Genomic DNA, 57,671 nt, shown 5'->3' on the forward strand with positions numbered 1-57,671 from the left:
ACGACTTGCTGGTGAAACTGCAACGCACCCCGCGCAAGGCCGTGCCGAAGGCGATCCAGGCGTACTTCGAAGCTGCCGCGAACTGAGCGGCCTGCCCGTCGCTTGGTGATCGCCCTGTAGACAACAGGAAGGCGGCTTACTCCGCCTTCGCGCCCGAGATCTTCACCACCTGCCCCCACTTGCGGATCTCCGCGGCGACGAAGCGGTCGAACTCGGGGCCGGTGGTCGGCGCCGGCTCGGAGCCGCGCTCGCGGATGAAGCGCGCCATCTCGTCGCTGCGCAGGATGTCGTTGACCTCCTTCTGCAGCCGCGCGACGATTTCGGGCGGCGTGCCGTGCGGCGCCATCAGGCCCAGCCAGCCCACGGCCTCGAAGCCCTTGACGCCGGGCACGCCCGACTCCGCCACGGTCGGCACGTTGGGCAGTTGCGCCGAGCGCGTGGCTGACGTCACTGCCAGTGGCACCGCACGGCCGGACTGGATGTGCGGCAGCGCCGCGGTCACCGAGTCGACCATCAGCGGCACCTGGTTGCCCAGGAAGTCGGCCTGCGCCGGGCCGCTGCCGCGGTAGGGGATGTGCGTGATGTACAGGCCCGCCATCGACTTGAACAACTCGCCGGACAGGTGCTGCGTGCCGCCGATGCCGGCGCTCGCGTAGTTCACGGCGCCGGGCCGCGCCTTCGCCTGCGCGGCCAGGTCCTTCATGGTCTTGATGCCGGACGCCGGCGTCGCCAGGAACACGAGCGGCACCTTGGCGATCAGCGAGATGCCGACCAAGTCCTTGGTCGGATCGAAGCTGACCTTGGAATACAGCGTCTGGTTCACCGCCATCGCGCTGCCCGCCACCAGCAGCGTGTAGCCGTCGGGCGCCGAGCGCACCACGTACTCGCTGCCGATGTTGCTGCCCGCACCCGCCTTGTTGTCGACGATCACCGGCTGGCCCAGCTTCTTGGTCAGTTGCTCGGCGAGCGCGCGCGCGAAGATGTCGGTGGCCTGGCCGGTGGGGAAGGGCACGACCAGGCGGATGGGCTTGTCGGGCCAAGCGGCGTAGGCGGGGGCTCCGAGGGTGAAGGCGAGGCCGCAGGCGAGGGCGAGACGGGCGAGTGTGCGGCGAGGGAGGGAATGAATTCGCATCGAGGGATTTTCGCATCGGGTGCTGGCGTCGCAGGGCGGGTCGGCTGATACGATTTCCGCCATGGCCGGACATCGAATCTTCGCGACGGCATTTGCCAAGGTCTATCCGCTGTACGTGCAGAAAGCCGAGCGTAAAAACCGAACGAAGGAAGAGGTCGACGAAGTCATCTGCTGGCTGACGGGCTATGACCGGGCGGGGCTGCAGCAGCAGATCGAACGGGGTAACGACTTTGAGACTTTCTTCGCGCAGGCCCCTAGCCTGCATCCGAACAGTTCGCTGATCAAGGGCGTGGTCTGCGGTGTGCGCGTGGAGGAAGTCGAAGACCCGCTGATGCAGAAGATCCGCTGGCTGGACAAGCTGGTCGATGAACTCGCCAAGGGGAAGGCGATGGAGAAGATCCTGCGTTGATCGGTGCGGCTGCGCCGGCGGTCGCCGCCAACCTACGGTTGCGGCGGGTTCGGGTCCTCCTAGGCTGACGGTGAGCGCCGAAGGCTGGACCCTATCCCTTACAGCGCCAGCTCAGAAATCTCCCCGCCTGCCTCCGAAGACGGGTTGTTGTGCCCAGGCAGCATTCCCCTTGAGATTCTTTCGAGGAAACTGGCGACCGATCGACCCGCCATCTAGCATGGCTCTGACTTGGGGAGGATGGGCATGTCAGATGCAGAAGGTCGCATCGCGGTCTTGGTGGATTGCGACAACGTGCCGCCAGAAATGGCGGAACACGCACTCCGCGTTGTTGTGCAGTTTGGCCGGGTGGTGCTCCGTCGCGGATATGGCAATCATCAAACGTTAGCCAACAAGTGGCAGGCGGCCCTCGTCCGGCTCGCCTTCACGCCGTGCCTGCAGTATCAATATGCTCCTGGCAAGAACACGTCGGACATTGCGCTCGCGCTTGACGCCATGGAAGCCATGTTCGACGAACGTGCGGACACCTTCTGCGTGGTCACGAGCGACTCCGACTTTTCCTACTTGTGCAGGAAGCTCCGAGAGCGCGGAGCAACGGTGTACATCGTTGGGGAAAACAAGACGCCGGACGCACTTCGCAACGCCAGTGACCAATTCTTCGAGTGGGTGGCGGCCGACGGTTCGGCGACAAGCGTCGAAGGATTGCCATCGGGGAAGGAGAACGGGAGCAAACGCGAAACGGAGGCCGCAGAACCCGTCAAGTCTGCCGTCCAGCGCCGTCCGAAGTTCGTCGTAGAAGCAGTTGACCTGCTTGCGGGGGCTGCATCGGAGGGCAAAGTGACGCTGAGTGCCCTTGGTTCCTATCTCAGGCGAACCGACCCTGCCTTCTCACCGCAGGCCTACGGACATTCGGGGCTGCTGAGCATGGTAAGGACGTACGACCTACTTGGCCTGCAGCAGGAAGTCGGAGGTCACTGGTTCGTCATGAAGGCCCAAGCCGGGGAGCCGAGGGCTGCGCCGGGTAACTAGGCCCGAGGTGTCGGTCATTGGTTGGTGTGAAAAAGCGTCGAGGCGTCGCACGCCTTGCACTCCGCAAAGAAGTCCTTCCCCTGCTTTCGAATGCGCCCCTCGCCACCGCAGGCGATGCAGGCGAACTTGATCCCAGTGTTCTTCTCGCACGCCTTGCACACGAAGTAGTAGCCGAACTTGCCGTACTGGGCTTCCAGGTCCGCCCCGTTGCAGTGCTTGCAGACCTTTGCTGGCAATGTTGCCTCACCACCCGGCGCCGCTGGCTCGGTTTCTTCGCCGGTGAGTGTGGGCGCAATGATCGGCTCGTCGCGGTGAGCGTTTTCGGGTGCCGGTCCCTGATTCAACGGGCGGTGAATGGATCGCAGGAAGCCGGAGATCGCGCGCCGATGCTCTGGGGACAGGGTCTCCACCCCGATAGCTCGCCCGTGCGCCATCTTCTGCAGGATCCTTTCGGGCACTTGGTCCGCCTTGCACACTTCAGGAAGAGAGCCGGACGAAGGCCATTGGATCGTTCCCGAGTCCGAAATGGCCACCAGCACGTCGAAATCAACCGTGTCGAAGAAGCCTTTTTGCTTCACCGTGCGAGCGAGCAGTTCCCTCAGAAGCATCGCCTGCATGCGCGCCTGTGTCACGGGCGAGCGCATGCCCTGCGGCTGCTTGTTGAACCAGCGGATCCACTGGCCGTCGTCCTTGATCTGGACGCTCCCCGCCACGCTCTTGCTTTCCACGATCATCAGTCCGAAGGGATGGAGCACCAAATGGTCCATCTGGGCGACCTCACCCCGTAGATCGATGCGCAGGTAGTTCAGGACATCCACCTCGTGGCTGCCGCCAAAGAAGCGCTTCAGGTAATGAGCCATCTGTTCTTCGGCGCGGCGGCCGGCGACGGCAAACTTGTCGGATCCCGTGAACGGGTCCAGCTCCTTGAGGATCAACGCGGACTCCCTGTACTTCCTGCCGCCCATATTAGCCGGCCGATCAACTTGACGCGCGAGCTCATAGCTACGGCGAGTACTAACAGCAACGCCATTCTTGCGATACTCTGAAAGGTTCCAAGGAGACAAACATGCTCGAAAGCATTGGTCTGACAGTCCTTCGGGAAATCCCGGTCCAAACAGTGGCAGGCCTGATTTCCGGGGCATATAGCCTGCATGGCGGCGTGGTGAGAGACGCAGGCGGGAGAATCGTTGCCCACTTGCTCACCAACGGACCTGCCGACCTGATAAGGAGCGCGGTTCCGGGGCTGAACGTCCTTGCGTCGCTGGTGGGAAGCGGCCAGGTCTACTCGCTCGCGCAGGACGTACAACAGGTGCACGAAATGGTTTCGTCCGTCCTGACGGTCGCAGCCACGGGCGCCGTTATTTCGGGCATTGGGTTGATCGCGAGCGTAGCGGGCACTATCTATCTCGGTCGAAAATTGAGCGCGGTCCAGGACCAACTTGCCCGCATCGAGCGGCTACTCAACGACCAGAACGTTGCGGTCCTGAAAGGTGCAGTGGACAACATGCGGCACGCTGAACATGCCGCAGACGTTGCGACTAGAAAGGCCATGCTCATTGGTGCAAAGACGGATTTTTCGCGATCCGCTCACTTCTACGGCAGCCAGTTCGCGGATGCCCAGCGAGTTGAAGAAGTCCTGCCGCTCAACGAGTCCTTCGTCCTGGCAGCGATGGGTCATGCGATGTGCTTGAGCGAACTGGGGATGTTGGGTGCCGCCGCCGCGGACTTTGACGGTCACGCAGACCGCTGGCGTGCGATTGCCAGAAAGCACGTCCAGCAGTTCGTCTTGGGTGACTCGCCCCATCGGCTGCTTGGAGAAGCGTTCATCGAGGACTGTTCGACCGCAGATCTGGTAGCGACCATGGACTTCGCACAGTCGACCCGCAATGGCTGGAACTGGGTGGACGAACTTCGCAGGCAGAAGGCTTCCAAGAGTGTCTTGGCGATGCCGTCGCGTGGTCCGAGCGACAAGGCCACCAAAGCAGCTCTCCCTGCGGTGAAAGCGATCCTGGCTAGGAGTCCAGCGTTGGACGCGTTTGGAGAACATCTAAGGTTCTTGGACGCAAAAAATCTGAGCGTCGCTGACTTTTCGCGCCAGGTGGAACGACGGCGCGAGGAGATGGAGGCCGCCGTGGTCTGCGTCGCCGCGCAGTGAGGCCTGCAGGAGTCATTCATGAGCAAATCGGTGGGAACGCGCGCGCGCTCGCTCGGCTCAGTTCCGCGACCCGTCTGAGGCTGCGTTGCCTAGATCTCAGGTGGGAGCAGTAAACCTCGTCGTGACCCGGTAGCATAAGCATCCAACTTCTTATTCGTTCCCCCTTCCCTCCCCTCCCGGCACAATGCGCAGCATGAGCCCCGCTCTCTTCTCCTCGCGAATGCGCCCCAGCGCGCGATGTCCCGCCTGAGCGCCCCCGCGCTCCGGCCCACCCTTCCCCTTTCCTTCGCACCGCCCCCAGGCGGCGCAGGCGGCCCCGTCCGCCCAAACCACAGTCAGCATGATCCAACTCCAAGCCGTCACCCAGTCGTACGGCACGCACGAGGCGCTGCGCGGCATCGACCTGGACGTGGCTCCCGGCGAGGTCTTCGGCATCATCGGCCGCAGCGGCGCCGGCAAGAGCTCCCTGGTGCGCACCATCAACCTCCTCAACCGGCCCAAGGCGGGCAAGGTGATCGTCGCCGGGCGCGAGCTCACGGCCCTCACCGAGCCGCAACTGCGCGAGGCACGGCGCGAGATCGGCCTCATCTTCCAGCACTTCAACCTGCTGTCCTCGCGCACCGTGGCGCAGAACGTCGCCCTGCCCCTGGAGCTGGCGGGCGTGGCGCCGACGGAGATCCGCCGTCGCGTCGCCGAACTGCTGGACCTGGTCGGCCTGGCCGCGATGGGCGACCGCTACCCGTCGCAGATCAGCGGCGGCCAGAAGCAACGCGTGGGCATCGCCCGCGCGCTGGCCAATCGGCCCAAGGTGCTGCTGTCCGACGAGGCGACCTCCGCGCTCGACCCGGAGACCACGCGCTCCATCCTCGGCCTCCTCAAGGAGATCAACCGCGAGTTCGGTCTCACCATCGTGCTGATCACGCACCAGATGCAGGTGATCAAGCAGGTGGCCGACCGCGTGGCCGTCATCGACGCCGGCCGCATCGTGGAACAAGGCCCGGTGATCGACGTCTTCACCCGGCCGCAGCACGCCACCACCCGCAGCCTGATCGAGGAGATCGTGCCGCAGGCGCTGCCCGAGAGCGTGCTGGCGCGCATCCGCAACCTCATGAGCGCGCAGCCCGCCGGCGACGGCCAGCTGCTGCGCCTGGCCTTCTCCGGCGGCGACGCCGACCGGCCGCTGCTGTCCGACGTGATCCGCGACCACGGCATCGAGCTGAGCATCGTGCACGGCCAGGTCGACGAGGTGCAGGGCCAGCCCTTCGCGTCGCTGGCGGTGTTCGCCCGCGGCGCCCGCGACAATCTGAACGCATCGATCGCGCAGCTGCGCGGCGCCGGCGTGGTGGTGGAGGAGGTGGCCCATGTGGGATAACTTCACCCCCGCCATGCTGGATCTGTTCGCCAGCTCGCTGTGGGAGACGCTGGTCATGGTCGGCATCTCCGGCCTCGCCGGCTCGCTGATCGGCATCCCGCTGGGCGTGCTGCTGCGCCTCACCGACCGCGGCGGCGTGCTGCAGAACACGGGCGTCAACCGGGTGGTGGGCGGCATCGTCAACGCCGTGCGCTCCACGCCCTTCATCATCCTGCTGGTGGCGATCATCCCGTTCACGCGCTTCATCACGGGCTCGTCGATCGGCACGGCCGCCGCGGTGGTGCCCCTCACGCTGGCCGCCGCGCCCTTCATTGCGCGGCTGGTGGAGACGTCGCTGCGCGAAGTGGACCACGGCCTGATCGAAGCGGCGCAGGCGATGGGCGCGAGCACTTCGCAGATCGTCTTCAAGGTGCTGCTGCCCGAGGCGCTGCCCGGCATTGTGGCCGGCTTCACCATCACCCTGGTCAGCCTCACCGGCTACTCCGCGATGGCCGGCGCCATCGGCGGCGGCGGCCTGGGCGACCTGGGCATCCGCTACGGCTACCAGCGCTTCCTGCCGGAAGTGATGCTGGCCGTCGTGGTGGTGCTGATCCTCTTCGTGCAGGCCGTGCAGAGCCTGGGCGACTGGGCGGTGCGCCGCCTGAGCCACAAGTAAGCCCTCTTCCACCTCGTTCTTCATCCAAGGAAAGTAGTCCCATGAACAAGCGCAAGCTCCTGCAATCCGCCCTCGCCTTCGCCGTCGCCGCCACCCTGGCCGGCGGCGCGCTGGCGCAGGACAAGCCGGTCAAGATCGGCGTCACCGCCGGCCCGCACGCCCAGATCTTCGAGCAGGTCAAGAAGGTCGCCGAGCGCGACGGCCTGAAGATCCAGCTCGTGGAGTTCAGCGACTACGTGCAGCCCAACGCCGCCCTCGCTGCAGGCGACCTGGACGCCAACAGCTACCAGCACAAGCCCTACCTGGACCAGCAGGTCAAGGACCGCGGCTACAAGTTCGTGTCGGCGGCGTACACGGTCAATTTCCCGATGGGCGTCTATTCGAAGAAGGTCAAGAGCCTCAAGGACCTCAAGGATGGCGCGCGCTACGGCATCCCGAACGACCCCACCAACGGCGGCCGCGCGCTGCTGGTGCTGCAGGACCAGGGCCTGATCAAGCTCAAGCCCGGCGCCGGCCTCAAGGCGACGCCGCTGGACGTGGTGGAGAACCCCAAGAAGATCAAGTTCGTGGAGCTCGACGCGGCGCAGCTGCCCCGATCGCTCGACGACCTCGACGCCGCCAGCATCAACACCAACTACGCGCTGCCGGCCGGCCTGCACCCGGGCAAGGACTCCATCGCGCAGGAAGACGCCAAGAGCCCGTACGTGAACATCATCGCCGTGCGCGAGCAGGACAAGGACAAGCCCTGGGTCGCCAAGCTGGTGAAGGCCTACCACTCCGAGGAAGTGCGCAAGTTCATCCAGGCGGAGTTCAAGGGGGCGGTCGTTCCCGGGTTCTGAGCGCCCGCACGGCGGAACGGCATGGATTGCGGGCTTGACCCGCAATCCATGAGGCGGACGACAGGGGGCGGGGTGCTACTGCACGTTCGCCGCGACCGCCGCCGTATCCCTGATCGTGAACGTGCAGCTGCGCGTCTTGTTCCCCCCGCTCGAACACGCGCCGGACCAGACCGCATCGCGCCCGTTGCTCACGCTCAGCGTGATGGCCGTCCCCGCCGCGAACGACGCGGTGCCACTGCTGCCGACGGCGACGCTGATCCCGGCCGGGTTGGACGTGACCCGCTCGCCGCTGCGGCCCGATGCGGTGACCGACAGCGGCACCGTCGGCCCCGGTGGCGCAGCAGCGGGCTCCACCGTCAGGGTCGCGCTGCGCATCGCGCTCCCATAGGCTCCCGTGATCGTGACGGGCGTTGACGCACTGACCGCATTCGTCGTGACCTGGAACGTGGCGCTGGTCGCCCCCGCCGCCACCGTCACGCTCGGCGGCACCATCGCCGCGCCCGGGTTGCTGGTGTTCAGCGTCACGAGCGCACCCCCTGCCGGCGCGGCGCCGTTCAACGTGGCCGTGCCCTGGGCGGCGTTCCCGCCCAGCACCGTCGACGGGCTGATCACCACCGAGGACAACGCCAGCGCTGAAGCCGTCGCCCGCGGCGTGAGCCGCCGCGCCACCGAGAACGGCCCCGCCACCCCCGCCGCATTGCGCGCCCGCACGCGCCACCACAAGCGCGTGGCAGGCAGGTTCGACAAGGTCGCCTGCGACACGTTCACCGTCGCACTCGCACGCAAGGGCGTGGAGAAGGTGGAGCTGTCGTCGACCTGCAGCTCATAACTGGTTGCGTTGGCCACGTCGGTCCAGTCGAAGGTCACGGGCTGCGTCGGCGTCGCGTCGTTGGCCGGCGAGACCAGGCCGGGTGCGGCCGGCGTCGCAGGCGGTGCGGCGCCGGTGGTGTTGACCAGCACCGCCATGCTGATGGCCGCACCTCCGATGCCCAGCACCAGATCCGGCTTGGTGTCGCTGGTCAGCTGCGCGGCGAGGATGGACACCGTGCCCACGCTGGAGCGGTCCGGCGGCGCGAAGTAGCGCATCGGGGGCTGGAAGGTGCCGTCCCCGTTGCCGTTGAGGATCTCGATCAGGCCGTTGCTGCCGTTGGCCAGCGCCAGCGCCAGGTCGAGGAAGCCGTCGCCGTTGAAGTCGCCCACGGCCTGGTACTGCGGCACCAGCAGGTCCTGCTCGGTGATCAGCAGCGGCGGCATGCGGAAGCTGCCGTCGCCGTTGCCGGTGAGGATGGCCGTGCGGCTGCCGTTCAGCGCCACCGCCACCACCAGGTCCTCGAAGCCGTCGCGGTTGAAGTCGGCCACGTCGACGTCGGTCGCGTCCATGCCGAGGTTGTTCTCCGCGATCAGAGTGAGCGTCGTGGGCGGGCGGAAGGTGCCGTCACCGGCGCCGAGCAGGATCACCACGCGGGCGCGCGAGCTCGCCGCGGCCAGGTCGCGGATGCCGTCGCGGTTGAAGTCGCCCACCGCCAGCTTCGCGGTCTCGGTGCCGATGTCGATTTCGCGCGCCGGCTGGAAGCTGCCGTCGCCGTTGCCCAGCATGACGGTGATCGTGCGCGCCACCGTGCACGGCGCGGTGAAGCAGGCGATCTGGTGGCCCAACACCACGTCCAGGCGGCCGTCGTTGTTCAGGTCGGCCGCCACGAGCGTCGGCGAGTCGAAGCCGGAGGTGTTGGGGAAGTAGACCGGCGCGCGCAAGGTGCCGTCGCCGTTGCCGGCCAGCAGCACCAGGCTGCGGGCCGGGTCGTTCAGCGTGGCGACGATGTCGATGCGGCCGTCGCCGTTGAAGTCGCCCGCCACCAGGTCCTGCGCCGGCGGCCCCACCGTGTATGCGACGGCCGGGGCGAAGATGCCGTCCCCGTTGGCCAGCTGCACCCGCACAGCTGACCCGGCGCCGGCGAGGTCCAGCCGGCCGTCGCCGTCGAGGTCGGCGGCGACGATGGCGTTGCCGAGCAGCGGGTAGTCGACGCGGCTGAAGCTGGCGGGCGTGGTGGCCGCGTCTGCGGGTACGGCGCCGAGGGCGAGCGCGGCGAACGACGCCACCGCGAGGCATCTGCGAAACAGGTGGTGCACGGCATGGGTCCTTTCCTCGTCACTGCACGTTGGCGGACACGGAGGCATTCGCCTTCAGGATGAACGTGCACCTGCGCGTCTTGTTCCCATTGCTCGAGCAGGCGCCCGACCAGACGGCATCGCGGCCGTTGGACACGGACAGGCTGATGGATGTGCCCGGCGTGAAGCTCGCGCTGCCGGTGCTGCCCACGGAGACGCTGATGCCGGCTGGCGCGGAAGTCACGCGCTCGCCGCTGCGTCCCGAGGCGGTGACGGTCAGCGTCGCGGGGCCGCCCGTTGGCGGCGGCGTGGTGGCGGGCGGGTTGACGGTCAGGCTCGCGGACCGCGAGACGCCGCCGAAGCTGGCCGTGACGGTGCCGGTGACGGCGGCGGTCACCGCGCTGGTGGTGACAGTGAAGTTCGCGCTCGTGGCGCCTGCGGGCACGGTGACGCTGGCCGGCGTGCCCAGCGCACTGGCGTTGTCGCCCAGGCTCACGCTGGCACCGCCGGAAGGTGCTGCGCTGCTGAGCGTGACCGTTCCGGTGACGTTCGCGCCGCCCGTGACCGTGGAAGGCGAGAGCGCCAGGCTGGACAGCGTCGGTCCGGGCGGCGGCGATGCGGCGGTCACCGATAGCGCCGCGAACACGATGGTGTCACCGAGCCGTGCGCTCAGCTGCACCGTGGTCCCCGCACTCGGGAAGGTGGTGATCGCGAAGCTCGCGCTGGTTGCGCCTGCGGGCACCTGCACGCTGGCGGGCACGCTGGCCGTGCCGGGCAGGTTGCTGCCAAGCGCGACCGACACGCCACCGGCCGGGGCCGCCTGCGCCAGCGTCACGCGGCCCGTCGCCGTTTGCCCGCCGGCAACGCTGCTCGGCGTGGCCGTGAGCGAGGACAGCGTCGGCGGCGGCGGCGCCGTGCCGGAGGGGTTCACCGTGAGGTCGGCGAAGCGCGTGACACCGTTGCCCGTGACCGTAATGCGCGCCACCGTCGTCTGGCTGACCACGCTCTTGGGCAGGAGGCTGATGCGGCCGCGGTTGTCGCCGGCCGGGATCACGACCAGGGTGGACAGGAAGGGCAGCAGGTCGGGGTTGTTGCTGGCCACGCGCAGGTACTGGTCGAACGTGGCCGTGGTGTCCACCGTGACCAGGCCGTCCGACACGCCACCCGCATTGATGGTGGCGGGGAAGAGCGTCAGCGACAGCGGCTGCGGCGCCGGCATCAGGTTGACCGTGGCCGACGTCGACACGCCCTTCCAGCTCGCCGTGATCGTCGCGGGCGTGCGCGTGCCCACGTCGCTGGTCGGCAGCGCCAGGGACACCGAGTAACTGCCTTCCGGCACCGTGACGGTAGCAGGCGGCTGGACCGCGGCGGAGCTGCTCGCGAGGGACACGACCGCGCCACCTGCCGGTGCGCGGCCCGCGAGCATGAGGATGCCCGACAGCGGCACGCCCGAGCTCACCGTGGAACCGGTGAAGGAGACCGACTTGAGCGTCGGCGGGTTGAGCGTGAACTGGCTCGACGCCGAGGCCCCGTTGTAGGTGGCGGTGAGCGTGATGGGCGTCGGCGCCGTCACCTGGCCGGCAACCACCTGGAACTGCGTCCAGGCTGTCGAGCCCTGCACGGCGACGGTGGCCGGCACCGGCACGATGGCCGGATGCGAGCTCGTGAGCGCGACGTTCCCGCCGGCGGAGGGCACCGGGCCACTGAGCTGGAGCTCGACGCCGGTATCGTCGCCGCTGTACAGCGGGATGCGCAGCGGCGTGACCGACACCGGCACCGGCGGCGCGGAGCTCACGGTGAAGGAGCGCACGGGGGACCACGCCGTGGCGGCCGTGGTGGTCGGCGAGCCCATCCCCTGGTGGGAGCGCACGCGCCAGAATTTCGTGCCTGCCGTCGGGAGCGAACGGACCACGTAGCTGTTGTTCGTGATCTGCACCGCGATTGGCACCTCGTTCGTGCGGAAGTCCGAGGTCGGGGAGATCTGCAGCTCGTAGCCGGAGTCCTGCGGGTTGAGCGTGTGCGTCCAGCTGAACGTGATGGGCAGCGTCAGCGTCACGCCGGCCGCGGGTGCCGTCGGCTGCGGCGCGGGCGGCACCGGGTTGCTGTAGAAGACCGAGAACTGGATGGTGTTGGACGGCTGCCCGACCACGCCCTCCGCGTTCACCGCGTACACCCGCGCCGTGTAGTTGCCCTCGGGGTTGGCGATCGCGAAGCCATATTGCGGCTCCGGGATGTTGTCGAACCGCACGGTGTTGCTGATGGGGAAGCGCGAATCGGTCGAGGTCTCGTAGATGTAGCTCACCGCTCCCGGCACCGCGCTCCAGGTGAAGCGCATCGATTCCCAGGGGTGGAAGGTGGAGTAGCCCACGGGCGGGCCGAGCACCGGCACGCCCGGTGCCTGCGCCGACGCGCCGGTCACGGTGAAACTGCGCCCCGCCGACCAGGCACCCTGCTCGAAGCCGCTGTTGACCGCCTGTACGCGGAAGAAGTAGGTGCCGTTGGCCAGGCCGCTCACCACGTCCTGGGTGGCGCCGTTGGTGGAGCCGATCTTCAGCACCGGCGAGAAGGTCGACGAGGTGCTGACCTGCCAGTTGTACGCAACGATCCCGGGGTCGCTCACCGCCGACCACTGCGCGGTGAACGGGATCTGCACGCTGGCCCCGTTGGCGGGCGCCAGCACCGTGGGTGCCGAGGGCGGCACGGCGAGCACGCGCGGCGCAAGCACCAGCAGGACCGCGCACAGCAGTTGCAGCAGCGCGGCATACAGACGATCGGTTCTTCTCATGATCACCTCCGTGGGCGGGGAGGCGCAGGCAACGCGCCTGCGGGCGACTGCGGCGAGGTCAGCGGGCCCGTGGGCCGGATTGGCAGGGATGCCCGCCGGCAGGTGCCGGCAGGAAGGTCGTGCTCACGCGGCCGTCGCCAGCGATGCGGCGGGACACGCATGCATCGGGGTCGACCACGTGCACGGTGTTGGCAGCGTCGACGGCAACGATCATCGATGGCGGCAACGCGCCCTGGGCCGGCGCTGCAGTGCCGGCGGGCTGCGCGGTCATCCTGCCGTCGGGCGACAGCGTTCGCATGACGCCATCGCGCTGCGTGAGCTGCAGGTTGCCGTTGGCATCCCGCGCGACGGACACGGTGGCGGCGGGTGCAGCCCCATCGGCCGGCGCGGGCTGCGCGTTGAGCGTGACCGTCGTGCGCCCTGCCAGCGCGAGCAGGGCCGCGGGGGAGCCGGGCCGCACCGCCGGCGGAGGCGGCTGCGCCTGCGACAGGGATTGCGGGGGTCCGCTGCTTTCCCCGCCGCCGCAGGAGGCGACGAGCGTGCAGCAGGCGAGGAGGACAGCGCAGGTGCGTCGTGCAGCACTGCGCACCCGCTTCCTGCCAGGGACTTCGTCCATGTCGATCTCCCAACGCAGCCGCGGCGCCTGGCTCGCCTTGTACGGCGCTTTCCCTAGGGATCGATAGGGTGGGCGCGCAGTCTGCAGGAAAATTCTAGGACGAGCCGCTTCTCCTCGGGCCTGTGCGGCCGGGGTCTCGCACGTATTTACATGTGCAAGCCCAGCTGTTTCGCCTTGTCGTGAGACGCGAGACGGAAGAGCATGTCGGCTCGACCTGCAACCCATGAGCCTGAGCAATCGACTTATGGATGGATCGCGGCTCAAGGCCGGGATGACGCGAGCGCCGTTGCATTCCGTTGCGCCCACCTGCCGCGCATCCCCCGCCCCGCACACCTCGTCTCCCCGCGGCCGCGAACGTCGTCTGGCCGCGACCAATGCGTTGACGCGTTGGCCCGAGCCCCGCGATCCTCGGCTTTCAAGGAGGGCGAAAACATGAACCCCAAGGCATGGCTGTTGGTCAGCGCGTTCCTGGTGACGGGCACGGCGCAGGCGACCTGCTACAGCATCTACAAGGCCGACGGCAAGCTGCTGCAGCAAAGCTCGACACCGCCGGTGAACCTCGAAGCGCAGATCGGCGACTCGGTGCCGGCAAAGTTCGGAGCCGGCGCGACCATGACGGTGTCCGACCCCAGTGTCTATTGCCGCGACGCCCGCGAGCGCCGGCACGCGCCCAGGTCGCTGGCGGATGCGCTGCTGCAGGAAGAAAGCAAGAAGGCGCCCGCTGGCAAGCAGGCCGGCGTGTCCCCGGACGACACGAAGACGGCGGCCAGGTAGGCGCGACGGTGGACTGACTCCCTCTCCCCCCTGGGGAGAGGGCTGGGGTGAGGGGCACGCAGCACCCAAACCTTCAGGTGCATCATCAACCCATGTCCGTCATCACCACCGAGCTCTACAAGCTCTACCCCTCACCCCGCAACAGCGAACGCACGATCTTCGCGCACGAAGTGTTCGTGCCGCATCCCTATGCGCTCATCGACCCGCCCACCTATGACCCGAAGGGCCGATGGACTCTGTTCTCTGCGCATCGGCTGGCGGATGGGAAGAATGGGCAGCTGGTGACGTTCGAGGTTGAGGGGGATGCGGAGCGGTTTGAGGCGAGGTTCGTTCCGGACTGAGTATTCCCAGCTTCGCCTTGTGGCGACCATCGCGATCGGCATGACGGCGGTGAACGAGAGCGGCGGCATCGCCGCGTGGCGGCGCTGTTTGATCGCTGCGCTTGCTCGGAGTGAATAAATTGCTCTCTCCGCCCTTTGGGGAGAGGGCCGGGGTGAGGCGCACGTGCGATGCCCATTGTGTCCGCGGCTACACTTCTGCCTCACGGAGGTGAGGAGTGGCTGTATTCCCTCAAGGCAAGACGCGCATCCGTGAGCGCGTGCGGGGTGGCGAGCGGCGTGTCTTCGAGGCACTGGCCAGGCAACTGGAAGACGATTACACCGTCTGGCACAACATCCCCATACTGGGCTCCAGCCGCGAGCCCGACTTCGTCGTCCTGCATCCCCAGCGAGGGCTTCTGATCCTTGAAGTGAAGGATTGGAGGCTCGCGACGATCCTCGACGCGAATCCCATGCGCGTCCACCCCTCCGGACCGAGCAGGGTGGTGTCGCAACGGTGCATCCGCTTTCCCAGGCGAAGGGATACGCGCTCGACGTGCACCGTCTGCTGGAAAAGCGTCCGCAGCTGTGTCACCAGGACGGGCCGCACAAGGGCAAAGTGATCCTGCCCTGGGCATGGGGCGCGGTGCTCTCGCAAATCAAGCGTGCCGATGTCGGTCGTAGCGGTGCGCGAGAGGTACTCGGCGCCCAGCTCGCCGGCCCGCTCTTCGCGACACGCGACGTAGTGCCGCGGAACGTCGACCTGTATCAAGCTAACACCGCTAACCGGGAGGAGAATGCCGACGCACGTGGACTGACGCGGTTCCAGACATGGAAGTTTGAGATAAAGCGCCCCTTGCCAACCGCCTCTGGTGTCAACAGCGAGTATCCCAAGAGCTTTGCGCCGCGCGAGGGCGGCGATTGCGCCACGTCTATGGGAACGCCACCAATCAGAAGCTTGCCACCGTCTGACTCTCGCCTCACGTGAATCGTAAGCGCCTCATGCTCCCGCGTCGTGGACTGCACCTCGCCGGCTATGTCGAACGCAGTTACGACGAGTTGATCTGAATCACTTCTACTTTTCTCCGAAAGCAAGAGCGACGTGTACTTGGGACACCGTGGCCGGCTGCGGCATGACACACAATGGCTGCCTGGCTGCGCGAGGGAAGCCGTAGCCACAGTCTTGCCACGCGGAAGTGCGGTCTGGATAGTTTGCAGGAGGTTATCTGCCTCCGCTGCGAGCTCTTCATCGAACGGAAGCGTTACGCTTCTGTGAGGACTGCGTAGTTCAAGCGTAACTTCTGCGCCTGGCATCTGCTCCTTCACTAGGAGCGCGTAAGTAGCGAGTTGAAGCAAGTACTCCCGGCGGGGTTCACCAGATGGCGTCTGCGCTAGCCCTAGCTTGAAATCGAGGATATGCACGCGGTCCCCTCGTCGCTGGACGAGATCTGGCCGACCTTCGGCATCGAAGCGGTCGCTAGAAAGCAGTCGTTCGATACCGAAGGGAGATTCTCGGCGCGCAGTCTTTGCAGGATCCGGGCTGCCGTATGTGGCCGTGGATCGGCACACCTGCTGGAAGGCGAGGCGTGAAGCGTCATTGACCACGGCCGGGCCGAGCAGCGCATCAATTCCACTGCGCAAGTACAGCCAGCGCGCCAGCCCTGGTCTGCCGGTTGATACGAGGCGGCCGAACTCAGTGCGGATCCACTCTCGAATGGCCGGTGCCGAGGGAACTCCAGCACGCCAGTGCGCGTGGATCGCGGCGTGCATAACGATGCCTAGAACGGAGGTGGGCCCCGGAGGAAGTCCGTCAGACCCGGATCGCTCCGTCTCGAAAAGATAGCGGCATGGGCACAGCCGGAAGACCCCGATCTTGGATGGTCGAATAGGTTGCGTGCGCGTGAGAGCGGCACAGACGGCTTGGATAGGTCCGAGCATCAAGGTGCTCTCAGCGCCGCAACAGTCGAGCCCATTCTTCTCGCCAGGTCAAAGGTGCTCGCAAACTTGACGGAGCCGACGTTGAACTGCCAGTCGTCGAGTGCCGTGTTCGCCGCCATAAGTGCATCGACGCTCCAGAACGGGTGCACCACAATCGCCCACCGGTCTTGGCTTGGATCGAGCTGAAACACCGGAACCCCACCCTTCACGTCCACCTTTGTCGTGTACAGGCGGCCTGCTTCCTCGGCCAGCTTTACTGCCACGCTTCTCCAATCGCGGATACCTGGCGCCGAGAAAACGCCGTCAATGCCGGTCACATAGGTAGGATCGAGCAGCAGCTGCAGGACGTCCAATCCCAAGCGCCAATCAAGAAGGCCATGGTACGTCTGGTTTCCGTACCGGTGCAAGCACTCATAGCAGCCTGTGAGACAACTACTGGAGTGCCTTAGGAGGGAGCGTAAGGGCAGCTCTCCTTCAGCGGAAACCAGGTGTCTGACCACTTCGAGGATTAGTGGCTCTTTAGTCGCAGCCGAGCCTTGGGCCAGGCGGTTCGTCAGACCCGAGCCATTCACAAGGGTGTCTGCGATTTGGAGCATAGGTACCAGGCTCGAGCCTCTATTTCGAATCCTGGGTTCGAGAATCTCGAATTCGTCAGGATCCACGTCGAGCAACTCGCGTGAAGCGTAGTCCACAACCATGAACAGCGCGGAGAGAGCGCCGGCCCTGAATCCGGATGACAACCGCACTTCGCCACTGGGGAGTGCCTTCACGAGTGCCAGCTGAGGTGGCACAGACTCGAATTCCAGTGTTAGAGAATCGGTCACCTTGGGCGCAGCCAAGTAGAAGGGGCCCTCGGACGCTCCGGTTGCTTTGAACCTGACATTCAGATCAGGAGAGCCGGTGTCAAGCTTCACGGCATCGGGGTCGAGCCACACATGATTGACAAAGACGCTGTGGTACGTCCCTGAGTCTCTATACGGCGCACGCAAGTCGCCCTCGTTCGCCGTCCACCCGGTCCACTTATCGGACCGGAACTCACCTCTGTTGAGGCGGAAGATCTGAGATCGTGCACTCGTCCCTAGGCGTAGGTTGCCCGGCAGCGGTTCCGTTTCGATGTGTTCTGCTTCAGCGATCGAACTTCTGCTGGCCTTGGCCTGGATTTCCTCGGACGCGTCCTCTGGTTTGCGCGCAAGAAGTGAGGTTATGAAACCATACGGAACGAAGGCCTTGTGGATAGTGCTCCCGGCGAGCTGGTGCCCGCATCCCCTGCACTCGCCTAGGTCGGCAGCAGGCCCATCTGCTTGCGACCAGGCCAAGCAGACACTGCATTCCGCTAAGTACCTGGCGTGTCCAATCCCCGCGGGAACGGACTCAAACCGATTCCTTTGGTCCTTGCTCCAGTTAGCCTGGAGCGAGTCGCCTGCGAAACCAGCTGTGAAATAGCGTCGTTTGTCTTGCACGAGTACCTTGCCAGGTGCAAATTCTTGGATAGCGACGTCAAGGTCGCGATCCATGCTTGCAAACGCAGGGCCTCGGGACGTAGAGACTGGCCGCGTGTGTAAGAGCCGCACGCGCGTCGGCATTCCATACATGGGGAACACCCCATGTTCGGCTAGTGCTTCAGCAAGGCCTCGATCCTGGAGGTAGTCATCATCGAGTACATGTTCGACATGTCCGATCGCTGCGTCGACGTCGATTTTCGAAAGCGCGCGTTGGGTCCTGACAGGATCGCCATGGAAGCAAAGGCTCGCAAACCGGTCGCGTGCGGAGATGCACTCGCAAAGTGCCTTGCGGATCCGCGGCATCCATGTTGCGCGCACAGCCGCTAGCTTAGAGACGCGAAAAAATTCGCCATGGTTATCCGGATCCGAGCGGAGATCATCGCCGAGCCATTTCTGCCCGGCGCGCGCACGCAAAAGGCGGAATGCGGCAACTAGCCACACCTTCAAAATAAGTCGGGATGCGATTTGATCGAGCGAAGTTGTTAGGAACGGGGGTGGGGGCGGATCGCCAGTGATCCGTTCTGGATTCTTGAAGTAGTGCAGATCATGGCTTTTGCTGCGGCACACAGTCAGCACAAGTGAAAATGCTTGGCCGCGCCGGCCCGCCCGTCCGACTCGCTGCTGATAATTAAAACGCTGCGGGGGCATGTTGGCCTGAAACACCGAACGCAGATCGCCGATATCTACCCCGACCTCCATGGTTGTCGTGACCGACAGCACGTCCACGGTGCGCGCTTTAGTGTCTAACTCTTGATCAGGTTGAAGGCCAGCAAAGCCCGAAGGCAAAATGTCGTCCTCGTCATTAATGAGGATGCCCTTGAAGCGGCGGAGCCGCGCAGCGGGGTTGACCGTCATCCCGGTAAGCTCCTCTGCTCTCATGCGCCGAATGCCGGGTGAATGCAGGATTCGCTTACCGACAAAGCTAGCCTTCCGCAGTTCCGCTGCAGTCCCCGAAGGCTCCATTCTGAGTCGCTTGCCGCAGCGCGTGCAGACAAGCCCTCCAACGTGGAGGTGTACGCGCCCGCAGTTTTCACAGCGCCAAAACGGCGCCTCCTCCGTCACTGGCCGGTACCAGAGCTCAGAAACGGACACGATCCCCTTCAGATGGCCTGCCGCTTGCAGTTCTGACAGCATCTGGTCTGCGACCGACAGAGGATCATCACCAGACACTTCCTGAATTGCGTGCAAGTAGCGGCGTAGCTTGCGGCTTCGAGCAGCGTCAGCCGCGGTGTCCCAGGGGGTCGCGTTGTCGTAATATGTCGACGGTGTGACGCGATTCGCGTCTGATAGCACTCGCAGCATGCCGTCGAACTTGGCTAGCTGCTCTCGCCCCTTGCCCTGGCGCAAGGGGAGGCAGGGATAGCCCCAGCCGGATTCTTCGACCGCAAAGTACGTCTTGCTGAAAATCGTGGTTCCGACAAGCAATAGCAGTTCGCTGCTGATCTCCCGGAACGCAGCTTCAAAGTCGCTGTGCCGATTGGGATGCTGGATCCATTGCCACGTCCCACCGGTCCTTTCGAACAGCTGCTGCCATGCGAAGCTTACCCCCGCGCCATTGCGCTCCGGCACAGGCGAGATGCCAGTCTTATCAATCGGATGAATCCCGGCGTTCACCAGGCCGCCTAGAACCGGTTTCAGTGCTTCGCCCATGCGCGGGACGCTCGGCTCGAGTATGTTCCGCAGAGGCACGCAGTCTTGGCTCGCCGAGATTTTTCTCGCAGCTAAGATTTCCATCCGGGCTTGTATTGCCCTCACCTCCTCTTCATAACCTGGCGGCTCTTCGAAGATCAGCCGCTTGCGGTGCTGCCGCTCACGTTCAAGCTGAGCTTCTATCTCGCCTAGGTTTCCAATATCTCCACCCATCGCTTGGAGAGATCGAACGACTAGCTCTCTTGTGACGTCCTCATGATGGCCGCTTTCTAAGTCAAAGGCCGCTTTCGCAGCATCCTGCCGACTATCTGAGAACGAAACGAGTCTCTCATTGGGCTGCGTGCGCTGCAGCTCAGACATTAGTGCGCTCGCAAGTAACTGCGTCGTTTTTGCAAAACCGACTCTGAACGCACGGATTGGCGACGGGCGCCCTCTGCCCTTCCTATAAGAAATTGCACATGCTGGGCACTGGAAGGGGAGGGCAGTCGCTGCGTCGGACCATGAGGTCTGCTTTCGCTGCTTCTCACCATTGAATTTGGCGGGATCGGGATCCACGTGGTAGATCCAGCCAGGAATCCTCTCCGAGTCCTCCCTTATCGGCTTAGCGCGCGTGATGGTGGCGAGGAACGGGTCGTACTCTGCTTCCTGCCACACGCCCTGTGCTTCGTCGTCCTCTGGACGCTCTTCTCCGACCGGGTGGAACCTGGTAATGGAGGGAAGAAAGACTGCGTAGTTTTCAGCGGATTGTTGCTCGACCTGGTAAACCTTTGCTCGTTCTGGAAGAGCGTCCGTGTCTGGATCGTTGGGCAATAGTTCTATGCGCCCGTTCCCGCCGCCGCGCCTTCCGCCTAAAAACAGTGTTCCGCAGCACTCACAATACAGAAGGTCTGTCCGCCGCGTGCGCCGCCGCTCGAACTCTTTGCCGTAGCGGACCCCAGGTTCAACAACTAGGTCACCGAAAATGAGGCCAGACCGTTGATCTGGCGTAAAGGAAAGAGGTGCGGGCCTCGGCGCAACGAAGAGGCCTTCAATGGCGCGAACGAAGGTGTGGACGCGAAACCGCGCAAGTTCAATGGATGCGGGAAAAGATGCATCGAACCACTCAGGCCACAAATCAGTGCAGGATCTGAGCCAGACGAGAGCGTGCACGGCGTCGATTCCGTTCGGGTCCTCTTGAAACAACCGGGAGGCGATTCGGGGTACCGTGGTCGCCCGTACTGCTCCGTTTTCAACACAGGATCCCTCCAACACCCGAGCGCTTTCTTGCACCACTGACGCAGCGACGGCATCTGCGTGGTCGCTCCGTGCTTCTACTCTCAACGCCTCCGCCAAGGCGCGCCATGGCCTGAGTTGCCGCACAGACTTGGAGTCGGCCGCGAGCATGTTTTGCAGTGCGCGAGTGCCCTCGACCAGCATCGCGGCTTGCCCAGAGAAGCGTACGGCCGTAACTGGGTTCGGCACGCCTGCCACGATTGCGTCCGACCAGTGGTCCCTGGTCGCGCCAGCAGGTAACCCTGCGCTGCCAAAGAATCCCCAAAGGTAGTCGAGGCTTTGCTCCCTGAGTGGGCCGTCCACTGGCAAGGAGGCGCTCGAACACAGGACTCGCAACTTGTGCTGGTGCTTGGGCTCTGTTAGCCCGAGTCGATCCAGAACGGCCCGTAGCAGATACGCGATCTCGGTGCCGGATGAGCCACGCTGGAGGTGGAGTTCGTCTAACACGAGATAGAAATATGCGTCGTCGTTGCTCTCGATCCAAGCCCGTGTCTTGCTGAAGATCTGTTCATCGATCTCGCGCACGAGCATCGTGGATAGCATGCTCGTGTTGGTGATAAGAATGTCCGGTGGATGCCGCTGCATCTCCCAACGGCTGACCACCTCCGCACCTGGCAGCCTGGGGAAATTGAACGGCAAGGACGCTTCTTGTCCGCGAGCTACAGCCTCTACTACCGCCTTGGCGTGTGTTGCCTGGGCATCGAGCAAGAACTCGCGCAGATCGTCGATTCTCCGCCGCTCGTTCGCCCTTTCCTTCTCTGTGTCGATTCGAGGGTGCCGTAGCCAGCCTGTGGTCTTCGTTGCACCCGTGTATCGCCCAAAGAAGATGCGGTTGCCATGGAAGTGCCGATCCATGGCGTTGTGCGCAGCATCGGAGTCGAGTGCTCTCCGGAGGCGCACCATCTGATCCTCCACCAAAGCATTCATCGGGTAAAGGACAAGCGCCCTGACTGCTTTTGGACGCGTAGGCGCCTCCCATGGCCCGTCACGCAGGAAGGTCGGAGCAGCAGCTTCGGCTGTCCACCAAGGTTTCCACTCCCGCAGCTTAGGGCTGGGACTCCAACGAGTGGCCTCGCGAGCAATTGCGGCGAATATCGGCAAGAGAAATGACTCTGTCTTTCCCGAGCCAGTACCCGACGTGACAATCCCCGGGGTGCCAACACCAACTCCTCTCTTGAGCATGTCAAGTTGGTGCCTGTACAGGGAAAACCTGCCGCGTTGCGGGGAGCTCGGCTCGGCGGGTATGAGCCCCCCTAAGCAAAGCTCAGCGAAGGCTTGCCGTTCCGCCTTCGAGAATCCGGGGAGCCACGTGCGCCCGTTCGCCTCAGAGATTAGGTCGTCGATCCTGATACCGTAGCTTGGGTAGGACGGTAGTGGCTCGAGTAGAGGCTCCTTCGCGAGCGCGCCGTCAAGCTCAAGTACCCTTCTTCGTTGGGACTGGATTGCAGGATCGGCAATGCGGAATGCCGTCTCAAGGTAGGTGATGTAGAAATCTCTAATCGACTCGAAGGTGTGAATCGGATCCTGCATCACCCCCTCCCTTCTTCTGTCTGCGACCGCGATGCAAAATCGGGCGCCCAGTTTGATTTCATTGCCTCTAGCAGTTGCTTGGAATAGCCCATCAGGCTATCGGCAGGCTTAGCCCGTGTGCGATGTTCATCGGGCCGCCCAGCGCGCAGCATCGCAAATGCGACGGCGCCGGCTTCGCTCACCCCCAGACATGACAGAGAGCTAGCAAGCGCGGCTTCGACATTGGCTTGGGAGCCGCTCCATACATTTCCCTCCTCTCCACGTGTGGCTATGTCGTCCCATGCGGCCGTGGAAAGATGGGTGCGTTTGATGCGTAAAGGTTCGGCATCTGGCTCGTCGCCCCAACGAGCGTCTACTGCGATGAGTGGGAGCTCTGTCGAAAGTGGGGAGGCGAGCGGAAAGGTGGACTTGCCCGAAGAAAAATCAAGCGTCGCGATGATCGGGGCACCCCTCGAAAAGAGGCGAACGCGGCCGTTTGCGTCCGTCCAGGGTACGCCTGTGGGGGCAAACGGGCCGCGGAAGAGAGATAGGAATTCGGGAAGAAGAGCCTCCGGAGGAGCACGATTAGCTCCGGAGAGCTGGATGACCGAGCATCGCCTCAAGGCGGATTGAATGGAAAGAAACTCACCGAGGGGCAACGCCATCAGGTGCTCGGCAGCTTGCACCAGTGCGGGTGCTCTAAAGAGGTCGGAGAGGTTGAACATGTCGCCACTTATCGCCACGCTGCACCTTACGCCGCCGGCGAGTACCTCAGAAAGGAGTGCCGAGACAGCGACTTTGTTGGTCCCGACTAGGCCCACTGCACCGCAGGTTCGAGCACCGGCAACGATGGCTGCAAGCATTTGTCGGCTGTACCCGGTTGTGTAGGTACTCCGTTCCAGCGCCAGTGCAGCTTCTTGCGCAGACTGCAACTCAGACCCAACGTCAATGGTTGCGAGCGTGTTTGCGTGATCCTCGTCGCCCTCAGGCGTGGCCGTTCCAGAATCGAGCTGCTTTGAGCTGGGAGCTAACTCGGCCCCATGGCTCAGAATGTCCCGGAATAGTGCGGCTTGTGCTAGCGTGGCGATCCCGTTTTCTCTGGCCTTGTCAAAGGCCGCCCTGGTCTGCCTGGACAGTTCCGCTTCTTGCGCCCTAGCCGCCTTTTTTGTCGCCTCGGCGCGCTCTGTGAGGCGCCGAATTTCCTCCCTTAACCTGGTCACCTCCTCCTGCTCGCGGGACTTTTCAGCAGCGAACTTCGCCACTACAGCTGCTTTCGCCTCTTCTATACGATCTGCGACTGCCGGCAGGGCAAGTAATTGCTCAATGACGTCATCGAGCTGCGACCGAAGATCTGCGACCGCGTCGAGCCGGGCTCTTGCGCGCTCTAGATTCGGACCGATTGTCTCGCCTGCCTCAGAGGCAACAAAGTCGCAGAGGGCTTGAACTTGAGCACGCGAAAAAGTCGGGAACTGCCCGGTTGAGTCGTGAGTCTTCAAGAGCCGTTTCAGCAGCAACGCTGGTGGCGAGCAATCGAGCTTGCCCGATGGCGCTGGAAGTGGTCCGAGAACTATCTTGCGCCCGTTGGAAAGAAGATGCGCTTCAAGGACAGGGTAGACGTCGAGTGGCCGATCGAATTTAAATGTCGCCGGGTCCGCGACCTCCGCCGGCATTCGCACAAGAACACTGTCGGCAAGGCTAAATACAGGCAGCACGGATGCTGCCCCATTGAACGAGGTCTGAATCCACTGGCGTATTCCATCTGGATCCGAGGACGGGTGCGGCACTTCTACGATGGAGTAGACCCTGTGGGCTAGCGCGGTGACAACGAACTGGGTCTTTCTGTCGGAGCTGCGGTGCTCGACCTTCCAGAGCGCGATGTCGCCATCTTGATGGGCGGCCGAAATCGTATTCGGAAAGGCAGTGATGTCGCCGCTCTGTACATAGAGCGCCTTTGCTTGAGTCGAAGTGAGTTCGACCAAACGGCCATCGACCTTGGTCCCCAACACTCGCGCGAAGAACTGGCCCGACGGCAAGTGATTCTTGATCTCGGCGAGAACCAGGTGGCTCTCCGGGTCAAACGAGCCGCTCTGCTCGAGGTCGGCGGCCTTAAGGTATTGCAACCCTGTCCGCACTCTGTTGGCCATAATTGCGTCAGCGAGCGCTTTGCATCCCGTCTCTAGCTCCGCTCGCGAGACGGCGAGCCTTCGCAATGCTTCGCCGACTTCACCTTCATCCCCTCGCGCAGCGGCAGCAATGGCAGCAACCATGGAGGGGAATGCATCACCTGCCTCTAGCTCACTATGTGACGCCACATTGCGTGCGCACCCCGCCAACACCTCGGGGGTCACAACTACGCCAGGCTCAGCAGCCGGTTGCGGTGCAGCGTTCTGAATCTCCGGGACGGGCTTGCTAGCGCTGGGGCCTTCAAGAAACTGCAGGATCTCTGGGTCTTGCGTCTGAAGGTACCGAAAGAGGACGGCACGCCATTCGGGTTCCCTTGTCTTGCTCTCGAGCTCGTCTTGCGTAGCCGATTTCAAACTGTCGAGGGCTGCCCGTGGCCCGGGGATGCCGGAGAAATCCGAATTTTCGAGCAACCATTCGCGGACCACACTCATCGCGGGCGCGCCGAGGGAGCAGAGTAGGTCTACGGCTTGTGCCTTTGACTTCGGTACGTTCTGAGCCTTAGCTTTGGCCAGAATTAGGCGGCTTCGCGTCTCGCGCACGCAGCGAATCAGCTCGTGCTCCTCCGCGCCCAATTGAAACATGAGCTCGAGCCGCTTCTTCCTGTTGGTGTTCTTGCCTGTACTCAATGTGTCCCCGGCTTTCTGTGATAACTCCGAACTTACTTCGCGGCCTATTGCCGCGCGCGTCGCAGCCGAAGGGCTAACGCTCTTCGCTCAACGGCTCTATCGTAGGCAGGTCCGATTGCGGACTCGGGATGCCGCCAGCCCAGGTAACTGCGGACATCTTCGGGTGCCGGTCCTGTGAATATGTAGTTGGAAGTCTCGTCAGCGCCAATGCAGCCGCCGCCAAACAGCATCCACCAGCGTGTCAGTGTGGCCGGGAGCTCGTTGATGTGCGGGCTCCATGCAATCTCACCTGAGACGCGAAGGCGCGCCGTTTGGCTCTCCTGGACCAATTCACCTGCGAGCCAAGCCCACGGCAAGCTGTCCGTCTTTGCGTACCGTCCGCTCCCAAGGTACGCCGTGTACCAGGTTCTCTGTCCAGCTGCGCGCCTAACCTCACCCACGCTCCAGTCATCCCGCAGGCCCACGTCGCCGTTCCAGCTACGGGTGCGACGGTCCCATGGCTGCATGTCGCGATCCCTTGGCGGAATGTATGAAACCGTCATTCGACTGAATTCGGGGGACACGCCTGCTAGCGGCGGGTGCGTTGAATTCGGCTCTACTACCTGGGCTCCGAGCTCACGCGCAATTGCAGTGCCCCGCTCTGGAGAGGAAACGCTGATTTCAATGGCTCCTATTGAGAAGCCCTTTCGCGCGGTTAGCCGATGTGCGGCCTCGCCCGCCCGGAGCGAGGCCCGCAGCTTTGCCAGCAGGTGTTCGGTGGCCATCCCAAGTACCCGAACGACTACTTCCCCATTGCGCGCGATGACGGAAGCCATCGTGTTTGCCAACGCAAGGCTCCGATGCGGTACATCCCGTCTCGTTAAAGCGACCAACCATTGGCCGTCCAGCAGAAGTCGACGAGCGAGAAACGGCGGGCAATTACAAGCTGCTGCGGCGCGGTCAACATGCTCCCGTAGCAAATCAAAGGTGAGGGTGCTTCGACGGTGGAAACGCAACGCCAGGGCTTCTGCGAGCCAAGCAAATGGCTGCTGCTGCTCGAAGATGTCTTGGCGTTCGAACCCAAGGGTTGGTTCCGCCACCCTAACTAGCTCCGGAAACACTGAAGCGGGCAAACGATGTTGGGCAGCGTCACTCTCTCCGCATGGCGCGATGGGGCGGTGTACGTTCTGCAGCTCCACCAATGCACCGTCTGGCCCATCACATAGCCAAAGAGACAGGTCTCGCATCGGGGCACTAGCAGCTCCCAAGCTACTCGATACGAGCGGTGCCTGAACGGTCGCGGTAAGCCCGTTAGCCGTCTCTAGGGCGAATTCACATGCAAAGGCGTCGCCGGAGACGTTTGCAAGGTGATCTGACGGAATTCGGAACCCGTCCGCTTCAGAGCTCATCTCGCCGCTCTGGATCGCGCTGCCGTCTGAAGACGCCAGTCGATATGAGCCCTTAACAGCATCGGGCATCCGGACGAGCGGAATACTTGCTGGATTGAGTAAGAGAGCTTGTCCGAACCAAGCTCCTCCAGACATGCGAGGTCGCGGTGGCGCCCAGCCGGTTCGCGTAAGCCCCTTGACAACTGGCGGCGCACCCTCCAGCACGCGCTTCAAGGTGACTGCGCTTATTTTGGGACACAGAAAGGCCGCCCAACTACCGAGCTGCCCTCCGGAAGGAAGTGATATGCACTTCGCTCCTAGATGCTCCAAGCGGCTTTGAAGCTGTTTAGCGAACCGGACCGCAACAGTGAAGCAGGCTGGGCCGCCGTCAAAGTAGGAGCCGTGCAAGGACAGGTCACCGCCGTCATCTGGCAGGAAGATCAGCCAGCCAGCGTCGACAGCTTTCGCTATTTTCGTCGCAGAGAGCGTCTTCGAGTTGCGCAACCAAGTCGCCAACTCGGGCAGTTTGGGGTAGCTGCCAGAGTGAAATACGACGTGATCACACTTGTCGCGCCGCGGGGCGCTGAGTTTGGTGACTTGCAGTGTGGCGTTCTTTGCGGCAACCTTGTCGACGAACAAAAATACTTGTGGATCCAGTGGGTCCGAAGCGTCGATCGTTAGGTTCGCGATTCCTGTCGTCGCATCGCGCTTCTCGGCTTCATCCAGCGAGATGTCTCGGATTGCTCCCCAAAGCGGCGACTCGAAGGCGCCGGAAAAATTAGCGCTCCGGACAAGTGCATTGAAGTGCTCAAGCTCAGCCCGGAAGTTCTTCGAGAAGCTGGTTAAGCGAGAATGCAATGCGGCGTTGACATCCTCGAAGGGCGCTTGGTCTCCGAGTTCGGCGTCCGCTAGGATCGCTCGCAATAACCCCTCGTCCTTGTACGTAGGAAACGCAATACGCTTTGAATGGCCGATCCGGTTTTCATGTCCAGGATCGGGAAGCGTTAACAGTGCGCAATCCCGCGTGGCTTTGAAGCGAAGTTTCGCCCACCGCTGCATTAGCCGCCACATCTCTGGCAGATGCAGGAACGACATGGCCTGCGTTTCCGGCACATTCACAAGTTCTGCGAAACGGCGCCTGAAGTTGCCCTCTCCTGCAGTTTCGTTGTCGGCCGACGCAGCCAGCAAACTGAGATATATCGCCGCGAAGCATTTAGGGGCTACATCTGCTCGGGGCGTCGCTTTGGCAGCTCCCGGCCACTCGAAGTGTTCTCTGATGGTGGATGCGTCACGCCCAAAGCGGCGCAGGAACAAACGCTTGGCCTGCTCGGGGTCGCAACTGCGGTCGCCGGTGCATTTCGCCAGGAATCGGGCGTTTGAGGCAATGCGGCTGATCGGAGTGCCCGCGCGGGACGGTACTAAAAAGACAGCTGCAACGAGTGCGTCATTCCACTGCGTTAACGACCAAGTTTTCCAACCCATGGCTTCGTGGCGGGCCAGTTTGGAATCCGCAGGCGTGGCGTCAAGGGCGTTCCGAGTGGCGAGTATTGTTCAGTGGGAACTGTCTCAGAACGTATACGCACAGTCAATGTCATCGGTGGCTCTCGCAGCAAAAGTGTGGTGCGGCGTATGACGGAGCGCTGGTTTCCAAGAGTAGGAGGCCATGCTTGAACGCCGGGCCACGTTCCCCTTGGGTAGTGTGTGTGGACCCTTGGTTGACAGCTGCTTCTTGGCCCTGCAGCTGGTCATAGAACAACCGTCGCTCCACACTTCGCGAGGTAATCGGCAGTCGCGTCGAGTGGCCCCGGCGCTCTGGTCGAATCCGATGAGGATCCTTCGGGGACCCACAAAATCATTCCCTCTCGCGCGCGGGTGAGAAGCACCCGGTACGAGTTCGCGATGAACATCTGATTCGTCGAAACGTTAACCTGCTGCCAAGCATTTCCGGATAAGCGTGAGTAGAGCCACCGTTCCTTCGACTCGTCCCAAAGCATGTCCCCGCCCCAACACAGGCAGCTGAGATCAAGCTCAAGACCTTGGCACGAATATTCATTCGCTGGAACTTCCAGCGCGAAAGACGAGCGAATATCGTGATGGGGGTTGAGATACCAGTGTGCGATCTTGATGCCCGCCGTCGCGTCAAGCATTTCCCCAAAGCCATCTGCCCGAAGCCGGCGAGCGCCTGAACTTGCTACCAAGCCATACCGCCGCTCGCCTCGGCCATGCATGTGCAGCCACTGCTTCGCCTGCGCTGGCGAGCGCGTAAGCAAAACCGGGTAGTCTCCTAGTTCGGAGGCGATGTTCTGCGCCTCGCGCGTCCGGCCAGCGATGACCGCATCGACCCACTGGCTGACGCGCGGCGAACGGTAGCTTCTTTGTGGGACTCGCAGCTCCAGATCACGTTCTTGGCGATGACGTACGTCGGCTGGAAGTTCTCCGATGCTAAATGCGCCAGCCGTGTCTCCCCCGGAGAACAGGTCGGGCGGCCCGATGACTGTCCACTGCGATCGAACTTCAGGGCTTAGCTTGCGCAAGGCCTCTCCCCACCCGTGGACGCCCTCTTCCCCTGAATTGATCTCCTGACCGCCGCCCACGAGGCAAATACATGCACACCACTCCGGCTGGTGCGACATCAGGTCCAGCAACAGTGCGGGTTCCGACGCGTCCCGGTTGAATTTCTCGCGTCCTTGTTTTTCGTCCCAGGCCCTTTGCGCTTCGTCGAATACGATGGCGTGTTCGTGCACGGCCGGTCCAGAGGGCCGCGAGAGTCCGTCCTTTAGGAAGTCGTTGATGTGTTGAATTCGAACGCGTACCTCGCGCCGAATCTCTTCACGTGAGCGACCGCCGCCACGCTCCTGCTCCCGCGTATGCTGGTCCCGAGCGAGTGCTTCGCGCAAGACAGTGACCAAGGGGGTATTGCCGGAGAGGTAAACGATGTCGCCCCGCTCCTCAACACCCGTCGTGATGGCGCTGTGCACAACGTCCAATCCGGCCAAAGTCTTACCCGAACCGGGCACGCCGGTCAGCATCAGTAGAAAGCGTTCCTTCTTGTCCCTGGCTTCTTGGATAAGAGCCAGCAGACGCGCCGAAGCGGTCCGCAAATTCTCTGCGTCGGCCTTTGTGATGCTCGTGACGGTATGACCAGCAAAAATCGCTGTTGCGGCTTCCACAATACTAGGCACAGGCCGGTAGGGCGAAGAGTCCCAACCTTCTGCCGCGATCGGAGCGCCAATCTCCTGTGTCTGGAGTGCAGCGAGGAAACTACGGAGACCGAGTCGTCCAGCCAAGTGCACGCGGCTAACTACGTCATGTGCCTCGTCTGCTACGACATACCGCAGGAGAGGCTCCGTGTGTTCAGTGTTCCACAGGACCGGGTAGATCTTCCGGGACCTGCTCTCCCCGTGAAAGTCTCTCAGATCTAAGGCGTACTCCTCGACCTGCCGCTGGTCCTGCTGCGGGAATTCCGCAGAACCGCTCTTCGCCTCGACGACCACAATCACGTATTCGGCCAAGATCACGATGTCAATCCTGCGTCGGAGGCGATAAAGGGGATATTCGAAAACTACGGTCCATTCCGCAGCTTCTGGGCGCCTGGAAAGTACGTCCAGCAACTCCGCTTGCAGCAGCGGGATCGTCTGTTCCCAGGCTCGGGTTTGTCGCGTGTACTGAGATGCAAATCCGTCTTTGGCGTAGCTAGCCTGGAGCACCCCGAGGATCTCAGTTGCCTGTGAGGCCACAAAACACGTAATTCTTTCTTGGTAATACGCGGGCATGGCACCAGTACGTCGTTGTTCTTGATTTCGGAACGTATAGCAGACCGCGTCCGAACACCAGCAATACCCGCGTGGCACCGTTGCGAAACTGCAGCGTGCAGTCAGCAACCTTCTTGAGATTGCAATCGTCCAGGGTTGATTGGCGTCGGAGGGCGCGGCGTAGGCGCACACCGCCAGACTCCTGCAAGGAGCTGACAAGTGGCGGTGTTCCCCCGGCAAGGTCTTCGAAGCACTGGTCAGACAGCTCGAAGACGACTAAACCGTGTGGCACAACGCACCAATGGCGGGGTCCAGGGCCGTTACTCCGGGCTGTTGATCGACAAACCTCGCGGGGCGACTGGACCGTCGCCGCCGCGAATATGGTAGGTCCCTCCACCAAGCCGCTGCTGGTGCTTTCACGACGACGTCCAGTCGATGCACCGGAAGAAGGGCGGCAAGCTTAGCTTCGCGAAACTCGGTGTTGAGGCGTCGGACCGCACTGAGATCTTGAAGATCACCTCCGCAACACACGTAGGTTTTGCCGCGCTGGACTGCGCTCGATCCGTATTGCAGGCGCGTGACACGATTAGATGTCGACGACATCCCGGTTGGCAATGCCAGACTCCACAGGACGCACAGGTCCGTTTCCTATGCTCCATAGGTTCGAAAGGCCGTTCGCTGAATGAGGGACGTCGTAACGATTTCGCCTGCCCGTTCAGGAGCCACTTAGCACCACCTTTAGACGGCTCTGCAGTTTTTGCGCGTCCTTTAGTTCGCATTCCCATACGACAAAGACCCGCCAGCCGAGCGCCCGCAAAGCTGCGTGATTCTTTAAATCACGCTCTCGCGTTCTGGAGAGCTTCGGCCCCCAGTACTCTTGTCTCGTCTTTGGGAGGTGCCCGATTGGGCACGAGTGACTGTGCCAAAAGCATCCATTGACGAATATGACGGCGCGATGCTTCGGCAAGACGATGTCGGGATGCCCGGGCAAATCCTTGCGGTGCAGGCGGAAGCGAAATCCAAGAGCGTGGAGAAGCGAGCGCACCTTTACCTCTGGGCCAGTATGCGTCCCCTTTATGGCACGCATTAGCCGACTTCGATCGGCAGACGACAAGCGATCCATGGTGCTGCTTCCAACTGTTCAGCTATGCTGTGAAGATGTCCCGCGCATTCTTGACTCGCAATCCAACTCCGCCGGAGCTAACCCTTCTCAAAAAGTTTCTAGCTAGCTACCGCGATGGCTCGGGAAATCTGCGCGAGCCGGACGGCAGCACGCGGGCAGAGTTCCGGCAGATTGAGCGATGCTTTGCTGAGTTGCTCCACGGGCGCACTACAGAGAACAAGGCGTTCTACGATTTTGTGGTTCAGTCAAACGAGGCCGGCGGCGTTGCAGTTCGCGGGGCATCGATCAAGACGAAAGAGCACCCGCGACTGCTTCAATACACCACGCAACCAGCGGCACTTCGTGCTCACCTTGAGCTTTCAAATTCAGCGGCAAAGGACTGGGCACTATGCTCAGATCGAGGCCTCACTGAAGTGATGTTCCGCGACGGCGAGCGGGCAGACGACTTTGGGGCGGTGGTGTTGGATCGGCAGCAGACGGAGCGCCAATCATCTGAGACTGCGTACCTCAATAGCATCCCAGGTGCGAACAAATTCTTCGTCCACCAGGACTGTGTCTACATCTCAGTCTTGTACTCTCCGATGACGAATGGTGAGCGCACGTACCTGGTGTGTAGCTTCCACGCAGTCCTGCCCGCACCGGCCCGTTGGAGAATTCAGCAGCGTCGGCTGGTCGGGTACGACAGCGAGGATGGCGTTCTGTATGAGTGGTACGGTCTGTCGGGCGGCCAGCTCAAGTACTACCCCAAGATTGCGGACCGTCTTCACGGCACGGAGCTCTTCACGCTGGCCGACTTTCATCCCGCGGTGGAAACCTTGAGAGCGAAGGTCAGCCGCATGTTCGGCGACTAAAGAAGCCCCTTAACCTGTCGCATCACGTGTCGCATCAGCAGTGGCGGCACGGCGTTGCCGATCTGTTCGAATTTCTCCCCCAGGTTGCCGGTGGGTTCGAATCCAGGAGGAAACGTCTGAATGGCGGCAGCTTCTCGCCAAGAGAGTCTTCTCGGCTTCAACTTCGGGTACTTTGGACAGAACTGAAGATGGTCGTAGTCGTCAGTAAAGCGCCATTTCTGCTTCCACCCGTTCGCGAGATCGCTCCACTCCAGTTCCATTTTCGGGGACGCGGGATGCAGCGTTACATGCCGAAAGTTCGCCACAACAGTAAAGGCCGGGTTGTCCCAACGATGCCGCCGGTTCCGTGACATGAAGTACCAAGCGAAGTTGCCCTCTGGATCGTGTGGACGCTCGTAATACTCACCCTTTGGCCTTGGCGGCAAATGCGAGATAGCGTCTCCGTGGGACGCATGCGGCAGCAGCCCCTTCTTCTTCGCGACCTCCGGCTTGGCATGCGTGGCCTGCGGGAACTCAAAGGTATCGGCCACATCGTGTCGAACGCCGACGATCAAGACGCGCTTGCGATATTGCGGCACTCCGTAGTCCGCAGCATTCATCAACATTGAATGTACGTGGTACTTCGCGTCCAGCTCGTTTTCGTACACGTGGATCTGTTCTTCAAACCACTTTCCGTTCTGAAGCTTCGTCAAGCCAGAGACGTTTTCTGCGATGAAGACTTTTGGCTTGATCTTGTTGACAGCGCCCGCAAACCCTAGAAAGAGGTTTGATCTATCGTCCGAACTTGGGTTTCGTACGCCGCCCATCGAAAACGACTGGCACGGATACCCCCCCATCACCACGTCTGCCTTCGGGTAAGGATTCTTTTTGGACTGGTTAAATTCGAAGATTCCCGTCGTGCGAACGTCCGCGTCTGGAAAGTAGTTCGCGAAGGTCGCGGTTGCTGCCGGGAAGTTATCTAAGGCGAGGGCAGTTTCAAAGCCTTCTGCATGGGCTCCGAAGTCCATCCCCCCCGCACCCGCGAACAGGGAAATTACCTTGTTTGCTCTTGCCACCTCTACAAACTCCTCATGCGGTCCAATGCGGATTATGTACCCATACTGTAGATTTGGCCAGTGCCGAGGTGCCCTGTAAGGGGTTTTGCGGCGCCTGTCGCTACAAAGCCCTAGTTCATGGAGCCAGTCCCCCTCACCCACACCGCGCCGGCAATCGGTTTCGTGCACCCATCGCGCATCTGCCCCGATCGACAGTTCGCCCGCGTGCTGGTGTGGATGCGGCGCTCGGCATGGACGGGGTCACTCGCGCCTTCGATCCTCTGCCTCCCTAGGAGGAAGAATCATGAACCGCAAGGGATGGGTGTCAGTGGCCGCAATGAGTCTCCGGCGTTGCGAACGCCACTTGCTACAGCGTCTATAGGGCCGACGGCAAGCTGCTGCAGCAAAGCTCCAAGCCGCCGGTGGACCTCTCGCAGCAGATCGGGGACACGGTGCCGGAGAAGTTCGGGCGCGGGGCGACGAAGCTCGGACCAGGGGATTTGCTGCCAGGAGCGAGCGAGCCAGGTCGGCGCGCAGAGTACGCTGGCGGATTACGTGGTGCAGGAAGAGAAGAAGGCGGAGGGGAGCAGGCGGGGATGCCGGCGGAGGACAAGAAGGCTGGACGCGATCACGACGGCGGGGTTGTCTGAATTTTTGTGTGTGAGGCCCTGAGACTTGTCCACGGCGGCGGGCGTCGCTTGCGACAAACGCACTACGCGGTGGGCAAGTCGGTGCGACATCTTAGGCCGCCGCCTTCGTGAAGCGATCTTCGTAGATGATCGCGAACTGATTCATCGCCTCCTTCCATTCTTTGGCTGCTCGGCCCCAGTCGGCGGTGATGTTCTTCAAGGCGAGCCAGATCAGTTTGGTCGCAGCGTCGTCGCTGGGGAAGTGGCCGCGGCTCTTGATGATCTTGCGCAGCTGCGAATGAATGCTCTCGATCGCGTTGGTCGTGTAGATCACCCGTCGGATGTCCGGCGGGAAGGCGAAGAATGGAATCACGTGGCTCCAGGCGCGTCGCCAAGCCGGCGTCACCGTGGGGAACTTGATCCCCCAAGGACCTCGCTCAAATGCTTCCAACTCGGCCTGGGCCGCTTCGGCGGTGGCCGCTGTGTAGATCGGCCTGAGCGCGCGCGCCATCGCCTTGCGATCCTTCCAGCTAGCGAACTCCAGGCTGTTGCGGATCAGATGCACGATGCAGGTCTGCAGCGTCGTGGCGGGAAACACCGCCGCCAGCGCTTCGGGCGTGCCCTTCAAGCCGTCGGTGACCGCGATCAGGATGTCACCAACTCCGCGGGTCTTCAGGTCGTTAAACACCTTCATCCAGAACTTGGCGCCCTCTGAGCCTTCGATCCACAACCCCAGGATGTCGCGGCAGCCGTCGCGCTGCACGCCCAAAGCCAGGTAGATCGCCTTGTTGCGCACCACCGCGTCTTCCTTGATCTTCACCCGCAAGGCATCGAAGAAGACAACCGGGTACATCGGCTCCAGCGGGCGCGACTGCCAGGCGTTCACTTTAGCCATCACCGCTTCCGTGACCGAGCTGATGAACTCCGGCGACACCTCCACGCCGTAGCTTTCCAGCCTGGATCTCGCGCATCGTCATGCCGCGCGCGTACATGGCGATGATCTTGTCGTCAAAGCCGGTGAAACGCCGCTCGTGCTTGGGGATCAGCAGCGGCTTGAAGCTGCCGTTGCGGTCCCGCGGAATGTCCACCCGCACCGACCCTTCTCCAGTCAGCACCGTCTTGGGGCTGGTTCCGTTGCGATGGTTGCCGGCGGTTTCCTCCTCCGCCGGCGGCTGGCCCAAGTGGTGGCCCAGCTCTGCGCCCAAGGCGCGCTCGATCAGCGCCTTCTTGAACGCCATCGTGGCGGCGTTCACAGCCTCGCCGGTCATCGGACCGGAGACGAACTGATCAATCAGTTCTTTGGGAATCTTCGGAAGCGCCGCGCTCTTGGCGGCGATCTCCGCGTTCCTCTCCTTCGTTCTGCTCGGCATATAGAGCTCCGGGGGTTGGTCACTTTATGCCTCACACACGAAATTCAGGACAGGCCCACGACGGCGGCAATCCCCCATCAGCATCGTGAACACCCGATCCGCCTCGATCGCATCATCGATCTGCACCTTCAGCAGTCGGCGCACATTGGGATTCATCGTCGTCTCCCACAGCTGCTCCGGCTTCATCTCCCCCAGCCCCTTGTAGCGCTGGCGGGAAGTGGTCCGCTCGGCCTCCGAGATCAGCCACTTCATCGCCGTCCGGAAGTCGCCCACGCGCTCCTCCTTGGCGCCCTCACCCTCGCCTCGCTTCACCACCGCTCCTTCGTTCAGCAGTCCGCGGAACGTATCCGCCGCCTCGGCCAGCGCCTCGTAATCCGCCCCGTGCACGAAGTCCTGCGTGATGACCGAGGACTTGATGTTCCCGTGGTGCCGCCGCGAAATCCGCAGGATCGGCTTGTCCGAACGCGTGTCAAACTCGCCAGCAACCTCAGCGGGCGCAGCGCTCGTCAGCCGGTCGATCTCCTGCAGCTTGTGCAGCGCCAGCGCGCTCTTCTCCGCGTCGGGCACCGTGTCCAGGTTCAGCATCACGCCGTCGGAGATCGCGCGCAGCGCCTCGGCGTCCATGAAGCCCTTCAGGCGGTTGATCACGTTCTCGGCCACCTGGTGCTTCCGCGCCAGCTCCGACAGCGTGTCGCCTTCCAGCACGCGGTTGTCCGCGCCACCGGTCTCCACCTTGGCCCCGTGCATCGCGATGCGCAGCAGGAAGCCATCGAGCTCGCTGCCGTCCTTCAGGTACAGCTCCTCCTTGCCCGCCTTCACCTTGTACAGCGGCGGCTGCACGATAGATGTGGCCGCGCTCCACGAGCTCGGGCATCTGGGGCCAAACGCGGTCAACCAGTAGCGGGCGGACGAGGTTGCGCTTCTATTGGAGCGCGCGCCGCCATCGGGCGCTCTCCTGCTAGGATTTGTAACTTGAAGCACCGCACGGCCGCAGGCCGTACCACATCGAAGGAAGTTGAATGCCGGCCGAGCTCGTCACCAGAGAACAACTTCAGTCGGCGGAAGCAGCCGCTATCGCCAAATTCGGTAGCCAACCCGGATATCGTGATTGGCAACCTAAATTGGTCGCCCACATTGCCGCCGTCCGTAGCGCGCCGGAAGAGGAGTTCCTGTCCGCCGCCTTTCAGTGGGCTTTGTGGGAGAGCGAGGCAGTGTCGGCCACTGGAATGGGAACAGTGGACGTTTCGACATTGATTTCAGATCCGCAGATCGCCCGGATGCTCTGGGACTTCAGAAACCTGGTCCTGTCGCCCGAACGGGAGGCGCGCAAGTTGCAGATCAAGTCTGCGTGGGACAAGTTTGCATCCACCATTCAGCCGCTTCTGCCTCGCTCTCCGCGACTGAAGATGTACCGGGTTTTTGCTGCCTTATTTCCGGAGGACTTCACCACCATTGCCCACGTTAGAAAGCTGCGGCAACTCGCGAAGTCGATGCACCTTTCAGAAACGGCTTCGAAGCCTGGCGTGCTGCTGCATGCCGAAGTCCTCCAGAAGCTGGAGGACGCTCTCGGGCCGGTGACCCCGCCCCCAACAGAAGCCGGAGTTCAGAGGATGTCGCTGCCATGGCTCCTATACGCAGCGCACATCCAGGAGGTCGGTGAGGAAGCAACGGTTATCGATGACCCGGCTTCCGGCTCCGAAAAGCTTAACCCACTACCGGCAGCCCGCCGGCGGAAAGGGTTGACTGCTATTGGCGGTTTCCTTCCCTCGGTGCGGAGCATGATCGAGTTCGCGAAGGAGGGATGCACTCGGGAGGACATGCGTGAGCACATCCGCTCCGTCAACCCCAAGCTGTCCGACAGCTCGATCAATACAAACATAAACGTGCTCATTGCCGAATGGGGCGTGATCAAGGCGAGCGGCAACGAGTTGCGGCTCACGGCGCGTGGCGAGACATTCCTAGAAACCGGCGATCCGGACGAGCTGTCTGATTGGTTGCTCACGCGTATTCTAGGATTCGATCGCGTGCTGTTCGAGCTAAGGAAGGCGCCCATGTCCGCCGAGGCGTTAGGGGCTTTACTGCAGACCGTCAACCCCGGCTGGACGACGCGATTTGCGCCGGACGTAATGGTGAAGTGGACAACGCGTCTGGGACTCGCCGACGTGGACACGGCGGGAGTGGTGCGCCTGACGCCTGAGGGCAGTGCTTGGGCATCGCGAATCCATTGGACTCCGGAATCGCTCCCGAAGGAGGATGCGGATACGCACCTCGCCGCAGTCGAGGCAGCAAAGCCACAACGCAGTACCGGCATCGCGCGTCGCCCATCACTCAGCGCGATGCATGGCGCGTTTCCGAAGACAGCGACTTTCCCGAAACAATTGATCGCGCGGCTCGATGCAGGTCTGTGGCACAACGAGAGGCGTCACTTCGCCGTACTTGCGGGATTGAGTGGCGCGGGCAAGACCCTGCTCGCCAGAAGTTACGGGCTCGCTCTCTGGTCTGGCGAGTCATCTCCGGAGGAGGGCCTGTACGTTCTCCCGGTGCAACCCGGGTGGCACGACCCATCATCAATCCTTGGCTACGTGAGTCCGCTTCTGGAGGGTGTGTACGTTCGCACAAACCTCCTCGACTTCATACTTCGCGCAGCAGGAGATCCAGGGCGGCCGTACACCCTTGTACTCGATGAGATGAACCTCTCGCATCCTGAGCAGTACCTCGCACCTTTGCTGTCCGCGATGGAGACTGGCGACCCGATCCACTTTCACACTTCCGACGAGGAAATGACGGGGGTACCGCCGCGTATTCCATACCCGGCCAATCTAGTGATTATCGGCACCGTGAACATGGACGAGACCACCCATGGACTGAGCGACAAGGTGCTGGATCGTGCATGTGTGATCGACTTCTGGAAGGTCGACGTCGATGCATATCCCGGCTGGAGTACGAGTGAGCTTGATCCCATCACTGAAAAAGTGGTGCGCGATGTGCTTAGAAACCTGGGCCAAGCTCTGGAGCCAGCTCGGCTTCACTTCGGCTGGCGCACGGTAGCCGACGTGATCGGGTTCGTCCGTTCGGCCGCGCAGGACGGAACGATGACCGCGGCAGAGGCGCTTGATAATGCGATTTACGGCAAGATTCTCCCGAAGCTTCGTGGTGACGATACTCACCGGCTGCGCACGGCTTTGCAGAAGGCTAAGGAGGTGCTGGATGCAGCGCAGTTGCATGAGTCGCGCGCCAAGGTGGACGAGCTGAGCGATGATCTTCAGCAGACCGGCAGTGCAAGATTCTGGCGCTGAACTGACCCTGGCTGTCCGTCGCGCCGACGACGAGGCCGCCGCCATCCGCTATGACGTAGCCACTCGACGCGTCGTGGGCTGTACAGAGTGGGTTGAATACCTTCTCGTCGTGGAGGGGGCGGACTCATACAGTCTCTTCGTCGATGATGTGGAAGCGAAGCGGATTGGCTCTAAACCGAATACTTGGCTATGGAGTGCAGGTTTCTTTGCGGGCGAGGTTCCGGTGGAAGTCGTAGACAGTGCAGGGGCGCTACGGCTGACATGCTGGATCGATGTTTCGCCTGCACCGAGTAAGCTCGGCTCCGAGGAATTCGCGGGAATGCTCGACGAGCTATTTGCCTTCGCACCTCACCTTGTGATAGGCGCTGAAGCGGCGCAAAGCTCCATCGGCACAAGCGGGACCTTCTACGATCCACACTTGGCGTACGCGCGGCTCAAGCTGTACGCGCCGACGTTCCTGTCGGCGCTGCAAGAGGTGAGGCGCCGGCCGCTGACCCGTCTTCGCCATGGGCGCCAGCATCAGTCGTTGCACCAAGTGCGCCGTATGGATGCCGCAACTATCCGGGCGGCCGCTCAGACGGCTGGAACTGCGCGTGTCCTGCGGCGGCAGTCAAGCTCGTTGGAAGGCGCACCGGTGCTGTTCGATGTACCCTCCGCCGAGCACACGGTGGACAATCCCGGGAATCGGACGCTACTGGCGGTCGCACGCGCCATGCTGCGCCGTCTGAGAGGCGTCGGCACCGAGTTTGAGCGACTCCGACTTGGATCGGCATGGGATAGCGATGCCGACGAGGTTAAGTTGCGACTTTCGCGGCGCATGCAGTTCTTGGCGCACCTCGAGGACGCCTTGCGAGCTATTGTCAGATCCTCGCCCTTCGATAAGGTGAGCCGCCCGGAGATTTCCGCGGCGGGCCTGAATACGATAGCTGCAGATCCTGTCTATGCCCGCGCCTATCGCAACGCTTGGCGGGCCTTACGGCCAGGCGTTGAAGGTGAGCGCGGCCACGAGAGGCTTTGGATGAGCCCGAGTTGGCAGATCTATGAGCGCTGGACCTTCTTGCAACTAGTCCGAACGCTTCGCAAAATCCTAGGTGACGCTGCAGGCGAGATTGTGTACCCGTCGCGCCTTCGGGGGGACTTCATCAAGTTCTCGTGCGTCGTCGGGCAGAGAAAGGTACAGGCCTACCTACAGCCGCGGTTTCCTGCGGGGGACCAAGGTGCACCGCATGGCTTTCACAGCATATCTGGAGAGCGCTATCCCGATTTGGTGCTGACCATTGAGAAGGGCGAGCACCGCAGGTTCCTTGTCTTTGATGCAAAGTACCGAGTCTCTCGGTATGGGGTGCTCGAAGGCATGGAGTCAGCCCACATCTACCGGGATAGCTTGAGATGGAACGGGCAAGCTCCTGATGCCGCCATACTGCTTGTCCCCGCCGGAGGCGGTGCACCGTGGTTGGAGCAATCCGAGTTTCGGCAACGCGAGCTGGTCGGCGTCGTGCCTTTGTCCCCGACGACCGGAACCGGTGTTCTAGAAAATCTCTTGCGCCCAATACTGGTCGGCCCGTTCTAGCCTTCTCCTAGCTTGCCAGCGCGCGCACCATCACTGGTTTTGCTGCGTGAAACGACGGGATCTCGTTTGCGAATCTCTCGACGCTAGCCTTGATGCCGCACGGGTCAGTGGTGCCGCTGTCGAAATTGGCGCGCGGGCATCGAGCCCAAGTCGGTCAAAAGAAACGGGGCAGAAGCCTTGCAGCTCATGCCCCGTAGGTTCTTGGCGAGCGAGAGAGAGACTTCACACGTCTATATTCGCCGCCCGCAGCGCGTTCGTCTCAATGAAATCCCGCCGCGGCTCCACCTCATCCCCCATCAGCATCGTGAACACCCGATCCGCCTCGATCGCATCATCGATCTGCACGCGCAGCAGGCGCCGCACGTTCGGGTCCATCGTGGTCTCCCACAGCTGCTCGGGGTTCATCTCCCCCAGCCCCTTGTAGCGCTGCCTCGACGTCGTCCGCTCGGCCTCCGAGATCAGCCACTTCATCGCCGTGCGGAAGTCGCCCACCTTCTCTTCCTTCGCGCGCTCGCCCTCGCCGCGCTTGACCATCGCGCCTTCGGCCAGCAGACCGCGGAACGTATCCGCCGCCTCGGCCAACGCCTTGTAGTCGGCCCCGTGGACGAAGTCCTGGGTGATGACCGAGGACTTGATGTTGCCGTGGTGCCGGCGCGAGATGCGCAGGATCGGCTTGTCCGACCGCGTGTCGAACTCGCCGGCCACTTCCGCCGGCGCCGCATTGGTCAGGCGGTCGATCTCCTGCAGCTTGGCCTGCAGTGCCAGTGCGCTCTTTTCCGCGTCAGGCACCGTGTCCAGATTCAGCACCACGCCGTCCGAGATCGCGCGCAGCGCCTCGGCGTCCATGAAGCCGCTCAGGCGGTTGATCACGTTCTCGGCCACCTGGTGCTTGCGCGCCAGCTCCGCCAGCGTGTCGCCCTCGATCACGCGGTTGTCCGCGCCGCCGGTCTCCACCCTCGTGCCATGCAGGGCGATGCGCAGGAGGAAGCCATCGAGCTCGTGGCCGTCCGTTGAGCCTCACCCAAACACCAGAATCGGCCGAATCTCGATCACCCGCGCCTGCCCCGACCCGGCCCCATCCAGCACAACGAACGCCTCCTCCAGCAACCCGTCCACGTTCTGCCGCACCATGCGCAGCGGAAAACTCAGCATGCTCCCGAACGGATCCCAGTCGTAGCAGCCGAAGGTGCACTGGTCCAGCTCTTCGTGCGGCAGTGTCTTCAGGAACCGCACCACGCCTTCCAGGGCGATGGTGGAGTTCACGAACAGCGCGCGCGGCATGCCTTTCAGCCGCCGGTACAGGGCGGCAATCGCCGCTTCCGCGAGGTCGGGTTCGTAGCCGCAGGCATCCACCTGCCCCGGGCCGAGTTCGCCCACCTGCGAGTGCACGGCTTCCGAGAAGCCCTCGATCCGGCGCGCCGTCGCATGGTCCGACGCCAGGCCGCCCAGGAAGTAAGGCCGGTTGCGCGCCGCCGCCCGCAGCGGTTTCGACTTGGCGATCAGCTCCAGCGTCAGCTGCTGCGCTCCCCACAGGTTGTCGCTGATGACGGAGGTCGCCTTCTTCCCCGGCAGGTCGACGTTCACGTGCGCGATGCCGTGCGAGCGGCAGATGTCGCTGATGGCATCGGGGTCGGTCGCGCCGGCGATCACCAGCGACTCGACCCGGTACGAGATCAGCGTGCGCACCGTTTCCAGTTCCAGCGCCGGCTCGCGCAGGGTGCTGACGACGATGGGGTAGAGGTGCCGTTCGCGCGCGAGCTTCTCGAAGGTCTGCGCCATGCTGCTGAAGAAGCGGTTGTCGTGCAGCGGGATGATCATGCCGATCAGGCCCGAGCGGCTGGTGCGCAGCCCGCTCGCCTGGCGGTTCACGCTGAAGCGGTGTTCCTCGGCCAGCGCCAGCACGCGCTGCGCCGTCTCTTCGGCAATGCGGCGGCTGCGCCAGTTGCCGCTCAGCACCGAGCTCACCGTGGTGGCCGACACGTCCGCCATGCGGGCCAGGTCGTAGATGGTGGACTTGTTGTTCCGCATTACGGGTAAACGACAGGAGTTCGCCGGCAGGCGGCTCCCTAGAATGTAGCGCAATCGATTGCGCAAAACCATCCCTCCCTCGCACACCTCCGCACTTCTCCATGTCCGATTCGAATCCACCCGAGCCCTCCGACGCAGACTTCCAGGGCCGCATCGGCGCCACCTGGCAGGAGTCGCAGCCGTGGTGGCCCGAGCCGGTGAAGGCCAGGCCGGGCGCGCCCAACGTGGTGGTGGTGCTCTATGACGACGTGGGCTTCGGCAGCTTCGGCTGCTACGGCTCCGAGATCGCCACGCCGACGATGGATGCTCTCGCTGGCGAGGGGCTGCGCTACAACAACTTCCACGTCACGCCCCTGTGCTCGCCCACGCGCGCGTCGCTGCTCACCGGGCGCAACCACCACAGCGTGGGCATGGCGTTCCTGGCCAACGCCGACAGCGGCTTTCCCGCCACGCGCGGCCACATCAGCAAGCAGGCCGCCACGCTGGCCGAGATGCTCAAGTCCAGCGGCTACAACACGATGTGCGTCGGCAAGTGGCACGTCGCGCCCATCGACCAGACCAGCGCCGCGGGCCCCTACGACCAATGGCCCCTGGGCCGCGGCTTCGAGCGCTTCTACGGCTTCCTCGACGCGCTGACCGACCATTTCTACCCGGACCTGGTGCACGACAACCACCGCGTGGACCCGCCGAAGACGCCCGAGGAGGGCTACCACCTCACCGACGATCTCATCGACCATGCGATCGGCTTCGTGCGCGACCAGGTGTCCGCCTCCGGCGAAAAGCCTTTCTTCGCCTACCTCGCCTTCGGCGCGGCGCACTGCCCGCACCAGGCGCCGCAGTCCTTCCTGGACAAGTACCGCGGCAAGTACGACGAAGGCTGGGACGTGATCCGCGAGCGTCGCTACCGCCGCCAGCTGGAACAGGGCGTGATCCCGAAGGGCACAACGCTGGCGCCGCGCAACCAGGGCGTGCAGGCCTGGGACGCGCTCTCCGCCGACGAGAAGCGCGTGTCGGCCCGCTTGCAGGAGGCCTTCGCGGCGATGGTGGACCACACCGACCATGCGCTCGGACGCTTCGTCGACTACCTCAAGCAGGTCGGCAAGTTCGACAACACGATCTTCGTGGTGCTGGCCGACAACGGCGCCAGCCAGGAAGGCGGCGCGGGCGGCACCACCAACATCGTGGCCTACGAGAACGGCAACCAGCCCGACCTGGCCTACAACCTGGCGCGCATCGACCAGATCGGCGGCCCGCGCAGCCAGACCAACTACCCGCAAGGCTGGGCGCAGGTGGGCAATACGCCGCTGCGCCGCTACAAGCAGAACACCCACGCGGGCGGGGTGCGCGCGCCGCTGATCGTGTCGTGGCGCGACGGCCTGAAGGCCCGCGGCGGCGTGCGCAGCCAGTTCCACCACGTCATCGACATCGCGCCCACCATCCTGGACCTGGCGGGCATCGCGCCGCCCAAGGTCTACAACGGCGTACCGCAGATGCCGGTGCACGGCGTCAGCATGCGCTACTCCTTCGAGGATGCGGCGGCGCCGACGCGGCGCGACACGCAGTACTTCGAGATGTTCACGCACCGCGCCATCTGGCACGACGGCTGGAAGGCCGTGTCCTTCCACAAGCGCGGCGGCAGCTACGACGACGACACCTGGGAGCTGTACAACCTGGACGCGGACTTCTCCGAGTGCAAGGACCTCGCCGCCGAACATCCGGACAAGCTGCAGAACCTGGTGGGCCGCTGGTGGGCCGAGGCCGGCCGCTTCGGCGTGCTGCCGCTGGACGACCGCGGCTTCCCGGAGCGCGCCGTCAAGTACCAGAGCCCGGGCTCGCCGCGCCTGCGCACGCGGCTGGTGCTCTATCCCGGCATGAGCCGCATCCCCAGCGGCGCCGCGCCGCTGATGGTCAACCGCTCCTTCCGCATCACCGGGCGTCTCGCGCACACGGGCCGGGCGCCCGAAGGCGTGGTGGTGTCGCTGGGCGACCTGAGCGGCGGCTTCACGATGTACGTGCAGGGCGGCCGCCTCTTCTTCGAATACAACCACGAAGGCACGCCTTACCGGGTCGCGAGCAGTGCCGGCGCCGTGACGGCCGGCGCCGGCACCCTCGACTTCGAATTCGAGCGCACCGCCGACTACGCCGGCATCGGCCGCCTCTTCGTCGACGGCAAGCCCGTCGGCGAGGGCGAGATCCCGCGCAGCGCCCGCTGGTTCATCTCCTGGTCGGCGCTGGACGTCGGCCGCGACTCGCTGTCGCGCGTGAGCGATGCCTACGCCGACGAATTTGCCTTCACGCCGGGCGCGCTGCAGCGGGTCGAGATCGAACTCGAGCCGCAGCAGGACCCGGTGGACCACCAGCCGATGGACTGATGGCCGGCAGCGCACGACCCGCATGGCGCTGGGCCGGCTCCGCCCCGGAGGCGGACGCCACGCTGCCGTTCTGGCGGCGCGAGCCGGGGCGCGCGCAGTGGCTCGCCATCGCCGCCCTGTCGCTGGCGGCGATGTTCGCGGCCTGGTGGTACGCGACCCGGCCCGAGGGCTGGATCTCGCCGCTGTTCCTGCCGCCGCCGCAGGAGGTGTGGGACGCCTTCGTGCGCCTGTGGAAGCGCCCTTACCTGGGCAGCTCGCTGGGCGAGCACGTGGCGGCCAGCCTGCGCATCGTGGCCGGCGGCTGGCTGCTCGCGGGCGCCATCGGCGTGCCCCTGGGCATCGCCATGGGCTGGTGGCCGCGGGTGCGCTGGATCGCCTTCCCCATCTTCCAGATCCTGCGGCCGGTGCCGCCCCTCGCCTGGATTCCGCTCGCCATCCTGTGGCTGGGCATCGGGAACCCGGCGCGCATCTTCGTGGTGTTCATCGCCGCCATCGTGCCCTGGGTGCTGAACTCCATGCAGGCGGTGTACTCCATCGACAACCTGCTGGTGCGCGCGGCCAGGACTCTGGGCGCCAGCGATGCGCAGATCCTCACCCGCGTCGTCTGCCGCACCGCTCTGCCCACGCTGGTGGCCGGTGCGCGCATCGCGCTGGGCAACGCGTGGACGACGCTGGTCGCGGCCGAACTGCTCGCCGCCACGGCGGGGCTGGGCTACATCGCGCTCAATGCATCGCGCACGCTGGAAGTGGGGATCCTGCTGGTGGCCATGGCCATCATCGGCGTGCTGGGCGCGCTGTTCTCCATCGGCATGCACCTGCTCACGCGCTGGGTGGCGCCGTGGGCCCAGGCCGGGAGGGCGGGATGAACGCGCTGGCGGGGGCCACGCCCGTGCACGCGCCCCGCCGCCGGCCGGTGGGGCCGGCGGTGCTGTACGGCGCGGGCGCCATCGCCGCCCTGCTGGCGCTCTGGGCGATTGCCGCCGCCATTCCCGGCTTCATTCCGGCACGCGTGCTGCCCTCGCCGTGGGAGGTCGTGGGCCGCTTCGCTTCCCTGCTCGCCGAGCCCTTCAGCGGCGCCACGCTCATCGGGCACGCAGGTGTGTCCCTGCAGCGTTGGGGCCTCGGCGTGCTGGCCGCGCTCGCCCTCGGCCTGCCAGTCGGCATCGCGCTGGCCTGGCTGCCGCCGCTGCGCGCGGTGGTCACGCCGGTGTTCGAGCTGCTGCGCTACATCCCGCCCTTCGCGTGGGTGCCGATCGCGGTGCTGTGGTTCGGCGCGTCGACGACGACGCAGGCGCTGATCGTGTTCATCGCGGCCTTCCCGGCCTGCATCATCAACACCCAGCTCGCGGTGGCCCAGGTCGATCCCATCCTCGTGCGCGCGGCACGCACGCTGGGTGCTGGCTCGCTGACGACGCTGCGACGCGTGGTGCTGCCGGTGGCGGCGCCCACCATCTTCACCGGCATGCGCATCGCGTTCAGCAACGGCTGGATGGCGCTGGTCGGCGCGGAACTGGTGGTCGGCAAGCAGGGCCTGGGCTTCCTCATCTCGCAGGGCCAGATCAACGATTCCGCCGCGACCATCCTCGTGGGCATGACAAGCATCGGCGTGCTCGGCTTCCTCATCGACGCGCTGCTGCAGCGCCTGCAGTCCACCCTCCTGCCCTGGAAGCCGGCGCTGGCCCGGCCGCTGGAATGACGAACGCACCCAAGATGGAAATCCGGGGGGTCTCCAAGACCTTCCACGCCCGCGGCGGCGAAACGCCGGCCCTGGAACGCAGCGACCTGGCCATCGCCAAGGGCGAGTTCGTCACCGTGGTCGGCCCCTCGGGCTGCGGCAAGTCGACGCTGATGATGATCGCGGCGGGGCTGGAGGCGCCGAGCACCGGCGAGGTGCTGGTGGACGGGCGCCCGGCCGGTGCCGCCGGGCCGCAGCGCAGCGTGGTGTTCCAGCGCTTCGCGCTGTTTCCTTCCGAGACCGTGGCCCGGAACATCGGCTTCGGCCTCACGGTGGCCGGCGTGCCGCGCGAGGAATGCGAGCGGCGCGTGGGCGAGCAGCTGGAGCTGATGGGCCTGCAGCGCTTCCGCAATGCCTACCCGCACGAACTCTCCGGCGGCATGCAGCAGCGCGTGGCGATCGCCCGGGCGCTGGCGGTGCGGCCCGAGATCCTGCTGATGGACGAGCCTTTCGGCGCGCTCGACGCGCAGACCCGCACCGTGCTGCAGGAAGAGGTGTCGCGCCTGCAGCGCGAGCTGCACTACACGGTGCTCTTCATCACCCACAGCGTCGAGGAAGCGGTGTACCTGAGCGACCGCGTGATCGTGATGTCCAAGGGCCCCGGCCGCATCCTGCGCGAGATCGCCGTGCCGCGTGACGCGGCCTGGCGCGGCGTCGACATCGAGCAGGCCGGCGAGCACGCCGACTTCATGCGGACCAAGCGCGAGATCTGGGAACTGATTCGCGGCGAGATCGTGCGCCACTAGCGCCGGCACCTGTCCGGCATTCCACAAGCAAAGGAGACGTTCATGACGAAGTTGGCAACTCTGGTGGCTACCGCAACGGTCGCCATGGCGGGCATCACCTTGGCCGCATCGCCCGCCGGCGCCCAGGCGCAGGGCGCCGCACCGGTGAAGATGGTGCTGATCAGCCAGTCGAACGAGGCCGGCTTCCCGCTGTGGCTGGCCAAGCGGCTGGGCTACTTCTCCGGCAACGGCATCGACGCGACGATCAAGTACTTCCCCAACGGCGGCGCCGCGCTCGCCTCGGGCGCCGCGGGCGACTGGCAAGGCGGCTGGATCGGCTCGCCGCCGGCCATCACCGGCTATGCCAAGTTCGGCCTGACGCCGGTCGGCACGATGATGAAGGAAGACCGCAACATCAAGCTGATCATGCGCAAGGACGCGCTCAAGGGCAGCAGCCCCGCGCAGGTGCTGGTCTCCGGCAAGACCGGCTCCGTGCCGAACAGCACCTGGAGCCAGGTGCTGTATGCCTGCGCGAAGCACTTCAAGGTGGACCCCGACAAGATGAAGGTGGTGCCGCTGGAGCCGCCGGTCACGCGCCAGTCGCTGCGCTCGGGCGAGATCGCCGCGGGCACCACCGATTCCTCGCCCGACATCGATCTCGTCAACGACAAGGCCAACTTCGAGGTGGTGTGCGACGGCGCGGTGGCGGGCACCTCGGTGATCGACCCCTGGATCGTGACGCGCAAGTTCGCCACCGAGAACCCGGCCGCCGCGGCGGCCTTCGTGGAAGCGGGCTTCCGCGCCAACGAGCTGATCATGAAGGACCGCGAGAAGGCCGTGGCCTACCTGCTGGAGTTCTACAAGGACGTCGGCATCGACGGCGACGAGCGCAAGGCGCGCTACACGCTCGGCTACCGCGACTACCAGACGCTGGACCAGGCACTGGCCGACGCGCGCTCCGGCGCCAGCGAGAAGGCGCTGACGGAGACAGCACAGGTCTTCGTCGCCGGCGGTGCCTACGACAAGGTGCCGGACCTCAAGGGCGCGATCGCCGCGGGCCTGCCCATCCTCGAAGCCGCCCGGAAGCTGCGCAAGTGAGCATGGGAAGAATGCAAGGCAAGGTGGCGGCCATCACCGGCGCCGCCTCGGGCATCGGCTTGGCCTGCGCGAAAGCGCTGCTGGCCGAGGGCGCGAAGGTGGTGCTGGTGGACCGCGCCGCGGACAAGCTGCAGCAGCTTTGCGCGGAGCTCGGCGACCAGGCCGTGCCCCTGGCCGTGGACCTGTTGAAGCCGGCCGAAGTCGACGCGCTGCTGCCGCAGATCCTGCAGCGCGCCGGCCGGCTGGACATCTTCCACGCCAATGCCGGCGCTTACATCGGCGGTGACGTCACGCAGGGCGATCCCGACGCCTGGGACCGCATGCTGAACCTGAACGTGAATGCGGCCTTCCGCTCGGTGCGCGCCGTGGTCCCGCACCTGGTCGAACAGAAGTCGGGCGACATTCTCTTCACCAGCTCCATCGCCGGCGTGGTGCCCGTGGTCTGGGAACCGATCTACACCGCCTCCAAGTTCGCGGTGCAGGCCTTTGTGCACAGCACGCGACGCCAGCTGTCCAAACATGGCGTGCGCGTGGGCGCGGTGCTCCCCGGCCCGGTGGTGACGGCGCTGCTGGACGACTGGCCCAAGGCCAAGATGGAAGAGGCCTTGGCCTCGGGCAGCCTGATGCAGCCGCAGGAAGTCGCCGAGGCGGTGGTGTTCATGCTGACGCGGCCGCGGAACGTGACCGTCCGCGACCTCGTGATCCTTCCCAACAGCGTCGACCTGTGACCGCGGCCCGGTACGTCATCGGCGTCGACGTGGGCACGGCCAGCGCGCGGGCCGGCGTGTTCGACAGCGCCGGCCGCATGCTGGCCTCGGCGAAGCAGGACTTCGCCGTGTTCCATGCGCCGGGCTCCATCGTGGAGCAATCGAGCCGGGAGATCTGGAACGCGGTGTGTACCGCCGTGCGGCAGGCGCGCGCGGAAGCGGGCATCGCGGCCGACCAGGTCGCGGGCATCGGCTTCGACGCCACCTGCTCGCTGGTGGTGCTGGGCGAAAGCGGCCAGCCGCTGGCGGTGGGGCCGTCGGAAGACCCGGCGCGCGACATCATCGTGTGGATGGACCATCGCGCCATTGCGCAGGCCGAGCGGATCAACGCCACCGGCCACGCGGTGCTGAAGTACGTGGGCGGCCGCATCTCGCCGGAGATGGAAACGCCCAAGCTGCTGTGGTTGCTGGAGAACCGCCCGGCGCAGTTCGCGGCGGCCTGGCAGTTCTTCGACCTCGCCGACTTCCTGACCTGGCGGGCCACCGGCGACCTGGCGCGGTCGACCTGCACCGTCACCTGCAAGTGGACCTATCTCGCGCACGAGCGCCGCTGGGACGCGAGCTATTTCCGCGAGGTGGGGCTCGGCGTGCTGGCGGAGGAAGGCTTCGCGCGCATCGGCCGCACGGTGGTCGACCCCGGCACGGCCATGGGGAAGGGTTTGACCGCGCAGGCGGCGGCGGAACTCGGGCTGCAGCCCGGCACCGCGGTGGGCGCCGGCATGATCGACGCGCACGCGGGCGGCATCGGCACCGTCGGCGCCGACGGCGATGCGCAAGGCTGCCTGGCCTACGTGTTCGGCACCTCGTCCTGCACCATGACCAGCACCCGCGAGCCGGTGTTCGTTCCGGGGGTGTGGGGACCGTACTTCTCGGCGATGGTGCCGGACCTGTGGCTCAACGAAGGCGGGCAATCGGCGGCGGGTGCCGCGATCGACCAGCTGCTGTCCATGCATCCCGCCGTCGCTGAGGCGCGCCGCCGCGCCGAGGCCGCAGGGCAATCGCTGCCCGCGCTGCTGGCCGCCCTGGCGGCACGCAAGGCGCAGGATCCCTCGCAATTGCTGAACGGCCTGCACGTGGTGCCGGAGTTCCTCGGCAACCGCGCCCCCTTCGCCGACCCGCAGGCGCGCGCGCTGATCGCAGGCCTGGGCATGGACAACGACCTGGACAGCCTCGTCTCCCTCTACATCGCCGGCCTCTGCGGCATCGGCTACGGCCTGCGGCAGATCATCGAGACGCAAGCCGCGTCCGGTGCGCCGATCGCGCGGGTGGTAATCAGCGGGGGCGCCGGCCGCGACGACCTGGTGCGGCAGCTGCTGGCGGACGTGACCGGCAAGCCGGTGCTCGCCACCGAGGCGGAAGAGCCGGTGCTGCTGGGTGCTGCGATGTTGGGTGCGGTGGCCGGCGGCGTGCATGCGGACGTGGCGTCGGCGATGCAGCGGATGTCGCATGTCGGCCGGACCTACACGCCCGCCGGCGGCGCAACCGCCAGCCTGCATCACGCGCGCTACCGTGCCTTCACGCAACTGCAGGAAGTGGGCCGCGCCATCCGTTAGGCGGCGCGCAGGATGTCTTCCGCGCTGCCCCCTGCCTCCACCAGCCGCGCCATCTGCGTCATGGGCGCATCGATGTGCTGGAAGAAAGCCTTGTACCCAGCGCACAGGTAGTTGAGCCCACCCTCGCCATCCGGCGTGGTGACGAAGCGGTTGCGCGGACACTCGCCATAGCAGGCGAACAGCACGGGGCACTCCTTGCAGTATTTCGGCAGCGTGTCGAACTTGGCGTCGCCGAAGCGCCGCTGCTGCTCCGAGGTCACCAGGCTGCGCAGCGATGCTTCCCGAACGTTCCCCAGCCTGTGCTCCGCCTCCACGTAGTGGTCGCAGGAGTAGACGTCGCCGTTATGCTCCATCGTGAGCGCCGCCCCGCAGGTCGGTGCCACGATGCAGGCGTTGTGCTCGCCCAGCCAGCTGCCCAGCGCCACGTCGAAGGTCGTCACGAAGACGGTGCCGACGTCGCGCTGCACCCATTCGTCGAACACGCCGATCAGGAAGCGGCCGAAGGCCTCGGCGTCCACGGTGCGGCCGGTGACCAGCGAGCCCTCCTGCCGGTACAGCGGGCGGTCGGTGCCGCGGTGGCCGCCCCAGCCCTGGTTGGCGAAGGCGATGGTCTGCTCGGTGGCGCGCTCGACGATCGGGATCAGCTGGATGTAGCGCGCCCCCAGCTCGTCACGGAAGAAGCGGTAGACCTCCAGCGGATGGTCCTGGTTCGCTGCGTTGACCGTGCACAGGACATTGGTGTCCACCCCGTGCCGGCGCAGGATGTTCCAGCCGCGGAACACCGCGTCGAAAGTGCCCTGGCCCTTCTTGTCGATGCGGTAGGCGTCGTGCATCGCGCGCGGGCCGTCGAGGCTGATGCCGACCAGGTAGCCGTGCTCCTTGAAGAAGGCGGCCCACTCGTCGTCGACCAGCGTGCCGTTGGTCTGCATGGTGTGCAGGATGCGCTGGTGCGGCTGGCGGTACTTTTCGGCGAGCGCCACCGAGCGGCGATAGAAGTCCAGCCCCCGCAGCATCGGCTCGCCGCCCTGCCAGGAGACCTCGACCTGGGGCCCCGGCGACGACTCCAGCAGCTGGCGCAGGTAGGCCTCCAGCACTTCCTCGGTCATCAGCGGGCTCTCGCGCGCGGGATACAGGTTCTCCTTCGACAGGAAGAAACAGTACTGGCAGCCCAGGTTGCAGGCCGCGCCCGCGGGTTTGGCGAGCAGGTGGTACGGCGGCGCGGGGACTTCCATGCAGCCTGCCCCGCGCTCAGACGTCGATGTTCGCGGCGCGCAGGGCGTTCGTCTCGATGAAGTCCCGTCGCGGCTCCACTTCATCGCCCATCAGCATCGTGAACACCCGGTCGGCTTCGATCGCGTCGTCGATCTGCACCCTCAGCAGTCGCCGCACATTCGGATCCATCGTGGTTTCCCACAGCTGCTCGGGGTTCATCTCCCCCAGCCCCTTGTAGCGCTGGCGGGACGTGGTGCGTTCGGCCTCCGAGATCAGCCACTTCATCGCCGTCCGGAAGTCGCCCACCTTCTCTTCCTTCGCCCGCTCACCCTCGCCGCGCTTGACCATCGCGCCTTCGGCCAGCAAACCGCGGAAAGTGTCCGCCGCCTCGGCCAACGCCTTGTAATCGGCCCCGTGGACAAAGTCCTGGGTGATGACCGAGGACTTGATGTTGCCGTGGTGCCGGCGCGAGATGCGCAGGATCGGCTTGTCCGACCGCGTGTCGAACTCGCCGGCCACTTCCGCCGGCGCCGCATTGGTCAGGCGGTCGATCTCCTGCAGCTTGGCCTGCAGCGCCAGCGCGCTCTTTTCCGCGTCGGGCACCGTGTCCAGGTTCAGCACCACGCCGTCCGAGATCGCGCGCAGCGCCTCGGCGTCCATGAAGCCGCTCAGGCGGTTGATCACGTTCTCGGCCACCTGGTGCTTGCGCGCCAGCTCCGCCAGCGTGTCCCCTTCGATCACGCGGTTGTCCGCGCCGCCGGTCTCCACCTTGGCGCCATTGAGCGCGATGCGCAGCAGGTAGCCATCGAGCTCGCTGCCGTCCTTGAGGTACAGCTCCTCCTTGCCGCTCTTCACCTTGTACAGCGGGGGCTGGGCGATGTAGATGTGGCCGCGCTCCACCAGCTCGGTCATCTGGCGGTAGAAGAACGTGAGCAGCAGCGTGCGGATGTGGGCGCCGTCCACGTCGGCGTCGGTCATGATGATGATGCGGTGGTAGCGCAGCTTGGCCACGTCGAAGTCGTCGACGCCGCTCTTGCCTGACTCCACCGCGGCCTTGCCGATGCCGGTGCCCAGCGCGGTGATCAGCGTGACGATCTCGTTGGACGTCAGCAGCTTCTCGTAGCGCGCCTTCTCCACGTTCAGGATCTTGCCGCGCAGGGGCAGGATGGCCTGGAACTTCCGGTCGCGGCCCTGCTTGGCGCTGCCGCCGGCGGAGTCGCCCTCGACGATGTAGATCTCGCACAGGGCCGGATCCTTCTCCTGGCAGTCGGCCAGCTTGCCGGGCAGGCCCATGCCGTCCAGCACGCCCTTGCGGCGCGTCATCTCGCGGGCCTTGCGGGCTGCTTCACGCGCACGCGCGGCTTCGACGATCTTGCCGACGATGATCTTGGCGTCGTGGGGCCGCTCCTGCAGGAAGTCGTTCAGCTTGTTGGCCACCACGTCTTCCACCGGGCCGCGCACTTCGCTGGAAACCAGCTTGTCCTTGGTCTGGCTGGAGAACTTGGGCTCGGGCACCTTCACGCTCAGCACGCAGGTCAGGCCCTCGCGCATGTCCTCGCCGGAGATCTCCACCTTGGCCTTCTTGGCCAGCTCGTTGTCTTCGATGTACTTGTTGATGACGCGCGTCATCGCCGCGCGCAGGCCCGTGAGGTGGGTGCCGCCGTCGCGCTGCGGGATGTTGTTGGTGAAGCAGAGCACCTGCTCGTTGTAGCCGCTGTTCCACTGCATCGCGACCTCGACGCCGATCATCGTGTTCTGGTCGCTCTTGCTCTCGCCGATGGCCGTGAACGCGTTGGGGTGCAGCACCTGCTTGCCCTTGTTCACGAACTCGACGAAGCCCTTGACGCCGCCGGCACCGGCGAAGTCGTCTTCCTTGTTGGTGCGCTCGTCCAGCAGGCGGATGCGCACGCCGTTGTTCAGGAAGCTCAGCTCGCGCAGGCGCTTGGCCAGGATCTCGTAGTGGAAATCGTTGTTTTCCTTGAAGATCTCGGTGTCCGGCAGGAAGTGCACCTCGGTGCCGCGCTTGTCGGTGTCGCCCAGGATGTGCATCGGGCGGATGAGCGCCTTCTCGCCGGTCTGCGGGTTGGCTTCTTCGTGCACTTCGCCGCTCTTGACGACGAAGCCCTTGCTGAATTCCAGCTCGTGCACCTTGCCGTCGCGCCGCACCACCACGCGCAGCATGGAGGACAGCGCGTTGACGCAGCTGACGCCCACGCCGTGCAGGCCGCCCGAGACCTTGTAGCTGTTCTGGTTGAACTTGCCGCCGGCGTGCAGCTCGGTCAGCGCGATCTCGGTGGCCGAGCGCTTGGGCTCGTGCTTGTCGTCCCACTTGATGCCCGTGGGGATGCCGCGGCCGTTGTCGGTGACGCTGATCGAGTTGTCGGTGTGGATGGTGACGACGATGTCGTCGCAGTGGCCGGCCAGCGCCTCGTCGATGGAGTTGTCGACCACCTCGAACACCAGGTGGTGCAGGCCCGTGCCGTCGGACGTGTCGCCGATGTACATGCCGGGGCGCTTGCGCACCGCCTCCAGGCCTTCCAGGATCTGGATGGAGCTGGCGCCGTAGTCGTTCAGCCCGGGCGGCGGCACGGCGGGTTGGCCGCCGTTGTTCGCGGGCTCTTCGGGCGGGAGGGGAGTGCTGTGATCTTGGGCCATGACCTGCTTTGCTTTCGTCGTCCCCGCGGGGGCGGGGACCCAGGGCTTCCGCCCTGGTCTATCGGTGGGGTTCGCCGCTTCGCCTGCTCACCGCCACCCTACATTCGTTCGGACGGCTTCCTGGGTCAGATGCGCATCGGCATCACGACGTACTTGAAGCTCGCGTTCTCCGGGATCGTGACCAGCGCCGAGCTGTTGGCGTCGGCGAGTTCCAGCTTGACCATGTCCTGGTCCATGTTGGCCAGGGCGTCGATCAGGTAGGTGACGTTGAAGCCGATCTCGATCGCATCGCCACCGTAGTCGATGTCGAGCTCGTCCACGGCTTCTTCCTGTTCGGCGTTGTTGCTCGCCACGCGCAGCGTGCCGGGCTCCAGGTTCAGGCGCACGCCCTTGAACTTCTCGCTGGTCAGGATGGCGGTGCGCTGCAGGCTGGCCAGCAGCGGCGCGCGGCCCAGGGTCACCGAGTTCTTGTGGTTCTTGGGGATGACGCGGTTGTAGTCGGGGAACTTGCCTTCGACCAGCTTGGTCACGAACTCCATGCCGCCGAACGCGAACTTGGCCTGGTTGTTGGCGAACTGCATCTCGATGGCGCCTTCGGCGTCCGACAGCAGCCGCTGCAGCTCCAGCACCGTCTTGCGCGGCAGGATCACTTCCTGGCGGGGCACTTCGACGTCGAGGTTGGCGGAAGCGAAGGCCAGGCGGTGGCCGTCGGTGGCCACGAGCGACAGGGCCTTGCCTTCGGCCACGAACAGGATGCCGTTGAGGTAGTAGCGGATGTCGTGCACCGCCATCGCGAAGGAGACTTGGTTCAGCAGGTCCTTCAGCGTCTTCTGCGGCACCGAGAATTTCGGCCCGAAGCTCGGGGCTTCCTGCACCAGCGGGAAGTCTTCGGCCGGCAGCGTCTGCAGCGTGAAGCGCGACTTGCCGCCCTTCAAGATCAACTTGTTCTGGTTCGACTCGAGGCTGACCGTCTGGTCGCTGGGCATGGTGCGCAGGATGTCGATCAGCTTGCGCGCGCCCACCGTGGTGGTGTAGCTGCCCGCATCGCCGTCCATGTCGGCGCTGGTGCGGATCTGGATCTCGAGGTCGCTGGTGGTGAACTGCAGGTTGCCGGCGGTCTTGCGCACCAGCACGTTGGCCAGGATCGGCAAGGTATGCCGCTTCTCGACGATGCCCGCTACCGACTGGAGGACCGAGAGCAGTTTTTCTTGCGTTGCCTTCAGGACGATCATGTCTTCCTCTTCCTATCCGAATTCGTTGTCGTGTAGCGGGTGAAACCGTTATTTTCGCTTATTTCACAGGCACTTACCCAGCCGTGTCGGGTGGGGGCGAGGCCGGTCGGTGGGGTTCGCCGCTTCGCTGGCGCACCGCCACCCCATAAGTGGCAAAAAGTCCGGATCCGGTATTCGCAGGGTGGCGGCGGCCGCAGCCGCCAGCCGGTGAGGATCGCGAACCCCACCGCCTGCCCTGTTCCCCCGCTCCCTCACCCCTTGAGCGTCTGCTCCAGCACGTGCAACTGCTGGTTCAGCTCCGTCAGCTGCTGGCGCTCGCTGGAGATCTTGCGCACCGCGTGCAGCACCGTGGTGTGGTCGCGGCCGCCGAACAGTTCGCCGATCTCGGGCAGGCTTTTCTGGGTGAGTTCCTTGGCCAGGTACATCGCGATCTGGCGCGGGCGGGCGATGGAGGCCGGGCGCTTCTTGCTGTACATGTCGGCGACCTTGATCTTGTAGTAGTCGGCCACCGTCTTCTGGATGTTCTCCACGCTGATCTGCCGGTTCTGGATCGACAGCAGGTCGCGCAGCGCCTCGCGGGCCAGCTGGATGGAGATTTCCTTCTGGTTGAAGCGCGAGTACGCCAGGATCTTGCGCAGCGCCCCTTCGAGCTCGCGCACGTTGGAGCGCACGTTCTTGGCCACGAAGAAGGCCACTTCCTCGGGCATCTCGGTGCCTTCGGCGCGCGCCTTGTTGATCAGGATGGCCACGCGCATCTCCAGCTCCGGCGGCTCGATGGCCACCGTGAGGCCCGAGTCGAAGCGGGACACGAGGCGCTCGTGGATGTCCGCCAGGCCCTTCGGATACGTGTCCGAGGTCATCACGATGTGGCTCTTCTTGGCCAGCAGGGCCTCGAAGGCGTTGAAGAATTCCTCCTGCGTCCGGTCCTTGTTGGCGAAGAACTGGACGTCATCTATCAACAGGAGGTCGAGCGAGTGGTAGCGCTCCTTGAATTCGTCGAAGGTCTTGCGCTGGTAGGCCTTGACCACGTCGGACACGAACTGCTCGGCGTGGATGTAAAGAATCTTCGAATTCGGCTTGTCGGCCAGCAGCTTGTTACCTACGGCGTGCACGAGATGGGTCTTGCCCAGCCCGACGCCACCGTAGATGAACAGCGGGTTGTACAGGTGGCCGGGCGTGCCGGACACGTGCATGGCCGCAGCCCGGGCCATGCGGTTGGCCGTTCCTTCGACCAGCGTGTCGAAGGTCAGGGCCGTGTTCAGGCGGCTCTTGAAGCCGCCGGGGGCGACTTCTTCCGCGATTTCCTCGGGCTCGGCCACACCCCCGTTCACCGCCACGGCCGGCGAGGAATAAGTCCTGGTGCCGTTTTCCCGCGGAGTGATGGCTAACTCGAGCTGCACGGGCTGGCCGTACAGCTTCTCGAGAACGGCCGCGATGCGGCCGGCGTACTGGGCGCGCACCCAGTCCAGCTTGAACCGGTTGGCCACGAACAGCGTGACCTTGGAAAAGTCATCGGAGACCTGGGCCGACATCGGCTTGATCCAGGTGTTGAACTGCTGCTCGGGGAGGTCCTGTGCCAGCTGCTCGACGCAGGCTTGCCAAAGGCTGTCGCCTGCGTCCAGGCTGGATGCGGTCGCCAGCCTGCCGTGTTGCCCCTCACTCATGTGCCCCGTCGCTCCTGTGGATTAGTTTTGTCGCGCGAAACGGCGGATTCTAGTTGCTGAACACCTTATCCACACAAGCCCGTGACGCTGTCCGTGGGGTGAATGCAAGAGGGGTTGACAACCGGGTTGCTTGTCCGGGTTAGCCATTTTGGGGATAATGCCGGGTTTTCCCGAGAAGCAACATGAAACGCACCTACCAACCCTCCAAAGTGCGCCGCGCACGCACCCACGGCTTCCTGGTCCGCATGAAGACCCGTGGCGGCCGCGCCGTGATCAACGCTCGCCGCGCCAAGGGCCGCAAGCGCCTGGCTGTCTAAGTCAGCGCCGCCTGAGCAAGCGCAGCCTGCGCCTGCCTGCCGTGCAGCGGCTCAAGACCCGGGCACAGTTCGAGGCAGCGATGGCAGGCGGCACCGCCTCCCGGACGCCGCATTTCGTGCTGCACCGCGCAGCCTTCGCGCCGTCCCACCCCGCAGGGCCTGAGCCGATCGAGAGCCAGGCCCTGTTTGCCGTTCAGACTGAACCCTGGATCGGCGCGGTGGTGCCCAAGCGCCATGCGAAGCGGGCCGTCACCCGCAACGGCATCAAGCGGCAGATCTACGCCGTGAGCGCGTCCTTCGCCGATCGCCTGCCCGCGGCCGCCCATGTGGTGCGGCTGCGGATGGACTTCGCCCGCAAGGATTTCCCCAGCGCCTGGTCCGACCCGCTGAAGGCGGCCGTGCGGGGGGAATTGCTGCAACTGTTCGAGAAGGCGGCCCTCCCCGTTGGCGATGT

At 64.3% G+C, this 57,671-nt stretch carries 39 protein-coding genes and 4 pseudogenes (2 of these 43 cut by a window edge); 23 read left to right on the top strand and 20 right to left on the bottom strand.

Annotated elements, in window-relative coordinates; translation table 11 throughout:
• A protein-coding gene (locus tag AC3EGR_RS05495) for a 3'-5' exonuclease (RefSeq protein ID WP_488545444.1) crosses the window boundary here: on the top strand, positions 1-86 show its 3' end. It extends 541 nt beyond the left edge of the window; 86 of the gene's 627 nt are visible here — the last part of the coding sequence; its start codon lies beyond the left edge, outside the window; it ends in the stop codon at positions 84-86.
• Between the two features lie 50 nt (positions 87-136).
• On the opposite strand, the gene AC3EGR_RS05500 is transcribed toward AC3EGR_RS05495, so the two are convergent.
• Positions 137-1,132: a Bug family tripartite tricarboxylate transporter substrate binding protein gene (locus AC3EGR_RS05500; RefSeq protein ID WP_488545445.1), complete on the bottom strand. Its 996-nt coding sequence runs from the start codon at positions 1,130-1,132 to the stop codon at positions 137-139.
• A 61-nt stretch (positions 1,133-1,193) separates the two neighbouring features.
• On the opposite strand from AC3EGR_RS05500, the gene AC3EGR_RS05505 reads away from it, so the two are divergent.
• Positions 1,194-1,541 carry a DUF2200 domain-containing protein gene (locus AC3EGR_RS05505; RefSeq protein ID WP_488545446.1) on the top strand — a complete coding sequence of 116 codons (348 nt, stop codon included), beginning with the start codon at positions 1,194-1,196 and terminating at the stop codon, positions 1,539-1,541.
• A gap of 243 nt (positions 1,542-1,784) precedes the next feature.
• Complete coding sequence (locus AC3EGR_RS05510) at positions 1,785-2,567, top strand: NYN domain-containing protein (RefSeq protein WP_488545447.1); 783 nt, start codon at positions 1,785-1,787, stop codon at positions 2,565-2,567.
• A gap of 14 nt (positions 2,568-2,581) precedes the next feature.
• Here AC3EGR_RS05510 and AC3EGR_RS05515 read toward each other — a convergent pair whose 3' ends face one another.
• Positions 2,582-3,502: a nuclease-related domain-containing protein gene (locus AC3EGR_RS05515; RefSeq protein WP_488545448.1), complete on the bottom strand. Its 921-nt coding sequence runs from the start codon at positions 3,500-3,502 to the stop codon at positions 2,582-2,584.
• 131 nt (positions 3,503-3,633) lie between these two features.
• Between AC3EGR_RS05515 and AC3EGR_RS05520 the strand changes: the two genes are divergently transcribed.
• The 4 genes from AC3EGR_RS05520 to AC3EGR_RS05535 all read left to right on the top strand — a co-directional run bounded on the left by AC3EGR_RS05520 (position 3,634) and on the right by AC3EGR_RS05535 (position 7,588).
• A complete protein-coding gene (locus tag AC3EGR_RS05520; protein ID WP_488545449.1) occupies positions 3,634-4,722 on the top strand; it encodes a hypothetical protein in 1,089 nt (362 codons plus the stop codon).
• A gap of 340 nt (positions 4,723-5,062) precedes the next feature.
• A complete protein-coding gene (locus AC3EGR_RS05525; protein WP_488545450.1) occupies positions 5,063-6,094 on the top strand; it encodes a methionine ABC transporter ATP-binding protein in 1,032 nt (343 codons plus the stop codon).
• Positions 6,084-6,749, top strand: coding sequence for a methionine ABC transporter permease (locus AC3EGR_RS05530; RefSeq protein WP_488545451.1), 666 nt, complete (start codon positions 6,084-6,086; stop codon positions 6,747-6,749). The genes AC3EGR_RS05525 and AC3EGR_RS05530 overlap by 11 nt, the downstream gene beginning before the upstream one ends.
• A gap of 41 nt (positions 6,750-6,790) precedes the next feature.
• Positions 6,791-7,588: a MetQ/NlpA family ABC transporter substrate-binding protein gene (locus AC3EGR_RS05535; RefSeq protein WP_488545452.1), complete on the top strand. Its 798-nt coding sequence runs from the start codon at positions 6,791-6,793 to the stop codon at positions 7,586-7,588.
• Between the two features lie 75 nt (positions 7,589-7,663).
• Here AC3EGR_RS05535 and AC3EGR_RS05540 read toward each other — a convergent pair whose 3' ends face one another.
• Genes AC3EGR_RS05540 through AC3EGR_RS05550 form a run of 3 tightly spaced genes read right to left on the bottom strand, consistent with a single transcriptional unit; the run spans position 7,664 to position 13,095 of the window.
• Positions 7,664-9,715: an FG-GAP repeat domain-containing protein gene (locus AC3EGR_RS05540; RefSeq protein WP_488545453.1), complete on the bottom strand. Its 2,052-nt coding sequence runs from the start codon at positions 9,713-9,715 to the stop codon at positions 7,664-7,666.
• 19 nt (positions 9,716-9,734) lie between these two features.
• Positions 9,735-12,479 carry a hypothetical protein gene (locus AC3EGR_RS05545; RefSeq protein ID WP_488545454.1) on the bottom strand — a complete coding sequence of 915 codons (2,745 nt, stop codon included), beginning with the start codon at positions 12,477-12,479 and terminating at the stop codon, positions 9,735-9,737.
• A 58-nt stretch (positions 12,480-12,537) separates the two neighbouring features.
• Positions 12,538-13,095, bottom strand: a complete 558-nt coding sequence (locus AC3EGR_RS05550) for a hypothetical protein (RefSeq protein WP_488545455.1) — start codon at positions 13,093-13,095, stop codon at positions 12,538-12,540.
• Between the two features lie 432 nt (positions 13,096-13,527).
• Between AC3EGR_RS05550 and AC3EGR_RS05555 the strand changes: the two genes are divergently transcribed.
• The 4 genes from AC3EGR_RS05555 to AC3EGR_RS05570 all read left to right on the top strand — a co-directional run bounded on the left by AC3EGR_RS05555 (position 13,528) and on the right by AC3EGR_RS05570 (position 15,174).
• Entirely contained in the window at positions 13,528-13,869 is a 342-nt protein-coding gene (locus AC3EGR_RS05555; RefSeq protein WP_488545456.1) for a hypothetical protein, read from the top strand.
• Between the two features lie 92 nt (positions 13,870-13,961).
• The gene (locus AC3EGR_RS05560; RefSeq protein ID WP_488545457.1) at positions 13,962-14,210 is read left to right on the top strand and encodes a hypothetical protein; all 249 of its coding nucleotides are present in this window, start codon (positions 13,962-13,964) and stop codon (positions 14,208-14,210) included.
• Between the two features lie 257 nt (positions 14,211-14,467).
• Positions 14,468-14,809: a nuclease-related domain-containing protein gene (locus AC3EGR_RS05565; protein WP_488545660.1), complete on the top strand. Its 342-nt coding sequence runs from the start codon at positions 14,468-14,470 to the stop codon at positions 14,807-14,809.
• Entirely contained in the window at positions 14,704-15,174 is a 471-nt protein-coding gene (locus tag AC3EGR_RS05570) for a hypothetical protein (RefSeq protein WP_488545663.1), read from the top strand. The genes AC3EGR_RS05565 and AC3EGR_RS05570 overlap by 106 nt, the downstream gene beginning before the upstream one ends.
• A 134-nt stretch (positions 15,175-15,308) precedes the next feature.
• Here the strand turns inward: AC3EGR_RS05570 and AC3EGR_RS05575 are convergent.
• The 6 genes and pseudogenes from AC3EGR_RS05575 to AC3EGR_RS05600 form a co-directional block, all read right to left on the bottom strand.
• Positions 15,309-16,124: pseudogene (locus AC3EGR_RS05575) on the bottom strand (PD-(D/E)XK nuclease family protein); the annotation flags it as partial.
• Positions 16,124-22,078 (bottom strand): DEAD/DEAH box helicase, encoded by a 5,955-nt coding sequence (locus AC3EGR_RS05580; RefSeq protein ID WP_488545458.1) that lies wholly within the window; start codon positions 22,076-22,078, stop codon positions 16,124-16,126. The gene AC3EGR_RS05580 and the pseudogene AC3EGR_RS05575, both read right to left, overlap by 1 nt.
• Entirely contained in the window at positions 22,078-24,867 is a 2,790-nt protein-coding gene (locus AC3EGR_RS05585; RefSeq protein WP_488545459.1) for a coiled-coil domain-containing protein, read from the bottom strand. The genes AC3EGR_RS05580 and AC3EGR_RS05585 overlap by 1 nt, the downstream gene beginning before the upstream one ends.
• A 44-nt stretch (positions 24,868-24,911) precedes the next feature.
• Positions 24,912-27,548, bottom strand: a complete 2,637-nt coding sequence (locus AC3EGR_RS05590) for a hypothetical protein (protein ID WP_488545460.1) — start codon at positions 27,546-27,548, stop codon at positions 24,912-24,914.
• A gap of 431 nt (positions 27,549-27,979) precedes the next feature.
• The gene (locus AC3EGR_RS05595; protein WP_488545461.1) at positions 27,980-30,007 is read right to left on the bottom strand and encodes a DNA/RNA helicase domain-containing protein; all 2,028 of its coding nucleotides are present in this window, start codon (positions 30,005-30,007) and stop codon (positions 27,980-27,982) included.
• 694 nt (positions 30,008-30,701) lie between these two features.
• A complete protein-coding gene (locus tag AC3EGR_RS05600; protein ID WP_488545462.1) occupies positions 30,702-31,109 on the bottom strand; it encodes a very short patch repair endonuclease in 408 nt (135 codons plus the stop codon).
• A 35-nt stretch (positions 31,110-31,144) separates the two neighbouring features.
• On the opposite strand from AC3EGR_RS05600, the gene AC3EGR_RS05605 reads away from it, so the two are divergent.
• On the top strand, positions 31,145-31,960 hold the full coding sequence (locus AC3EGR_RS05605) for a hypothetical protein (RefSeq protein ID WP_488545463.1): 816 nt from the start codon (positions 31,145-31,147) through the stop codon (positions 31,958-31,960).
• Here AC3EGR_RS05605 and AC3EGR_RS05610 read toward each other — a convergent pair.
• From AC3EGR_RS05610 to gyrB (AC3EGR_RS05620), 3 genes and pseudogenes are all read right to left on the bottom strand, one after another.
• Positions 31,957-33,015, bottom strand: coding sequence for a DNA cytosine methyltransferase (locus AC3EGR_RS05610; protein ID WP_488545464.1), 1,059 nt, complete (start codon positions 33,013-33,015; stop codon positions 31,957-31,959). The two genes, AC3EGR_RS05605 and AC3EGR_RS05610, sit on opposite strands and share 4 nt — an antisense overlap.
• Before the next feature lie 720 nt (positions 33,016-33,735).
• Positions 33,736-34,993 (bottom strand): annotated as a pseudogene (locus tag AC3EGR_RS05615) (IS256 family transposase).
• 69 nt (positions 34,994-35,062) lie between these two features.
• Positions 35,063-35,873, bottom strand: a pseudogene (gene gyrB / locus AC3EGR_RS05620) (DNA gyrase subunit B); the annotation flags it as partial.
• Positions 35,874-36,012: 139 nt separating this feature from the next.
• Here gyrB (AC3EGR_RS05620) and AC3EGR_RS05625 point away from each other — a divergent pair.
• Both AC3EGR_RS05625 and AC3EGR_RS05630 read left to right on the top strand, forming a co-directional pair.
• Positions 36,013-38,289, top strand: coding sequence for an McrB family protein (locus AC3EGR_RS05625; RefSeq protein ID WP_488545465.1), 2,277 nt, complete (start codon positions 36,013-36,015; stop codon positions 38,287-38,289).
• Entirely contained in the window at positions 38,249-39,859 is a 1,611-nt protein-coding gene (locus AC3EGR_RS05630; protein ID WP_488545466.1) for a nuclease domain-containing protein, read from the top strand. Before AC3EGR_RS05625 ends, AC3EGR_RS05630 begins: the two co-directional genes overlap by 41 nt.
• Positions 39,860-40,081: 222 nt before the next feature.
• On the opposite strand, the pseudogene gyrB (AC3EGR_RS05635) reads toward AC3EGR_RS05630, so the two are convergent.
• Both gyrB (AC3EGR_RS05635) and AC3EGR_RS05640 read right to left on the bottom strand, forming a co-directional pair.
• Positions 40,082-40,867, bottom strand: a pseudogene (gene gyrB, locus AC3EGR_RS05635) (DNA gyrase subunit B); the annotation flags it as partial.
• Positions 40,868-40,876: 9 nt separating this feature from the next.
• Positions 40,877-41,887, bottom strand: a complete 1,011-nt coding sequence (locus tag AC3EGR_RS05640) for a LacI family DNA-binding transcriptional regulator (RefSeq protein WP_488545467.1) — start codon at positions 41,885-41,887, stop codon at positions 40,877-40,879.
• Between the two features lie 101 nt (positions 41,888-41,988).
• Between AC3EGR_RS05640 and AC3EGR_RS05645 the strand changes: the two genes are divergently transcribed.
• The 7 genes from AC3EGR_RS05645 to AC3EGR_RS05675 are packed head-to-tail and all read left to right on the top strand — an operon-like array spanning position 41,989 to position 50,137.
• Positions 41,989-44,259 carry a sulfatase-like hydrolase/transferase gene (locus AC3EGR_RS05645; RefSeq protein WP_488545468.1) on the top strand — a complete coding sequence of 757 codons (2,271 nt, stop codon included), beginning with the start codon at positions 41,989-41,991 and terminating at the stop codon, positions 44,257-44,259.
• A complete protein-coding gene (locus AC3EGR_RS05650; RefSeq protein ID WP_488545469.1) occupies positions 44,259-45,125 on the top strand; it encodes an ABC transporter permease in 867 nt (288 codons plus the stop codon). Before AC3EGR_RS05645 ends, AC3EGR_RS05650 begins: the two co-directional genes overlap by 1 nt.
• Positions 45,122-45,955, top strand: a complete 834-nt coding sequence (locus AC3EGR_RS05655) for an ABC transporter permease (RefSeq protein ID WP_488545470.1) — start codon at positions 45,122-45,124, stop codon at positions 45,953-45,955. The genes AC3EGR_RS05650 and AC3EGR_RS05655 overlap by 4 nt, the downstream gene beginning before the upstream one ends.
• Positions 45,952-46,740, top strand: coding sequence for an ABC transporter ATP-binding protein (locus AC3EGR_RS05660; protein ID WP_488545471.1), 789 nt, complete (start codon positions 45,952-45,954; stop codon positions 46,738-46,740). Before AC3EGR_RS05655 ends, AC3EGR_RS05660 begins: the two co-directional genes overlap by 4 nt.
• A 42-nt stretch (positions 46,741-46,782) precedes the next feature.
• Positions 46,783-47,817, top strand: a complete 1,035-nt coding sequence (locus AC3EGR_RS05665) for an ABC transporter substrate-binding protein (RefSeq protein ID WP_488545472.1) — start codon at positions 46,783-46,785, stop codon at positions 47,815-47,817.
• 2 nt (positions 47,818-47,819) lie between these two features.
• On the top strand, positions 47,820-48,545 hold the full coding sequence (locus AC3EGR_RS05670; protein WP_488545473.1) for an SDR family oxidoreductase: 726 nt from the start codon (positions 47,820-47,822) through the stop codon (positions 48,543-48,545).
• Positions 48,542-50,137, top strand: coding sequence for an FGGY-family carbohydrate kinase (locus AC3EGR_RS05675; RefSeq protein WP_488545474.1), 1,596 nt, complete (start codon positions 48,542-48,544; stop codon positions 50,135-50,137). Before AC3EGR_RS05670 ends, AC3EGR_RS05675 begins: the two co-directional genes overlap by 4 nt.
• On the opposite strand, the gene AC3EGR_RS05680 is transcribed toward AC3EGR_RS05675, so the two are convergent.
• From AC3EGR_RS05680 to dnaA, 4 genes are all read right to left on the bottom strand, one after another.
• Entirely contained in the window at positions 50,134-51,369 is a 1,236-nt protein-coding gene (locus AC3EGR_RS05680; protein ID WP_488545475.1) for an anaerobic sulfatase maturase, read from the bottom strand. The two genes, AC3EGR_RS05675 and AC3EGR_RS05680, sit on opposite strands and share 4 nt — an antisense overlap.
• Before the next feature lie 16 nt (positions 51,370-51,385).
• Positions 51,386-54,004, bottom strand: a complete 2,619-nt coding sequence (gene gyrB / locus AC3EGR_RS05685; RefSeq protein ID WP_488545476.1) for a DNA topoisomerase (ATP-hydrolyzing) subunit B — start codon at positions 54,002-54,004, stop codon at positions 51,386-51,388.
• Positions 54,005-54,129: 125 nt separating this feature from the next.
• Complete coding sequence (gene dnaN, locus AC3EGR_RS05690; RefSeq protein WP_488545477.1) at positions 54,130-55,236, bottom strand: DNA polymerase III subunit beta; 1,107 nt, start codon at positions 55,234-55,236, stop codon at positions 54,130-54,132.
• Positions 55,237-55,487: 251 nt separating this feature from the next.
• A complete protein-coding gene (dnaA, locus tag AC3EGR_RS05695) occupies positions 55,488-56,900 on the bottom strand; it encodes a chromosomal replication initiator protein DnaA (RefSeq protein WP_488545478.1) in 1,413 nt (470 codons plus the stop codon).
• Between the two features lie 182 nt (positions 56,901-57,082).
• Here dnaA and rpmH point away from each other — a divergent pair, with 182 nt between their 5' ends.
• Complete coding sequence (rpmH, locus tag AC3EGR_RS05700; RefSeq protein WP_027101598.1) at positions 57,083-57,217, top strand: 50S ribosomal protein L34; 135 nt, start codon at positions 57,083-57,085, stop codon at positions 57,215-57,217.
• Between the two features lie 41 nt (positions 57,218-57,258).
• Positions 57,259-57,671, top strand: partial view of a ribonuclease P protein component gene (locus tag AC3EGR_RS05705; protein WP_488545479.1) — the 5' portion only. It continues 40 nt past the right edge of the window; the window shows 413 of its 453 coding nt (coding positions 1-413); its start codon is at positions 57,259-57,261; the stop codon falls past the right edge of the window.

It is taken from the genome of Ramlibacter sp. G4-7, assembly GCF_057784995.1.

Coding starts and splice junctions, on each gene's coding strand:
- AC3EGR_RS05655 (WP_488545470.1), top strand. CDS start 45,122: ATGAACGCGCTGGCGGGGGCCACGCCCGTGCACGCGCCCCGCCGCCGG.
- AC3EGR_RS05525 (WP_488545450.1), top strand. CDS start 5,063: ATGATCCAACTCCAAGCCGTCACCCAGTCGTACGGCACGCACGAGGCG.
- AC3EGR_RS05650 (WP_488545469.1), top strand. CDS start 44,259: ATGGCCGGCAGCGCACGACCCGCATGGCGCTGGGCCGGCTCCGCCCCG.
- AC3EGR_RS05595 (WP_488545461.1), bottom strand. CDS start 30,007: ATGCCCGCGTATTACCAAGAAAGAATTACGTGTTTTGTGGCCTCACAG.
- dnaN (WP_488545477.1), bottom strand. CDS start 55,236: ATGATCGTCCTGAAGGCAACGCAAGAAAAACTGCTCTCGGTCCTCCAG.
- AC3EGR_RS05545 (WP_488545454.1), bottom strand. CDS start 12,479: ATGAGAAGAACCGATCGTCTGTATGCCGCGCTGCTGCAACTGCTGTGC.
- rpmH (WP_027101598.1), top strand. CDS start 57,083: ATGAAACGCACCTACCAACCCTCCAAAGTGCGCCGCGCACGCACCCAC.
- AC3EGR_RS05560 (WP_488545457.1), top strand. CDS start 13,962: ATGTCCGTCATCACCACCGAGCTCTACAAGCTCTACCCCTCACCCCGC.
- dnaA (WP_488545478.1), bottom strand. CDS start 56,900: ATGAGTGAGGGGCAACACGGCAGGCTGGCGACCGCATCCAGCCTGGAC.
- AC3EGR_RS05535 (WP_488545452.1), top strand. CDS start 6,791: ATGAACAAGCGCAAGCTCCTGCAATCCGCCCTCGCCTTCGCCGTCGCC.
- AC3EGR_RS05505 (WP_488545446.1), top strand. CDS start 1,194: ATGGCCGGACATCGAATCTTCGCGACGGCATTTGCCAAGGTCTATCCG.
- AC3EGR_RS05625 (WP_488545465.1), top strand. CDS start 36,013: ATGCCGGCCGAGCTCGTCACCAGAGAACAACTTCAGTCGGCGGAAGCA.
- AC3EGR_RS05645 (WP_488545468.1), top strand. CDS start 41,989: ATGTCCGATTCGAATCCACCCGAGCCCTCCGACGCAGACTTCCAGGGC.
- AC3EGR_RS05520 (WP_488545449.1), top strand. CDS start 3,634: ATGCTCGAAAGCATTGGTCTGACAGTCCTTCGGGAAATCCCGGTCCAA.
- AC3EGR_RS05580 (WP_488545458.1), bottom strand. CDS start 22,078: ATGCAGGATCCGATTCACACCTTCGAGTCGATTAGAGATTTCTACATC.
- AC3EGR_RS05605 (WP_488545463.1), top strand. CDS start 31,145: ATGTCCCGCGCATTCTTGACTCGCAATCCAACTCCGCCGGAGCTAACC.
- AC3EGR_RS05500 (WP_488545445.1), bottom strand. CDS start 1,132: ATGCGAATTCATTCCCTCCCTCGCCGCACACTCGCCCGTCTCGCCCTC.
- AC3EGR_RS05600 (WP_488545462.1), bottom strand. CDS start 31,109: ATGGATCGCTTGTCGTCTGCCGATCGAAGTCGGCTAATGCGTGCCATA.
- AC3EGR_RS05630 (WP_488545466.1), top strand. CDS start 38,249: ATGATCTTCAGCAGACCGGCAGTGCAAGATTCTGGCGCTGAACTGACC.
- AC3EGR_RS05670 (WP_488545473.1), top strand. CDS start 47,820: ATGGGAAGAATGCAAGGCAAGGTGGCGGCCATCACCGGCGCCGCCTCG.
- AC3EGR_RS05550 (WP_488545455.1), bottom strand. CDS start 13,095: ATGGACGAAGTCCCTGGCAGGAAGCGGGTGCGCAGTGCTGCACGACGC.
- gyrB (WP_488545476.1), bottom strand. CDS start 54,004: ATGGCCCAAGATCACAGCACTCCCCTCCCGCCCGAAGAGCCCGCGAAC.
- AC3EGR_RS05660 (WP_488545471.1), top strand. CDS start 45,952: ATGACGAACGCACCCAAGATGGAAATCCGGGGGGTCTCCAAGACCTTC.
- AC3EGR_RS05510 (WP_488545447.1), top strand. CDS start 1,785: ATGTCAGATGCAGAAGGTCGCATCGCGGTCTTGGTGGATTGCGACAAC.
- AC3EGR_RS05640 (WP_488545467.1), bottom strand. CDS start 41,887: ATGCGGAACAACAAGTCCACCATCTACGACCTGGCCCGCATGGCGGAC.
- AC3EGR_RS05665 (WP_488545472.1), top strand. CDS start 46,783: ATGACGAAGTTGGCAACTCTGGTGGCTACCGCAACGGTCGCCATGGCG.
- AC3EGR_RS05530 (WP_488545451.1), top strand. CDS start 6,084: ATGTGGGATAACTTCACCCCCGCCATGCTGGATCTGTTCGCCAGCTCG.
- AC3EGR_RS05555 (WP_488545456.1), top strand. CDS start 13,528: ATGAACCCCAAGGCATGGCTGTTGGTCAGCGCGTTCCTGGTGACGGGC.
- AC3EGR_RS05680 (WP_488545475.1), bottom strand. CDS start 51,369: ATGGAAGTCCCCGCGCCGCCGTACCACCTGCTCGCCAAACCCGCGGGC.